Source organism: Paraburkholderia acidipaludis NBRC 101816 (genome assembly GCF_000684975.1).
GTDB lineage: Bacteria > Pseudomonadota > Gammaproteobacteria > Burkholderiales > Burkholderiaceae > Paraburkholderia > Paraburkholderia acidipaludis.
Map to the genome: position 1 here is coordinate 1 of NZ_BAXZ01000035.1, position 56131 is coordinate 56131.

Consider the following 56131-nt stretch of genomic DNA (forward strand, 5'->3'; position numbering starts at 1 on the left):
GCAGCAAGAACCACGACAAAAACCAACCACCCCGCAAAGTCGCGGCAGCGACAGCCTAACAGCTATCATACGGATTGTCCCCATTCTTCCGTCCCCCTGATCGATGGCCAAACCCGCCGCCGCCAGCAAGTCCACCCCGCCCCGCATGTCCGATGTGGCCCGCATGGCAGGGGTCTCGAAGATGACCGTTTCACGCGTGCTGGCCGGGCGGAGCGCATCGGCAGCAACGCGCGAACGCGTCCAGCGCGCCATCGAGGAACTCGGCTACGTGGCCGACGCGGCGGCCGGCGCGCTTTCCTCGGGTCGCTCGGAATTCGTCGCGGTGCTCGTGCCGTCGCTGTCCAGCTCGAACTTCTCGGATACAGTGCAGGGCCTCACCACCGCGCTCGAACCGCACGGCCTGCAACTCCTGATCGGCGACACCGATTACTCGCTCGAACGCGAGGAACGTCTCGTGCGCCAGTTGCTGCGCTACCAACCTCGCGCGATCGCATTGACGGGGGCGCAACACACGGAAGCGACGCGCGCGCTGCTGGAGCGCGCCGACGTGCCCGTCGTCGAGATGTGGGACTGGCCCAGCGATCCGGTCGACCGCGTGGTGGGCTTTTCGAACGTGAAGGCGGCGCGCGAGATGGTGCGCTACCTGGCGCAGAAGGGCTATCGGCGCATCGGCTTCGTCGCGGGCGCGGGCGAGCTCGACCGGCGCGGCTTCGAGCGTCTCAAGGGCTATCAGCAGGAGGTCAAGGCGCTGGGTCTCGGGGCGCCGCGTGTCGTGAGGCTGGGCGAGGCGCCGGTCACGATGAGCCACGGCGGTCCCGCCATCGCCGAGCTGCTCGCGCAGTGGCCCGATACCGAAGCCGTGATGTGCGTAAGCGACATGTCGGCTTTCGGAGCGATCATGGAGTGCCAGCGGCGCGGTTTCGCGGTGCCGGACGACATTGCGATTGCTGGCTTCGGCAACTTCGAGGTCGCCACCTGCTGCCATCCGACCATTACGACGGTTTCCGTCGATGCGCTCGGTATCGGCCTGCGCACCGGCGAATCGCTGCTCGCGGCGCTCGATGCGCGCGAGCGCGAGGCGGCCGGCGAGCCGCTGTCGTTCATGCGCGTGCCCGAAAAGGTCCGCATCGAGTATGCCGTGGTGCCGCGCGAAAGCGCGTAAAAACGCATGAGGATGCGCGCGGCACGGTTTTAGCCCGACGTTTGGTACGGCACGTGAAGCCGTGCTAACATCGAAAAATGTTACCGGTAACGAATCGTATCGAATCGTGCCGAGGCAGGATGAAAGAGACCCAGGAGAAGGAGACATGACACAACCCCCGCGCAGGCTGCGCAGCCAGGAATGGTTCGACGATCCGTCCCACGCCGACATGACGGCGCTCTACGTCGAGCGTTTCATGAACTATGGCCTCACGCGCGAAGAGCTGCAGTCGGGCCGCCCGATCATCGGCATCGCGCAGACCGGCAGCGATCTTGCGCCGTGCAACCGTCACCACATTGCGCTCGCGGAGCGCGTGAAGGCGGGCATACGCGATGCGGGCGGCATTCCGATGGAGTTCCCCGTGCATCCGCTGGCCGAGCAGAGCCGCCGGCCTACCGCGGCGCTCGACCGTAACCTCGCGTATCTCGGGCTCGTCGAAATCCTGCACGGCTTTCCGCTCGACGGCGTGGTGCTGACCACGGGTTGCGACAAGACCACGCCGGCTTGCCTGATGGCGGCGGCGACCGTCGACCTGCCCGCGATCGTGCTCTCGGGCGGCCCGATGCTCGACGGCTGGCACGCGGGCAAGCGCGTGGGCTCCGGCACGGTGATCTGGCACGCACGCAATCTGCTGGCCGCCGGCGAGATCGATTACGAGGGTTTCATGCAGCTCACCACGGCGTCGTCGCCTTCGATCGGGCACTGCAACACGATGGGCACGGCGCTCTCGATGAACTGCATTGCCGAGGCGCTCGGCATGTCGCTGCCGGGATGCGCGAGCATTCCCGCGGCCTATCGCGAGCGCGGGCAAATGGCCTATACGACCGGCAAGCGCATCGTGGACCTCGTGCGCGAAGACGTGCGCCCGTCGCAGATCATGACGCACGCGGCGTTCGAGAACGCCATCGTGGTGGCTTCGGCGCTCGGCGCGTCGACGAACTGCCCGCCGCACCTGATCGCCATTGCGCGTCACATGGGCGTCGATCTGAGCCTTGCGGACTGGCAGCGCGTGGGAGAGCAGGTGCCGCTGCTCGCGAACTGCATGCCGGCCGGCGAATATCTGGGCGAGAGTTTCCATCGCGCGGGCGGCGTGCCGGCGATCCTGCGTCAGCTCGATGAAGCGGGGCTGCTGCATCGCGACTGTCCCACCGTGTCGGGCCGCACGATTGCGGACATCGCGAGCGCGGCGCCGCAGGCCGACCGCGACGTGATCCGCCCGCACGACGAACCGCTCAAGCATGGTGCCGGATTCATGGTGCTCTCGGGCAACTTCTTCGATAGCGCGATCATGAAGATGTCGGTAGTGGGAGAGGCATTCCAGCGTACCTACCTGAGCGAGCCCGGCGCGGAGAACGTCTTCGAAGCGCGTGCGATCGTGTTCGACGGCCCCGAGGACTACCGCGCGCGCATCAACGACCCCGCACTCGAAATCGATGAGCACTGCATACTGGTGATTCGCGGCTGCGGCACGGTGGGCTATCCGGGCAGCGCGGAAGTGGTGAACATGGCGCCGCCCGCGGAACTCGTCAAACGCGGCATCGACTCGCTGCCGTGCATGGGCGACGGGCGCCAGAGCGGCACGTCCGCGAGCCCTTCGATCCTGAACATGTCGCCCGAGGCGGCGGTGGGCGGCGGCCTCGCGCTGCTGCGCACGAACGACCGCATCCGCGTGGATCTGAACGCGCGCAAGGTCGACGTATTGATTCCGGAGGACGAACTGGAACGCCGCCGCGAAGCCGCGACGTTCGGCGTGCCCCCGTCGCAAACGCCGTGGCAGGAGCTGTACCGGCAGTTCGTCGGGCAGCTTTCGACCGGCGGCTGCCTCGAACCGGCTACGCTCTATCTGAAGGTGATCGCCGAGCGCGGCGAGCCGCGCCATTCTCATTAGGAATCCGACATGACTACACTTTCTTCTTCCGCCCGTTTGCCCGTCGATCTCGACGACGCGGTGCTGGTGGGCCGCGTCTGGCGCCGTGACGGCGCGCATGCCGGCCCGAGCGTCGTCGCCGTGCGGCGCGGCGAAGTGTTCGACATCACTGCCGTCGCGCCTACCACGGCGGATCTGTTCGACCGGCCCGACCTGCTCGACGTCGCGCGTCACGCGCCGGGCGAATCGCTCGGCAGCGCCGAGGCGCTGCTCGCGGTAACGGCAAACGGCGACGCAACCGGCCCCACGTTGCTCGCACCTTGCGACGTGCAGGCGATCAAGGCGTGCGGCGTTACGTTCGCCGTGAGCCTCGTCGAGCGCGTGATCGAAGAGCAGGCGGGCGGCGACCCCGCGAAGGCGCGCGCGGTGCGCGAAACGATCAGCGAGCTGATCGGCGCCGATCTTTCGAAGATCAAGCCTGGCTCCGACGCGGCCATGCGCCTGAAAGAGGAACTGCAGCGGCGGGGTGCCTGGTCGCAGTATCTGGAGGTCGGCATCGGCCCCGATGCGGAGGTCTTCTCGAAGTCGCAGCCCATGTCGGCCGTGGGCTTCGGCGCGGAGATCGGGCTCCTGCCCGCATCGGTCTGGAACAACCCCGAGCCCGAAATCGTGCTCGCCGTGAACGCGAGCGGCAGGATCGTCGGCGCGACGCTCGGCAACGACGTGAATCTGCGCGATATCGAAGGGCGTTCGGCGCTGCTGCTCGGCAAGTGCAAGGACAACAACGCCTCGTGCGCGATCGGCCCGTTCGTGCGGCTCTTCGACGGACGCTTCACGCTCGACTCGGTGCGCGCGGTCAGCGTCTCGCTGCGCGTGGAAGGCGCCGACGACGGCTTCGTGCTCGACGGTGTGAGCCACATGCGCGAGATCAGCCGCGATCCGGCCGATCTCGTCGCGCAGACCTGCGGCGCGCATCACCAGTACCCGGACGGCTTCATGCTGTTCCTCGGCACGATGTTCTCGCCGATCCTCGATCGCGATGCGCCCGGTGCGGGCTTCACGCATCATCTGGGCGACGTGGTGACGATTTCGGCGCCGGAACTGGGTGCGCTCGTGAACACCGTGAAGCAATGCACGGAGGTGGCGCCGTGGACCTTCGGCGTGCGCGCGCTCTACCGGAACCTCGCGGCGCGCGGGCTGATCGGTGCGCACTGAGCGCGCACCTTGCTTGAACAGACTTCAGGATTCAGGAGGCAGGCAATGAGCCAGTTCGCTAATTTCATTGCGGGCAACTGGGTGGAAAGCACGCAGGTGTCGCGCAACGTCAATCCGTCGAATCTGGACGACGTGATCGGCGAGTTTGCCCAGGCCGATGCGGCCCAGGTCCATCACGCGATCGGCGCGGCCCGCGCCGCGTTCCCGCAGTGGTCCAACTCGACGCCGCAGCAGCGCTTCGACGTGCTCGACCGCGCGGGTACGCTGATACTCGAACGCAAGGCCGAGCTCGGCCGTCTGCTCGCGCGCGAAGAGGGCAAGACGCTCGCCGAAGGCATCGGCGAAGCGGGGCGCGCGGGGCAGATCTTCAAGTTCTTTGCGGGCGAGGCGCTGCGCCTGAACGGCGAGATTTTGCCCTCGGTGCGGCCCGGCATGACCGTGGAGGTCACGCGCGAACCGCTGGGCGTGATCGGGCTCATTACGCCGTGGAATTTCCCGATCGCGATTCCCGCATGGAAGATCGCGCCGGCGCTCGCCTACGGCAATTGCGTCGTCATCAAGCCCGCCGACCTCGTGCCCGCTTCGTGCTGGGAGCTCGTGCGCATCATCGCGGAGGCGGGGGCGCCGGCCGGTGTCATCAATCTCGTGATGGGGCGCGGTTCCGTGGTGGGCGAGGCGCTCGTCGAATCGCGCGAGGTGGACGCGATCAGCTTCACGGGGTCGGTGGCAACGGGCCGGGCGATAGGCGCGAAGTGCGTGCAGCTCGGCAAGAAGTTTCAGCTCGAGATGGGCGGCAAGAACCCGATGGTGGTGCTCGACGACGCGAATCTCGACGTTGCGGTGGAGGCGTGCATCAACGGCGCGTTCTATTCGACCGGGCAGCGTTGCACGGCGTCGAGCCGCCTGATCGTGACCGAAGGCATTTACGACCGCTTCATCGCGGCGATGCGGACGCGCATGCGTCAGCTCGTGGTGGGCGACGCGCAAGATGCGGTCACGCAGATCGGCCCGGTGGTCGACGACCGGCAGCTCGCGCAGGATGAGCGCTACCTCGACATCGCGCGCGAAGAGGGCGGCGAAGTGTTCGGCGGCGAACGCGTGAAAGGCGCGACGCCGGGCTATTTCCTCGCGCCGGCGCTCGTCACCGGAACCACGCCGGCAATGCGCATCAACCGGGAGGAAGTATTCGGCCCGGTGGCTTCGGTGATCAAGGTGAAGGATTACGACGAGGCGCTCGCGGCGGCGAACGATACGGAGTTCGGTCTTTCGGCGGGCATCTGCACGACTTCGCTGAAATACGCGGCGCATTTTCGCCGGCACGCGCAGGCAGGCATGGTGATGGTGAACACGGCGACAGCGGGCGTGGACTATCACGTGCCGTTCGGCGGCCGCAAGGGTTCGAGCTATGGTCCGCGCGAGCAGGGCAGTTACGCGCGCGAGTTCTACACGATCGTCAAGACGGCGTACATCAATCCGCTGGTCTGATTGCGTATACGGTGAGCTGCCATGCAAGCCTGCCCCCTGAGACTGGCCCCCGGAGACGACCTGCGCGCGGCCGTCGAAGCCGCCCTGCGCGAGCGCGGCGTAAGCGCCGCCTTCGTGGTGCAAGGCATCGGGAGCCTCAGCGTCGCGCAGCTCCGCTATGCCGGCGCCGAGTCTGCATGCGAGCTGCGCGGCGATCTGGAAATCCTGACCGTTGCGGGCTCGGTGTCGCCCGACGGCGCGCACCTGCACATGTCGGTTGCCGATGCGCAAGGCCAGGTGCTGGGCGGACACGTGGCGCCCGGCTGCCGCGTGCGGACCACGGCCGAGCTATTGCTCGTGCTGCTGCCCGAGCATCGTTTTTCGCGCGTCATCGACCCGCAGACAGGGCATAAGGAGCTGCAAATCGACGGAGAACCAGCGAATAAAAGATGAGGCGTAGGGGAGGCATGCCCATTGCATCGGAATGCGAAGCAATGGGCGTTGCGCCACCATTCGCGTATCAGGCCTTCTTCACGTAGGCGCTGCACCACCCGCCGCTGTTGACGAGCTTGCCGCCGAACATCGGGCAGGGGCCGTTGGGCGCGCCGGCCTTGCCTTGCCAGAGCTGGCAGTTCGAGCAGGATTGCCCGGCCTGGTACTTGGCGTACTTCGCCTTGTCGACCTGCGATGCATTGGATTTGTACCCGAGCGCCTGGGCAGTGGGATCGCTTTCCGATACCGGGGCGGCATCGGCGCGCGCTTCTTCGATGAAGACCGGGGTGGAAGCAAGTGCCGCAGCGATGGCGATAAAGCGCCGGCGGGAGCATGGCATTGCAAGTCTCCTGTGCAGGGCGCGACTGTGGGGAAGGGCCGCGCGGGTTGACGTCGAGGTCGAACTCTTTGTAACAGACTATGGCGAGGCGTCGTTTGGCGCAAGGTGATTTTTAACGTCACGCCGTGACGTTCATGTGCCGGTGTCTCAACTTTTCGAATGCCTTGCGGCGCCCACGTCGGCGCGCGGCGACACCATCGCGCGGCTGCGATGGCGCACTTCCTTACTGAACTCGGCGCAGGCCTGGGTCATCAGGTCGGTCGAGCGGTACACCATGTACACATGAAAATCGGGCAGCTCGTCGCGGATCGGAATGGGCTTGAGCGTGGTGCGATTGAGCATGAGCGGGCCCACCGTGCCGTGGAACACGAAATCCGACCACATGCTGATCAGATCGGTGCAGGTGGCCAGCTGCAGGCCGAGCAGATTCGATGCGCTTTGCACGATGCGCTTCGGCATGTCGAGGCGATGCAGCCGCATGAGGCTCGCGAGCGGGCTGCCGGGGTCGTCGAGCGGGTCGAGCGTGAGCCAGTCGGCATCCAGCAGCGAGCGCAGGCGCGTGACGCGGCCAAGCGGATGGCCGGGGCGCGCGGCGATCACCATGCCCACCGAAAAGAGCGGCTCCCACTGGAACGCGTTCGTGCCGGGGCCGCTGTTCGTGGAGATCAGGGCGAGGTCGAGATGGCCTTCGCGCAGGCCTTCCAGGATCTGCTGAGGCCGCATTTCATAGGCGCGCAGCGCGACGGCGGGATAGCGCAGGCGAAACTCCGCGATCGCTTCAGGCAGCGGGCCGCTCGACGCCACGGCCGAAAAGCCGATGTTGAGCTGGGCCTCCGCGTGGCCGCGCATGGCTTCGATATCTTCCAGCGCGTGCCGCAACTCCTGCTCGACCACGTTCGCGCGCTTGGCCAGCACGCGTCCGTAATTCGTGAGGCTCACGCCGCGCACCGAGCGCGACATCAGCGTGACACCCAGCTCGCGCTCCAGCTCGGCCACGGCCTTCGAGAGCGCGGGCTGCGAGATGTGCAGGCTGCGCGAGGCCTCGTGCATGCTGCCGTGCTGCGCGAGCGCGAGCAGGACACGCAGTTGGTGCAGTTTCATCCGTCCGTTCCTTGGCGGGGCGTACGTAGTTGCCCTGGTGGGCCGGCTTGCAATCCGATTTGCAAGCCGATTTGCAAGCCGATAATCGCCGCATTCTACGTGGTTGCGCCGTAAACAGCCCTGTTAAAGGGCACGCGCGCGGTGATGGTACGCAAGGAGTTGGGCGGGATGCTGCCGGCCAGGCCGGAGTCGCCGGCCATTCGATTCGGACTGCCACACGATTTCTTTCAGGGCATCATGGCAGACGGGTAAAACCGGACGCAGCGGGCAGCCTTGACCTTCGGCCGCCCGCCGCTGGCGTGGCTTAGCGCAAGTCGAAGCGGTCGAGGTTCATCACCTTGACCCAGGCCGCCACGAAGTCGTTGACGAACTTCGCCTTGCCGTCGGCGCTCGCATAGACCTCGGCGAGTGCGCGCAGGATGGCGTTCGAGCCGAACACCAGGTCCACGCGGGTGCCGGTCCACTTCGGCTGACCCGTCTTGCGGTCGTAGCCTTCGTAGATGTCGCCGGCCGCCTTCCACTCCGTGCCCATGTCGAGCAGGTTCACGAAGAAGTCGTTGGTGAGCGCGCCCGGCGTGCGGGTGAAGACGCCGTGCGCGCTGCCGTCCGCGTTGATGTTGATGGCGCGCAGGCCGCCGATCAGCGCCGTGAGCTCGGGCGCGGTCAGCGTCAGCAACTGGGCCTTGTCGATCAGCAGGGCTTCGGCCGGCACGGCGTACTTGCCCTTGAGATAGTTGCGGAAACCGTCCGCAATGGGCTCGAGCGCTTCGAACGAGGGCACGTCGGTCTGCTCGGCCGCGGCGTCCACGCGGCCCGGCGCGAACGGCACGGTCACATCGACACCGGCGGCCTGCGCGGCCATTTCAATGCCCACGCTGCCGGCCAGCACGATCACGTCGGCGAGCGATGCCTTGCCGGACGCCTTCTGGATGGCCTCCAGCCTGGCGAGCGTAGCCGCGACCGGCTTGTTGACTTCCCAGTCGTTCTGCGGGGCGAGGCGGATGCGGGCGCCGTTGGCGCCGCCGCGCTTGTCGGAGCCGCGGAAGGTCGAGGCCGAGGCCCAGGCCACGGCCACCAGCTCGGAGGCCGAGAGGCCGGAAGCGCCGATCGCGTCCTTGAGCGCGGCAATATCCGACGCGCTGGGCGCGTGCGTCGCCTTGGGCAGCGGATCTTGCCAGATCAGGTTTTCTGCCGGCACTTCCGGGCCGAGGTAGCGAGCCTTCGGTCCCATGTCGCGGTGGGTCAGCTTGAACCAGGCGCGCGCGAAGGCTTCGGCGAATGCCTGCGGCTGCTCGAGAAAACGGCGCGAAATCTTTTCGTAGGCCGGATCGACGCGCAGCGACAAGTCGGTCGTCAGCATGGTGGGCTTGCGCCTGGGCGCATCGGGGCTCGGCCCGGGAATCACGGCTTCGGCGTCCTTGGCGACCCACTGGATCGCGCCGGCCGGGCTCTTCTCCTGGACCCATTCGTAATTGAACAGATTCTCGAAGAAGTAGTTGCTCCACTGTGCGGGCGTCTGGGTCCAGGTGACTTCAAGGCCGCTGCCGATGGCGTCGACACCCTTGCCGGACTTGTAGCTGCTGAACCAGCCGAGACCCTGCGCTTCGAGCGGGGCGGCTTCGACGGGGGCGCCCACGTGGCTCGCCGCGCCGGCGCCGTGCGTCTTGCCGAAGGTATGGCCGCCGGCAATCAGCGCGACCGTTTCTTCATCGTCCATCGCCATGCGGGCGAAGGTCTCGCGAATGTCGCGCGCGGCGGAAAGCGGGTCGCCGTTGCCGTCCGGGCCTTCCGGGTTCACGTAGATGAGGCCCATCTGCACGGCGCCCAGCGGATTCTCGAGATCGCGGTCGCCGGAGTAGCGGCTGTTGGGCTGGGTGCTGGCGGCAAGCCATTCCTTTTCGGCGCCCCAGTAGACGTCGTTGTCCGGCTCCCAGCTGTCTTCGCGGCCGCCGGCGAAGCCGAACGTGCGAAAACCCATGGTTTCGAGCGCAACATTGCCGGTCAGGATCATCAGATCGGCCCAGGAAATCTGCTGGCCGTATTTCTGCTTGATCGGCCACAGCAGGCGGCGCGATTTGTCGATGTTGACGTTGTCGGGCCACGAGTTCAGCGGGGCGAAGCGCTGCTGTCCGCGGCCCGCGCCGCCGCGGCCGTCACCGGTGCGGTAGGTGCCGGCGGCATGCCAGGCCATGCGGATGAACTGAGGGCCATAGTGGCCGAAGTCGGCCGGCCACCAGTCCTGGGAGTCGGTCATCAGCTTGCGCAGATCGGCCTTGAGCGCCTCGTAGTCAAGCTTGCTGAAAGCTTCGCGATAGTTGAACTTGTTGCCGAGCGGGTCCGACTTTTCGGAGTGCTGGCTCAGGAGATCGACACGCAACTGGTTGGGCCACCAGTCCCGATTGGTCGTGCCGCCGCCGCTGGTATGGGTGGCGGGCGTAGTTTGGCCGGAGAACGGGCACTTGGGTTCGGATGACATGACTCTCTCGCAGGATCGTGGTTGGTTACATCGATACACCCGCAGTGCATCAAACCTGCGGGCGGGGAGAACAGGCAGCCCATGGTATGGGAACGCGGTCATTGGGGAAAATTGATTTTCTCCAATGACGGAATACCGAAAACCTATTACGCCGTCGTTGCAGCGGAACAAGCGTAGCACCGCGATGATCGGCATGCGCTGTGGCGCACACCGGCGGATCGGCGACTCTAAATTTTCCTTAATCTCGCGAGGCCGCCAGCTTAAAGCACCGGGCCGTGATCGAAGGCGATAATCGCTGCCAGCCTCCGTATTCGCCCCGCGTTGCGCAGGCAACGCCCTTTCTTTCGCCACGGCCACCTACCATGGACCAGCTACGAGCCATGCGCGTGTTCACGCGCGTCGTCGACGTGGGCAGTTTCACGCTCGCGAGCCAGCAGCTTGGCATGTCTTGCGCGGCGGTCACGCGCAGCGTCGGCATGCTCGAGGCGCGCCTGAACATGCGGCTTCTGAACCGCTCGACGCGCAAGCTCTCCTTGACCGATGCGGGACGCCTCTATCTGGATGGCTGCCGCGTGGTAATCGAGAAGCTCGAAGAAGTGGAGTCGGATCTCGTGCGCGCCACGCGCGATCCGGGTGGACTGTTGCGCATTGCCGCGCCCTCGCTGTTCGCGAACGGCGGGCTCACGCCGCTCCTCGGCGCCTACCGCGAGGAGAATCCGCGAGTGAGTTTCGACGTGACGGTCTACGACACGCAGATCGACCTGATAGAAGGGGGATTCGACGTGTGCTTCGCAACGGACCGGCAACAGGTCAACGCAACGCTGGTCTGCCGCAAGCTCACACCGGTGAAAGAGATCGTGGTGGCGGCGCCGGCCTATCTCGGGCGGCGCGGCGTGCCGCGTGCGCCGGCCGATCTGGCGGCGCACGAACTGCTGTCGGTCGCCAATAGCCCGCGCACGTGGGAGTTCAGCGACGCGCGACACTCGCAGCGCATCAGCGTCCACGGTCCGCTCACGGCAAGCAGCCACGCCACCGTGCACGCCGCGGCGCTCGCGGGGCTGGGTATTGCGTTACTGCCGCAGCCGCTCGTTGCCGACGACATCGCGCGCGGCAGCCTGCAGGCTGTGCTCGGCCGCTACGACGTGGATGGCGGCATGCGCAACATCTCGATCGTCTATCCGGGGCGCCGGTATCTGACCATGAAGGTGCGCAGCTTTATCGACTTCGCCATCGAGCAGTTCCGCGGCGATTCTCGCGACGGCCTGGCGATGCCGCCATCGCGCAGCCGCGTGGCGCAGGGCTCGCAGGAACCGGTCACTGCGCTGACGCTGCCCCGAGGATGAAAGCCCCGTTCGTACCGAACGACCGGTGAAAAAAGCGGGTTTCCGTTCCCACAAGGGCGCAAGCTGTCGTTTTCCCCATGACAAAACTACCAGGCGAGACCGTGCAATTCGCTCTGTTCTTTGCGGGGCTTTGCCTGCATGATAGCCGGCGCAGCGTCGTGCAGCGGCCCTGCTCACGCAGGAAAGCAGAGATTGATGCAGGTGCCGTCACCCAGGATCGCATTGCTGCCGGGGCGGCCTGCAAAACAGCAGGGATACGCGAATGGATTCCGCTTCCAGCAGGCCGCAGGTCGACCGGCGGCAGTTGCAGCAGATCGTGGCCGGACTCACCGAGGGCATCGTGCTGGCCGACCCCGACGGCTCGATCGTCTGGGCTAACGAAACGGCTTTGTCGATTCACGGCGTCGATACGCTCGCGGATTTCGGCGACGATGCCGCCGGCTTCCAGAAACGCTTTTCGCTGAAATACCGCAATAACCACGCGTTGCTGCCCGAGCAATATCCGCTTGCGCGCGTGCTCGCGGGCGAAGTGTTCCATGACGTGATTGTCGAGGTGACGAAACCCGGAGACGACGCGTTTCGCCATGTCCATCAGATCCGCAGCCTCGTGCTGACCGACGCCGCCGACGAACCGCAGTCGCTGGTGCTCGTGATCCAGGACGTGACGGAGCGGTTCACGGCCGAAGAGCGCTTTGAACGAACCTTCAACGCCAATCCCGCGCCTGCCGTGATCTGCCGGTTGTCCGACCTCCGTTACGTGAAGGTCAATCAGGGCTTCCTCGAGATGACCGGCTATGCGCGCGACGAAGTGGTCGGGGGCTCGGCCTACGAGTTCGATGTGCTCGGCGGTTCGGACAGGCGAGACCAGGCCATCGGCTGCCTGAACGAAGGCCGCACGATCCCGCAGATGGAAAGCGTGCTGCGCATCGCGGAGGGCGGCAGCAAGTTCGTGATCGTGGCGGGCCAGCCGATCGAGGTGGGCGACGAGAACTGCATGCTCTTCACCTTCATGGATCTCGAGCCGAGGCGCAAAGTCGAAGCGGCGCTGCGGCAGACGGAAGAGCGCTTTTCGAAGGCTTTTCGTCTCGCGCCCGTGCCGATGACCGTCGGCTCGCTGGACGACATGCTGTTTCTCGACGTCAACGACGCCTTCGTTGCGGTGACGGGCTACCAGGCGGAAGAAGTGATCGCGCGGAATCCCGCGTCGCTGGGATTGTGGGCGGACGGCGCGGTTTTCGAGCGGTTCCGGCAAGACGTCGAGTCGGCCGGCAGCGTGCGCAATGTCGAGATGAAACTGTGCACGAAGAGCGGAGATACGCTCGACTGTCTTGTTTCCGCCGAGACGGTAACGATCCATGAGCGGCGCTGCGTGTTGTGCGTGTTCCAGGATATTACGGAGCGCAAACGTTCGGAAGGGGAATTGATCGCGGCGATCGAGACGGTGATGCAGGATACGTCGTGGTTCAGCCGGACCGTGATCGAAAAGCTGGCGGAGATCCGCCATCCCGCGCGCGCGGGCCAGGCGGGCGCGGCGCTCGCCGACCTGAGCCCGCGCGAGCGCGAGGTCCTCGTTCTGATGTGCGAGGGCAGCGACGATTCGAAAATCGCGGAAGCGCTGCATTTGTCGCGTAACACGGTGCGCAACTACGTCGCCGCCATTTACAGCAAGATCGGCGTCAACCGCCGCTCGGCGGCCATCATCTGGGCGCGCGACCGCGGAATCGACCGCGATCGCCACGCCGGAACATCGCCGCGGCCGCGTCATGTTCAACGCGGCCGCTCGAAGGGGTAAGCAGAGGGCCCTGCTGGCGACGATGCTTCGATGCCGCGGCGCCGGGCACGATAACGTTAGTCTTCCTTCTCAAGCTTGTCGCGAACCTTGTCCTTGGCCTCGCCGATGTTGCGCTGGACCGTGCCCGTCGCTTTCTCGACCTTGCCTTCCAGTTCGGTTTCCCGATTACCCGTGATCTTGCCGGTCGCTTCCTTGATCGAGCCTTTGATCTCCTTCGCTGCGCCCTTGATCCGGTCGTTGTCCATGATTGCTCTCCAGTCGATGAGGGGAATGTCCCTTGCCGAAACGGCGGTGACGGAATCAATGTAGCGAAGCGGCACGCTTTGCAACAGAGCCGGACGTACCGGGCAACCCGGTATCGTTGTCACGGAGCGGGCGGAAGGTCAGGGCGCGGGTCCGGGTCGTTGCCCGACGCTCGCGTCGTGGAGAATCCGGCGGCGCAGATCGGTATGGCTGAACCAGGTGGACCGGTACGCCGGCATCTGTTCAGTGCAGGAGGGCGGCGATACAGTGGCCGCATCCGGTGGCGAAGCCGCCGAATGGCGCTGTGTCACGCTGATCGCCCGCTCGGCAGCGGGCCTCCTTCTTTCCTTTCGCCATGAAACCATTTTCTGCTCAGAATCCGGATTCCGGGGACGCCGCGCAACGGGAGATACCGTCGGTGCAGGCGCTTCAGATACGGGAATTGCACCATCGCATGCGCAACAGCCTGCATCTGATCGCCTGCGCGTTGCAGCTCCAGTCACGCCAGTCCGGCAATGCCGAAACGCGGTACGCGCTCGATGCCGCCGCCCGCCGCATCGGCAGCGTCGCCCGGATTCACGAGCATCTTTATGGCAGCGGCCTGCGCGGCGGCGAGCCCGCGAGGGATTACCTGGCCAGCCTGCTGCGCGATCTGCGCGGCGCGTTGCTGGACCCCGGCAGCACGAGAACGTTGCGTCTCGCCGCCGGCGAAGCGTTCATGCTCGACCGCGAAACGCTCATGTCGCTCGGCTCCATCGTGGCCGAACTGGTGACTAACGCGGTCAAATACAGCTCCGGCGACGTCGACGTGACATTGGCGTGGCGCACAGGGCAGGTGGAAGTCGTCGTGGAAGACGAAGGAAGCGGATTTCCCGCGGGTTTCGATCCCGCGCACGATGCCGGTTTCGGCCTTCGGCTCGTGCATCATCTGTGTACGGCGTCGAGAGGAACCCTGGAGATCGGCACGAATGCGGGACATGGCAGGGTCAAGGCGGCGCTGTTTCGGTAGGCGCGGCCCGCTCTACCCGCGATGCGCACGCCGCGGTCATCGACGGCGGCGTGCGCGCTCCTTAGGTAATTCGTACTCCAATACACCGCGGGTTCGCGCCCAGACTATCGCGCCGGCTCGCCGGTGGATGCCGATCTTCGTGTATATCCGCGATACGTGATTGCGGACGGTATTGCGTGACAGCCCGAGCGCGCCGGAAATTTCCTCGTCGGTTTGCCCCTCGCACATCAGGCCCAGCACCTCGAGCTCGCGCGACGTAAGATCGGACAGTTCCGCGTCCGGACCGCTCACGCGGCGCGGTTGCCGCAGTCGGGCCAGCTTCTCGATGACCGCCTGGCTGAACCAGTTCGTGTCCTTCATGACGCTCTCGATTGCCTCCATGAGCTCGGCTTCGGAACGCTTGCGCTCCGACACGTCCTGAAACACGGCGAGAACGCATTGCCGGGCGTCGACGGTCGCGGTCTCGACCGACAGGAGACACTCCCTGTGAGCGCCTTCGCGAGTGCGGAGCCGGATCTCCATTGTCCTGAGACTACGGGATTTGCGAAGCGTCATCGCGATGTGGCGGCAGGTGCGCTCGTCGAGCAACCGGACTTCCGACGCCCCGCGCCCTCGGAGTTCGTCATAGGCGTAACCCGTCGCGGCGACGAATGCGTCGTTGACGTCGATGATCGTGAAGTCGGCGAACGCAGCGATGACCATGGGCGTCGGGGTCATCAGGAATGCTTTGCGAAAGGGCGCATCGTCATCGTGTCGCGCGAGTTCACGTTCGCGAACGGGGGCGAGGCGCGCAGCAGAGTGCTTGCTGGAGATCGGCAGGCCGCCCTCGTGTTCGGCCTCATCCGGCTTGCGCCGGGATATGTCGCGCATGACGAGGACGATGCCCGATGCGCCGCCCTCGCTCTGCGCCTTGCGCGCGTTGATTTCCATCCACGCGTAGCTTCCGTCCTTTCTGCGCATGCGAACTTTCGTCGGCACGGGATCGACGCCCTCGCGCATGAGCCGCTCGTGGGCGGCGGCAACCGTGGGCAAATCTTCGTGAAAGACAAAGGCGTTCGGGCCTTTTCCGACCATCTCCTCAGGTTTCCAGCCGAGAACCCGCTCGCACGACGGCGATGCGTAGTGCATCACGAGGTCGAATCCTACGCGGCAAACCACGTCGGCGCTGTTTTCCGCCAGAAACCGGAAATCTTCTTTCTGGCTTCGCATCATTCGCCCTCCCGGCAGGTTTCGGACGGTATTTTCTGATGAATACGGCGCGCGCCCCGGTGTCATGCCTGGTTTTCGTCGTGCCGGATCCTCAGCGGATTTGCCGGAGAGTATTGATTTTTCTATTGATTCCGGAAATGAACTGGCGATTCATGTTGTCAAGTGATCGTATCAATACCTTGTGCAAAAGAAAGTCAAATATTGTCATGTGCGGTTGGGGCGATTCCATCCAGTTATCAAGATGAAAATTTGTCACTTCTTTCAAAAGTGAAGCTGGGTTGAAACTCGATCTGGTCGGCGTTCCTCTGTGCCGGCGATGTGCTGCCCAAAAGCAGTCTTTCTACGAAGCGAAGGCGCCGGCGCAGTCCGGCCCGCTTCGTTCACACCGTCCCGCGGAGATCCACCATGAATGACGCCACGCTCACGGCCGCCGACGAAGCCGACTCCCCGGGCCTTTCCGGCTTAGCCGCGCCCGCCGCCTCGCGCGCGAGTCAGTTCCGGCTCATCGCGGCCTGCTCGATCGGCAACGCACTCGAAATGTACGACTTCACGGTCTACAGCTTCTTCGCCATCCTGATCGGCCGGCTCTTCTTTCCCTCGGACAGTCCCTACGGTTCGCTGCTGCTCGCCGTGGCGACGTTCGGCATCGGTTTCGTCATGCGCCCGCTCGGCGCTTTCGTGATCGGCAGCTATGCGGACCTGCGCGGCCGCAAGGCCGCCATGACGCTGACCATCGCGCTGATGGTGGGCGGCACGCTCTGCATCGCCTTCGCGCCAACTTATGCGCAGGCGGGCGTGCTCGGCTCGCTCGTGATCCTCGCGGGGCGGCTGTTGCAGGGCTTCTCGCTGGGCGGCGAGGTGGGGGCGGCCACGGCCATGCTGATGGAGTCGGGCAGCGTGGGCCGGCGCGGCTTTCGCGTGAGCTGGCAACTGGGCAGCCAGGGCATTTCCGCGCTGCTCGGCGCATTCACGGGCGCGCTCCTGTATGCCTTTCTCACGCCCGCCGCGCTCGAAAGCTGGGGCTGGCGCCTGCCGTTCCTCGCCGGACTCGCGATCGCGCCCGTGGGCCTCTACATCCGCTCGAAACTCGACGAAACGCACGAGGCCGCACCCGATGTGCCAGGCCCGCTCGGCACGCTGATGCGCGAGCATGGAACGAAGCTGCTGCAAGGCATTCTCTCGGTGACGGCGGGCACGGTGGGCATGTATCTCGTGGTGTTCTTCATGCCCACCTACATGATCCGCGTGCTGAAGATGCCGCCGTCGCTTTCGCTGCTCGCGGGCTGCGCGACGGGGCTCACGATGCTCGCGGCGTCGCTCGTCTCGGGGCGGCTTGCGGACCGTTTCGCGCGCCGCAAGCCCATCGTGATGGCGGCGATCTTCTTCAACATCGTCTTCGTGGTCCCCGCGTTCTGGCTGATGACGCGCTTTCCGAGCGTGCCGCTCGTGCTGCTGCTGGCGGTGATCATGACGGCCGCCACCAACCTCGGCTCGACGCCCATGCTGCTCATCATCATGGAAATGCTGCCGAAGAGCGTGCGTGCCAGCGGGCTTTCGGTGATCTACAGCGTGGGCGTGACCGTGTTCGGCGGCAGCTCGCAATTCCTCGTGACGTGGCTGCTCGCGAAAACGGGCAATCCGCTCACGCCCGCGCTCTATCTCGTCGCGTGCAGCTGCGTGACCCTGCTCGCGGTCTGGAGCATACGCGAACACCGCGTCGCCTGACCTTCCCCAACTCTTCGATCATGGAGGACACCTTTGCCATGAAGCGCGAACCCGCTTTGATGCCGTTCAAACAGTTGCCCACGCTGTTGCCCCAAATCGAAATCGACGCCGAGACCTTCGTCGGCATACGCCGGCAGATCCACGCCCAGCCGGAGCTTGGCTTCGAGGTGGGCGCCACCGCGAAGCTCGTCGCGATGCTGCTCGAGAAGTGGGGCTACGAGGTGCATACGGGCGTCGGTCGCAGCGGCGTGGTCGGCCAGCTCAAGGTGGGCGACGGCAAGCGTCGCCTGGGGATACGCGCCGACATGGACGCATTGCCGATCGTCGAGAACACGGGGCTGCCCTATGCCAGCCAGGCGCCGGGCAAGATGCACGCGTGCGGGCACGACGGCCACACGGCGATCCTGCTCGCGGCGGCGAAGGCGCTGGCCGACCGGCGCGACTTCAACGGCACGCTGAACCTCATTTTTCAGCCCGACGAAGAAAATCTCTGCGGCGCGAAGGCGATGATCGACGACGGCCTCTTCGAGCGCTTTCCGTGCGACGCCGTCTACGCGTTGCACAACATGCCGGGCGTGCCGGCAGGGACGTTCCGCGTGCTGGCCGGGTCGGTGAGCCTTTCGTCGGACGTGGCCGATGTCACGCTCAAGGGCGTGGGCGGCCACGGTGCGATGCCGCATCGCGTGAAGGATCCCATCGTGGCGGCGGGCGCGCTCATCACGGCGCTGCAGACCGTGGTCGCGCGCAACGTGCCGCCCGACGACACGGCCGTCGTGTCGATCGGCTACGTTCGCGGCGGCGCGACGCATAACGTGATTCCGGAGTCGGTGCAGCTGGGCCTGAACGTGCGCGCGGCGCGGCCCGAGACGCGCGCGCTCGTGGAGGCGCGCGTGCGCGAGATCGTCGCGTTGACCGCGCAGGCGCATGGCGTGGAGGCACACATCGACTATCGTCAGCTCACGCCGCCGATGGTCAATACCTCTGAAGAAACGGCGCTCGCGCAACAGGTCTGCACGGAGCTCGTGGGCGAGGAGAACGTGGTCACGCAGGCGCCGAAGGGCTTGAACGGCAGCGAGGACTTTGCGTGGATGCTGGGCGCCGTGCCGGGCTGCTACCTGCTGCTCGGCAACGGCGAAGGCGAGTCAGGCGGCTGCATGGTTCACAACCCCGGTTACGATTTCAACGACCAGGTGCTGCCGCTCGGCGCGGCGTGCTGGGTCCGTCTTGCGCAGAGGTTTCTCGTGGCCTGATTCATGGCGGTTCTCTGACCCGCGTTGTATTCCACTTCGACGCGTGCGGCTTGTTCCAGGCCGCACGCGTTTTTGCGTTACCGTGTTTTCGCACGATGCCTGACTTAAGCAGCGATTTTGCCGAGGCGATATGGGCCACCCGTGGTTGCAGCATGCTATTTGGCCACCCGAAACAGGCCGGAGCGATGGCACAATAGAAGTTAACCTCCTTTTCATCCGGTGCAGCGCCAACATGCAAGACTCATTGCAATGAATGCAGCATCGAATGCCATGGCCGGCAAGGGCAAGCGGTTCGTCGAACGCGTCTATCGTCTGAGGATCGCAGGGCTTAGCCTTGGGTTCTTCTGTGTGGCCTCCGTGTTCCTGGAGCAGCACCGCGGCTTCGTGCTATGGGGGCTGCTTGCCTTTCACGGCTTTCTCTGGCCGCACGTTGCGCGGCGCGCCTCGCTGGCCTGCGAAGTGCCGTTTCGCGGCGAACGCGTCAATCTTCTGATCGATGCGGCGTTCGGCGGCTTCTGGGTGGTTGCGATGCGCATGAACGTGCTGCCGTGCGTGCTGATTCTCGTGATGCTCAGCATGGACAACATCGCGGCAGGCGGCGTGCAGTTGTTCGCGCGCGGCGTTCTCGCGCATCTGGTGGGTTTCGCTATCGGCATCCTGACGCTCGGCTTCGTGTTCGAGCCCATGTCGAGCATGTCGACCATCCTCGCCTGTTTGCCGTTTCTCGTGATTTATCCGCTTGCGCTCGGGTTGGCCACCTACCGCATCTCGCGCAAGCTCGCGGAACAGACACGCACGCTCCAGCGGCTGAGCCGCACCGACGGCCTCACGGGGCTGCTCAACCGGCGCAGCTGGGAGCACGAACTGGCGGCGGAATTCGAGCGCTGCCGCGAGCGCCGTTACGCATCGTCGCTGTTGCTCGTCGACCTCGACCACTTCAAGCGCATCAACGACACGCTCGGCCATCCGGCGGGCGACGCGGTTCTGCAGGCCTTTGCCGCGATGCTGCAGTCGCACTTCCGCGAGAGCGACCCGATTGGCCGTTACGGCGGCGAGGAGTTCGGCGTGGTGCTGCCGGGCGCGACGCTCACCGAGGCGCGCGCGGTGGCCGAGCGCCTCGTCGCGACGGTGCGCGAGCAGGCGGGGCACGACGGCGCCGCGTGCCCTTGCACGATCAGCGTCGGCATTGCGCAGTGCGGGCAGGACATGCCCAATCACATCGCCTGGCTGCAGAAGGCCGACGCGAGCCTGTACGGCGCGAAGCTGGGCGGGCGCGATCGCGTCGTGGTAGGCGAGGCGCTCGTGCAGCCGTGAGCGCGCGTATCCGTTAGCCGGCGGCTCGCCCCGGTGGGCTTATTTCGCATGCAGCGCGGCGGGCTCGGCCTGCTGCGCCTCCTGGTTCAGACATCCGATTCCGGCCAGCGTGGCGGCGACCGCGACGTCCAGCGGCGTATGCGGCTCGCGGCCCAGCGTGGCGACAAGCCGTGCGTTCTCGAGCCGTAGCGGCTCGCGCCAGAGGTAGCGCATCTCCAGCACTTCGCGCAGGGTCGTGACGAACGGCGCGGCCGCGTAGACCAGCGCCCACGGAAAGCGGCGCTGGCGCGGCTTCGCGCCGTGCCGCCGCGCGACGCGGCAGATGGCCTGCGCCATTTGCGTGCCGTCGGCGTCCCAGTGGCCGCCGAAGTGGAAGGTTGCGAACGCCGGCAGCGCGGCCCGCCGTTCGATCAGCTCGACCATCGTGCGGGCCACGTCGGGCACGTAGGCCCACTGATGGGCGGTGCCCGGGCGGCCGGGCAGGCGGACGACGCTCACGGGCCGGCCGGCCTGCACGAGACCTTGGGAGAACCAGCTATTGCGGGTGAGGTGCGGGCCGAAGAAGTCGCCGGCCCGCACGACGATCGTGCGTACCCCTTGCGCGACCGCCGCCTGTAACTGCCGCTCGAGTTCGACGCGGATCGCGCCCTTGCGCGTGCGCGGCTGCTGCGGCTGATTTTCGGTGAGCGTCGGGAACGCCTCGGGCCCGTAGTTGTAGACGGTGCCTGGCAGAACGACGGTCGCGCCCGCGGCCTGCGCCGCCGCGATGGTGTTGCCGATCATGGGCAGCACGAGCTTCGACCAGTTGCGATAACCGGGCGGATTCACGGCGTGGACGATCACGGCGCAGCCGCGCGCCGCGCGCATGACGGCTTCGCGGTCCATGGCGTCGCCTTGCTGCCAGTCGATGCCGTCGCCCGGGCGCGCAACTTCCGCCGCCCGGCGATGCAGCGCGCGCACCTGCCAGCCGGCCTCGCGCAACTGGCGCGCGACCTCGTTGCCTATTCCGCCTGTTGCGCCCAGCACGAGCGCAAACCGGTCCTGTTGCGCCTCACGTCCGGAAAATGGGGTTGCCATGATGATTCTCCGTTGGGTTCGATGGTTTCGACGGGAGACATTCTGCGACCGGCGCCGCGCATAATAAATTGGCAAACAGAAGGGATCGGCTATACATTTATGTATGGCCTCGAACCTGAGCTGGGAGCTTTACCGGACTTTTCTCGCCGTGCTGACCGAAGGCTCGCTTTCGGGGGCCGCGCGCGCGCTCGGCATCACGCAGCCGACGGCGGGGCGGCACGTCGAGGCGCTGGAGGCCGCGTTCGGCCAGCCGCTCTTCACGCGTTCGCAGACGGGCCTCTTGCCGACCGAGGCGGCCACGGCGCTGCGCGGCTATGCCGAGGCGATGCGCAGCACCGCGGCGGCGCTCGAGCGCGCGGCGTCCGGCCGGGGCGAGGCAATGAGCGGAGTGGTGCGGATCTCGGCAAGCGAGGTGATCAGCGTGGAGGTGCTGCCGCCCGTGATCGCGCAGTTGCGGCGCGCGCATCCGGGGCTCGTGGTCGAGCTGGTGGCGACCAATCGCCTGCAGGATCTGCTGCAGCGCGAAGCGGACATCGCGGTCCGCATGACGCGGCCGGTACAGGAGATGCTGATCGCGCGGCGCATCGGCGCCGTGGAAGTGGGACTGCATGCGCGCGACGACTACCTCGCCGCGCATGGCACGCCGGCCACGCCCGACGATCTCGCGAACCATGCGCTGATCGGCTTCGACGAAACCACGCCGTTCCTGCGCGCCGCGGCGAAGGGGTTTCCCGCATGGCGGCGCGAGGCGTTCTCGATTCGCAGCGGCAGCGACCTCGCGCAGCTCGCGATGATCCGCGCGGGCTGCGGTATCGGCTTCTGCCAGGCCGGCATTGCGCGGCGCGATCCGCGGCTCGTGCGGGTGCTGGCGCCGGCCTGCACGTTTGCGCTGGAGACCTGGATCACGATGCACGAGGATCTGCGCGGCAATCCGCGCTGCAAGGCGGCGTTCGATGCGTTGGTTGCGGGGCTGGGCGCGTATGTGGCGGGAGAGTGAGGGCATGGTTCATGCTGCGCCGATGCCTTGTTGAAGCGACTGAAGCGAAAACCCGGACGATTGGGTCTGCGAAATATCCCGGGCGCGGCGACGGGCCCGAAGCTTGACGGCTAGAGTTGAACCATGAAAAAGACTTCCGCATATGCATGCTGCGCCACGCATAACGATCAGCCTGGCGACCCCCGCACGGGCGTTTCGCGTCGCGGCTTCCTGAAACTCGCGGGCGCTTCCGGGCTGACTGCCGGGACCGGCGTGCTGGCCGTGAACGGCCGCGCCGCGGAGGCGAGCCCGGACGGAACGCCGGAGCAGGTACATCTGACCTGGGGCAGCGATCCGTCCCGCGAAGTGGTGGTTTCGTGGGCGTCGCTTGCGGCTGCGGTCAATCCGCGCGTGAACGCAGGCGCAGCGGGGCGGCGCGCACGGGTCTACCCCGCACGGGAACGACGCTACGTGGACGGCATCAACGGCGAGACGGTGTACACCTACCATGCCACCCTGCGCGATCTGCAGCCGGGCACCCGCTACCAGTACCAGATCACTGCGGACAACGACAGCAATCAGGGCGCGCCGTTCGCGGCCGAATTCCAGACGGCGCCGCGCGGCCGCACGCGTTTTCGCTGGACCAGTTACGGCGATCTCGCCACGCCCAATACGAAATGGGTGTTGTCCTATCCGCAAAGCCGGTTCGCCGTGGCGGCCGTGGAGCAGTTCAAGCCGCTGTTCCATTTGCTGAACGGCGACCTGTGCTACGGGAACCTGAACCCCGGCTCGCAACCGTCCGTGTGGCGCGACTTTGGCAACAACGTGCAGAACTCCGCCGCACATCGCCCGTGGATGCCTTGCCCCGGTAATCACGAACTCGAATTTCACAATGGCGATCAGGGCCTTGCTTCCTACCTCACGCGCTATGCGCTGCCCGATAACGGCACGCGCTTTTCCGGCCACTGGTACAGCTTTCAGGTGGGCGCGGTATTGTTCGTCTCGCTCGACGCGGACGACGTGATCTACCAGGACGCCGCGGCTTTCGTGCCGGGCCCCGATCCGCTCGTGCCCGTGGGCGGCAGCGGCAATCCGCCCGTCGCGGCCGGAACGTCGCTGTATGTGCGCGGCTACAGCAACGGCGAGCAAACCCGCTGGCTCGAACAAACGCTGCTCCGCGCGTCGACCGATGCGGGCATCGACTGGATCGTCGTGCAGATGCATCAGGACGCACTCTCTTCGTCCTCGACCGGCAACGGCTCCGACAAGGGGATTCGCGAGGCGTGGCTGCCGCTGTTCGATCGCTACAGCGTGGACCTCGTGCTGTGCGGCCACGATCACGACTACGAGCGAAGCTACCCCGTGCGCGGGCGCAACCGCAATGCGGGTGTCGATGCAACGACGGGCGCGGTGGTCGATACGTTGCAGCCCAGACCCGTCATCACGGCCGATCCGGCCAATGCCACGTTCGACACGAGCCAGGGCACGATTCATCTGATTCTGGGCGGGGGCGGGACGAACGCCCCGCTGGATGTCTACGGCAAGGATGCGGCCACGGGCCAGGTTCAGGCGAAGGTCTTCACGAAGCCCAATCGCCCGATACCCGGCAAAGAGGCGGGCACGTATGCGCGCCCGGCGGCCGACGCGCTGGAAGACGCGATCTGGTCCGCGCGCCGCGATACCGGCACGGGCTACGGTCTTGCCGTGTTCGATTACGATCCCGGCATAGCGGGCGGCAAGACGACCATCACGATGAGCTACTACCACGCGCCGGGCGCGGATCAGACGCCCACGACAAACTATGAGTTGTTCGAAACGATTGTGATGGAGAAGCCGCGGCGCGTGCAGGCCGGCGGCGCCGGCCTCGAATAGCAAGCGCGGCTAGGCGGGATAGACCGATCCTCGGCACCATGGCGTCTGCCGCACGATCCAGATACCCAGCCCATGCCAGTTCACACCGACTTCACCCGCGCCTACACGAAACGTTTCGACACCGTGCTCGCTTATATCGACGCGAATCTGGAAGGCGACTTGTCGGTCGACGCGCTGAGCCGCGTGGCGAACTTCTCGAAGTTCCATTTTCATCGCCAGTTCGCCGCCTACGTGGGCGTGCCGGTCGCGCGCTACGTGCAGCTGCTGCGTCTGCGTCGAGCCGCCCGTCGGCTTGCCGCGCGCGCATCCTGCACCGTGCTCGATGCCGCGCTGGACGCGGGCTTCGACAGCCCCGAGGCGTTCAGCCGGGCATTCCGGCGTGCGTTCGGCATGGCGCCGAGCGCGTTCCGGCAGCATCCGGGCTGGGAGATCTGGAGTGCGACGTTTGTCGTCCCCTACCTTTCAAGGAAACTGACCATGCAAGTGCGAATTGTGGATTTTGCCGAGACGCGGGTTGCCGCGCTCGAACACTGCGGCCCGCCCGGACTCGTCAACGAGAGCGTGCGAAAGTTCGTCGACTGGCGCAAAGCGAGCGGGCAATCGCCGCTGACGTCGAGCCGGACTTTCGGCATTCCGCGCAACAACCCGGATACGACGCCGGGCGAGGCATTTCGCTTCGACATTTGCGGCGAGATTGCCGAACCGGTCGCGTCGAATGACCAGGGTGTCCGCGCGCTCACGATTCCGGGCGGCCGATGTGCGGTGGTTCGGCATACGGGCTCGACCGATCATATCGGCGAGACCATCTACCCCATCTTTCGCGACTGGCTGCCGGGCAGCGGCGAGGAGTTGCGGGACCATCCGTTGTTCTTTCACTACCTGAGCGTGTTTCCGGAAACGCCGCAGGACGAGTGGCAGACCGATATCTACATTCCGCTCGTGTGACGCGAGGGCAGCGCTGCGTGCCGGGCCGCTGCCGCCCGGTTCTCATGGGCGGTCCTCAGACACTGCCCGATGCGACGGGCAACCCCTCCGCCTTCCAGCGCAGCATGCCGCCGGCAAGGTTGGCCACCCTGCCGAAACCGGCCTTGGTCAGCAGCACGCTGGCCTGGGCCGACCGGACGCCCGAGCGGCACACGGCCACCACGGGCCGTTCGCGGTCGAGTTCGCCGAGCCGGTCCACCAGCTGCGAGAGCGGCACCAGCTTGGCATCCGGCAGATGGCCAAGACGATCGATGAACTCCGGCGCTTCCCGCACATCGACGATCTGCAGGGTTGCCGCATGCTCCAGCAGTGCCATCGGCTCGATTTCCCAGACGCCGCTAAAGCGCAGCGTGAGCGGCGCCCAGTCGGGCGTTTCCTCCAGCGGCGCCGCGTTTTCCGGCTTCCCGCAGCGCAGGTTGGCGGGCACCGCAATGGCCATCAGCTTGGGGTGGGGCAGATTCAGGTTGTTCATGTAGCCCGCGAAGTCGCCGAGATCCACGTCGCCGCCCAGGCGCGGATTGAAGCGCCGCTCTTCGGCCACGCTCGTGACAGTGATGCCGCGATAGTCGTGCGCGGGGTAGAGCAGGCAGGCATCGGGCAGCGTCAGGATCTGCTCGCGCACCGAGGCGAATAGCTGCTGCGGACTGCCGCCCTGGAAGTCGGTGCGGCCGCAGCCGCGAATCAGCAGGCTGTCGCCCGTGAAGGCCATGCTCTCGTCGTCCAGCACATAGGTCAGGCAGCCGCTGGTGTGACCAGGCGTCGCGCGCACCGCCAGATGGCGCTGGCCGAAAGCGACGCGCTCGCCATGACGCAGCGGCCGGTTCACGTCTGCCGCGCCCACCGCCTCGGCTAACGCGATCGCGCTGCCGCAACGCTGCCGCAAGCGCCACGCGCCGGTTACGTGGTCGGCGTGCACGTGGGTATCGAGCGTTGCCTTGAGCCGCAGGCCGAGTTCCTGGAGCAGCGCGAGGTCGCGCGGCACGTGCTCGTAGACAGGATCGATCAGCAGCGCTTCGCCGCTCGCGGGGTCGCCGAGCAGGTAGGTGTAGGTGGACGATGCGGGATCGAAGAGCTGGCGAAAGATCATCGCGGACCTCTCTGAAAGAAAGGCGCGGCGGCCTTCGGAGGCCGCCGCGGCCCGCTGCAGCCGCGCGCCGCCTAGATGCCCGGCGGCCGGGACGGCACCCGCTGCCATCCTCGGGCGCAGGACCGCACATACGGGTAATAACCTTCGGGCTTGCTGCAGTGATACCAGTAGTTCGCGTCCGGCGCCGCGCCGCCGCCCGCATCCGCCTGTCCGCCCTGTTGTGCCTGCTCGACGTATTGCGTAGGCCCGGACGCGTAGCCGTATGCGCCGACGGGTGCGGGCCCGTAAGGATAACCAGCGGGGTAGCCCGCGTAATACGGGTACGGCCAGCCGTATCCGTAGCCGTACCAGGGATAGGAATAGCCCCAGCCCGGATAGCCCCAGGCGAAGCCCGGGCCGAAATAGGCGCCGCCGCCCCAGCCCCACCCCCAGCCGCCGCCCCAGTGGGAGTACCCGCCGTGGTAATAGCCGCCGCCCCAGCCGCCGCCATGGTAGTACCCGCCGCCCCAGCCGCCGCCGTGATAGCCGCCGCCCCAGCTGCCGCCCCTTCCTGCCACGGCAGCGCCGCTGGCGGCCATCGCGGCCACGATCAGCACCAGCTGGCACGCCTTGCGCCTGTTCATCATGCTTGCCTCGAGAGTTCCTGCCGGCTCGGGTTGGATAGCACGGCCGGCATCTTCCAGTTTATTAATTTTCGGGACGGTTTGCCTTCTTTGTTCATTTCGTTCGATTACGGCGGCTCCGGGATGTCCGGACATCTGCGACAACCTGCTCGACTTTTCACATGTCTGCGTATGGGTCCGGGCATGGCGTCGGCGGGAACGGGCGCGCCTGCAGGCATACGCGTGGATGCAGCCGGGTTTCGCCTATAAAGAAATCTCGCACTCGATCCCGACTTCAAGACAATGCCATTTGTTATGGACTACGTACTGACCCAATTTCGTCGGGTGGTGAATCCGCGCGCGCGATCCCATCGTGCGGACCTGGCGGCCGCTCGGGCCAGTCGATCCAGCGATCCTTGCGCGTGGCCTCGTAGGCTTCGTTCTTCGGATAGCGAATGCGGTTTTCGTCCTTGGGTGTCTCGCCTATCACCAGCAGCCGCACTTCCTCGGCGGTGTTGTTCAGAAACGTGTGGCAGATCCCGGTGCCGGCCGGAAACGCCACCGAATCGCCGGGCCGCAGCCGGTGCAGATGGCCGTCTATCCAGGCGTCGGGCGTGCCCTCGACGACAAACACGAATTCCTCTTCCGCGCTTTCGGCGTGCTGATACGAAGTGCGGCGGCCCGGCGCCAGCCGCTCGTGATGAATGCCGATGCGCGTGAGGCCTCGCTGATGCTCAGTTGTCCGTTCCTTCTCCTGCCACAGCGCCGGCCACGACCGTTTCGCGCGCGGGCCTGCGCACGGCCCGCACCTTGCCGCTGTCACCGCCGCCGCAGTAGAAGCGGTCCGCGCCATCCGATTCGAGTCCGGAAACGCCCGCGCCTCGCGGCATTTCGAGGGCCTCCAGGACCTCGCCGGTGCGCGGGTCGACGTGGCGCAGTTCGCTTTCGTGGTCCTCCCACGTGCCGTGCCAGAGTTCACCCTCCACCCAGGTGACGCCCGTGACGAAGCGGTTGGATTCGAGCGCGCGCAAAACCTTGCCGCTCTGCGGGTCGACCTCGAGAATCTTGCGCTCGTTGAAGCGCCCGACCCACAGGCTGCCCTCGGCCCATGCGAGCCCCGAGTTGCCGGGGCCTTCGGGCGACGGAATCGCGGCCACGACCTGCCCGTTGGCGGGGTCGATCTTGCGGATGTGCGCGCCGTCGAGCTGGTAAAGATAACGGCCGTCGAAGGCGGTGCCCGCGTGCGAGGGCACGTCGATCGCGCGCACGGTCTCGCCGCTCGCCGGGTCGAGCGCATGCACCTTGTCGCCGGAAGCGAACCAGACATGCCGGCCGTCGTATGTGACGCCGTGGACGGAAGGCGTGCCTGCGAAGGGTCCATATTCGCGGACGATTTCGGCGTGTGAGCGTTTCATGGGGCGATCCTAATCGGTCGGCAACGGGGAAGGGAGCAACAACGGTGTCGCGAATCCGGGCGCGGGCGGCATGATCCAGCGCCGCGCGCGTGCGCGCCCGAGCGGCGTTGCCTTGCCGCTGGCGGCGAGCGAGTCGAGCCCGCGCTGGACCGTGCGCTGGCTCGCGCCCAGCGCCAGCGCAAGCGACGAACTCGACCATGCCTGCCCGTCGGCGAGCAGCGCGAGGAGAGCCGCATAGGGCTCTTCGATCGTGCGCGCCAGCACGACCACTTCACGCGCGGCATGCGGCGCGAGCGCAAAGCCCCGCTGCGTGGCATGCACGGCGGCGAGCGGGCGCAGCATCGCGCGCAGTCTTCCCATTTCGACGCGCAAGCGGGCGCGGTGCGAGTCGTCGGGGTGCTTCGTGCGAAAGGCGTGGGCGATGAGCGCCTCGCGCGGCACGTCGGCGGGCCATGCCTGCGCCAGCGCGCGTGCGAGCGTGAGCAGCACGGGCCGGCCCGCGAGCGTCACCACGGTCCCGTTCTCGCGCACGGCGTAGCGGCAGGCATCCACGATGAACGCCTTCGACATGAGCAGGGCTTCGATTTCGTCGAGCACGAGCGGGCGTTCGGTGTCGCGCGAGACGAGGCGGGCCGCGGGCGCGTCGAGCATTGCGGCAGCGGCGGCGACTTCGGCGGCGAGCGCGGGAATGCCGGCGGCGCCTACCGCGTGCGCTGCGCGAACCAGTGCGGCGCGAGCGGGCTTCGCAAGCAACCGGCGCATGGCGATGCCCGCGGTCACGAGTTCGCGGATCGCGTCCAGCGCGGGCGGCAGCCGGCTCTCGTGAAAGGCCGGCGGGAGCGTGGCGAGCCGGTCCTCGGCTTCGTCGAGCCGCCCCACGAGCAGCAGACGACGCACTTCCAGCAGGCGCGCATGGGCGGCGTTCGCGGCGTCGCCGTGCGCTTCGAGCGTGGCGCGCGCGGCTTCGAGCGCAGGTTGGGGCCAGCGCAGATCGCGCGCGGCGAGGGCGATCTCCGCCTCTGCGACCACGCAGCGCGCGCGCTCGATTGGCGAGCGCGATCCGAAGGCCCGCGCCGCGGCGCGCACCAGCGCGCTCGCGCGTTCGAAGTCGCCGATCTGCGCCATGGCGATGCCGCGCATGGCGAGCGCGGGCGCATCGTCGCGCTGCGCGACGCGGTTCAGCGCGCCAAGCGGATCACCGCCCGCGAGTGCGCGCGCCGCCTCTGCGAGCCTCGAGTCCATCGGAATCCCGCCACATTTGTCACTCCCGCCACGAGCCAGCCCGAACCTAATCTAGCACACGTGGGGTGGCCGTTTTCGCGCGGTGCGAACCGGCCGCTCGACCACCGGACAACCACCAGGGCAACCCACCGAAAGGAGCGAAACATGGACACGAAGCATACGACCGGAACGCGCGAAGCCTGGCTCGCGGCGCGTCTCGAACTGCTGGCCGCGGAAAAGGCGCTGACGCGCCAGAGCGACGAGGTCGCCCGGCAGCGCCGGGCCCTGCCGTGGGTGCGCATCGACAAGACCTACACGTTCGACACGGAAAACGGCCGCGCGACGCTTGCCGACTTGTTCCAGGGGCGCTCGCAACTGCTCGTTTATCACTTCATGTTCGGCCCCGACTACGCGGCGGGCTGTCCGTCGTGCTCGTCGATCGCGGACAGCTTCAACGGCGTTGCCGTCCACCTCGCGCATTACGACGTCACGCTGATGGCCGTTTCGCGCGCGCCGCTCGCCAAGCTGCTGGCCTACCGGCAGCGCATGGGCTGGAGCTTTCCGTGGGCGTCTTCGTTCGAGGCCGACTTCAACTACGACTTCAACGTGTCGTTCACGGAGGCGCAGCAGCGCGACGGCACCGTCGAATACAACTACGTGCGCGGACACCATGCGATGGACGCGGTGCCCGCTCCCGCGCCCGTCGTACAGTTCGCGACCGTCTGCGGCACCGACGCCCGGACCTACGCGCGCGACCGGCCCGGCATGAGCGCATTCGCGATGGAGGACGGCGCCGTCTATCACACGTATTCCACCTACGCGCGCGGCGTGGATGCGGTCTGGGGCATGTATCAGTGGCTCGATCGCGCGCCGCTCGGCCGCAACGAGGCGGGCGTGTGGTGGCGCCGTCACGACGAGTACGCGGCGCGCTGAGGTGGATCGTGCGTGCCATGCCCGTCACCGTAATGTCAGGGCGCCTCGCCGGGCGCGTGTGGATCGGCGTGGCCGCGCTCGTTTTCAGCGCCGCCACGGCCATGACGATTGCGATCTGCGTCTCGATGGCCTCGAAGGGCGGCGTGCCGATGGCGGGCGGCTGGACGATGTCGATGGCCTGGGCGCGCATGTGCGGGCAGACGTGGGGCGGCGCGGCCACCGCTTTCGTCGGCATGTGGACGGCCATGACCGTGGCGATGATGCTGCCCGTGCTGGCGCCGGCGTTGCGGCGCTCGCACGGGGCAGCGGCGGGGCGCGGGGGCGTGCTTTGCGTGACGGGCGCGGCGCTGGCGGCGGGCTACTTCGCCGTGTGGATCGGCATGGGCGCGGCGCTCTATCCGGCCGGCACGGCACTCGCCGGCCTCGCGCTGCGCACCCCCGCGCTGGCTCGCGCCGTGCCGTGGGGCAGCGGTGTGGCGCTGCTGATGGCGGGGTGGTTTCAGGCTTCCGCGGTCAAGATGCGCTACCTGGCGTGTTGCCGGGCCGCGACGTCCTGTGCTCCGGCGGCGCGATCGGGGGCGCGCGCGGCGCTGCGCCATGGCGTGCGATTGGGGCTGCATTGCAGCGGCTGCTGCGCGGGGTTCACGGTCATGCTGCTCGCCGTGGGCGTCATGGACCTGCGCGCGATGGCATGTGCCGCAGCGGCGATTTTCGCCGAACGCTTCGCGCCCGGCGGCGAACGCGTGGCGCGGACAACGGGCCTGCTGATCGTGGCGGCGGGGCTCGTGATGATCCTGCGGCTTTGGGCGCGGCCAGGCTGAAAGACAGCTTTTGCGCCACACGCGCCGCAGAAAAGCCTAAACCATGGAGCATAGCGGTCGTTATACGAGGTATTGAAGCCTGTAGAGCGACTTGTGAGCCAGCCGAACACCCTGTCCACGCGCCTGCGCACTCTTATCGACACCGTTCAGCAGAACGAGCGGGCACTCCAGCGTTTCCAGCAGATCGAGGTCCGCCTGATCAGCGCCGACGACTTCGCGTCTTTCCTCGACGCGCTCGTCTCCGATCTGGCGCGGGCGTTCGAGCTTTCGCTCGTGACGCTCTGGCTCGACGAATGCGCGCCGCACGTCGGCGAACTGCTCAATGCCGAGCCGGGCCACACGCCCGACGCGCGCCATCTGCGCGGCGGCCGCGCGGACGCGCTCGGCAAAGAGCTGCCCTGGCCGCCGCGCGGGCGACGCGCGCCCTGGCTGGGGTGTCCCGCCGGACTCGCGATGCCGCTGCGCGCGGCGTTTTTCGATCCCGAGGACGAGCCGCAAAGCATCGCCGTCCTCGCGATCGAGGGCGGCGAGGGCGTGTGCGGCTATCTGTGCATGGGCAGCGCCGATCCCGGCCGTTTCGTGCCCGGCATGGCGACGGATCTGCTGCAGCGCTTCGCGATTTTCGTGAGCGCGGGGCTCGTGAACGTCGCGCACCGGCAGCGTTTGAGGCAGGAGGGCGTGACCGACCCGCTCACGGGCCTGCCGAACCGCCGCTACTTCGACGCGCGGCTGTACGAGGAAGTGCAGCGCGCGGCGCGGGTGGCCGCGCCGGTGGCGTGCCTCTTCATCGACATCGACGCATTCAAGCCCATCAACGACACCTACGGGCACGGCGTGGGCGACCGCGCGCTCGTGGCAGTCGGCGCCTGCATCCGGCGTGCGGTGCGCCTTGGCGAAACGGTGGCGCGCTACGGCGGCGAGGAATTCGTCGCGCTCGTGCAGGGCGATACGCAGCAGGCCTGCGTGGTCGCGGAACGCGTGCGCGCCGCGGTCGAGGGGCTCGCGGTGCTCGACGACACGGGCGAGCCGCTCCGGCTGACGGTTTCGGTCGGCGTGGCGGCGCGGGTCATGGCGCCGGACGGGCCGCCCACCGGCGACGCGGCGCGCGCGCTCATCGACGCGGCCGACCAGGCGATGTACCGGGCCAAGCGCGCGGGACGCAACCGCGTGGACTGGCAGACCGCGGCGGCGGGCAGTCCGGTTTGAGGCGGGTTTGAAGCGCGCGCTGCCGGGCTACGTCAGCTGCTTGTGGAAATAGGTCGTGGAGCAGAAGCTGCCGTCGGGCATCAGCGCATAGTTCGGCACCACGCCCACGCGCTGCCAGCCGGCGCGCTGGTAGAGCCGTTCGGCGTCGCCGCCCGTCACGGTATCCAGCACCAGTACCGTCTTGCCGGCCTCGCGCGCGGCTTCGTCGACGGCGGCCATGAGGCGCTGCGCCACGCCCTGGCGCCGCGCGCGGCGGCTCACGAGCATCTTGGCGACGTCTGCGCGGTGCGGCTGGTTTTCGGGCTGCGCGGTCACGAGCTGCACGGTGCCGACGATCCGGCCCTCTCCGTCCTCCGCGGCGAGCAGAATGCGCTCGCCTCGCGCCACACCCTGCGCGACGCCGCGCCAGAAGCCGAGCGCGGTTTCCCGCGAGATCGGCAGCATGAAGCTCACGGAAGCGCCGCCCTCCACGCAGTCGATCAGCACCTCGGCGAGCTGGGGCGCGCGGGCGAGCGCGTCTTCCGCATCGAGACGCCGGATCGAAAGGCTGGCGAAAGTGTCGCTCACCGGCTGCTCCTGGCGGGCACGTCGTCGAGCCGGCACAGCGCGACGAGATAACGGGCGCTTTTGCGCGTGGGGTTGCGGTAGACGATGGGGCGATCGAGCTTCATCGCCAGACAGTCGCCCGTTTCGAGCCGCCACTGGCGCTCGCCGACGCTCATCTCCATCGTGCCTTCCACGATCCAGATCTGCTGGTAAATGTCGGGATCGCGCAGGCTCGTGTCGTAGGCCACGCGCTGCCCCGGCGGAAAGCGGACCTCGACGAGCTGGATGGGCGACCACGCGGCCGGCGAGAGATTGCGCCGCACATAGCCCGATTCGGGGTCGGTCCAGGTGGCCTGCTGGCTCGCCGTGCTGAGCGGCGAGGGCGCACTGGCGCCGCCGCCCTGGGGCGCTTCGAACAGCGAGGCCAGCGAGACGCCGAGCGCGGTGGCGAGCTTTTCGAGCACGACGGCCGTGGGGCTGCTCTCGCCGCGCTCGATGAGCGAAATGTTCGACCGGCTCACCTGGCTGCGCTCGGCGAGCGCTTCGAGCGACCAGCCTTTGGCGTCGCGGATCTCGTGGATGCGGCGGGCGATCGTGGCGTGGATGTCCATGCTGTCCAGAATAGTGGATGCCGTTTTCCAGTAAAATAGACGAGTTGCCGGGGCAGGTCAAATCGCGCCATAACGGGTTTCCAGCAGCGGCATGCCCCGCGCCATCGAGTAAACTGACGGTTTTCGCCGTCCTTTTCTCCACGTTCATTACACGGTTCTGTCCATGAGCACGATTCTCGAAAGTCTTCCGGTGGGTCAAAAAGTTGGCATTGCGTTTTCAGGTGGCCTCGACACCAGCGCCGCTTTGCACTGGATGCGCAAGAAGGGCGCCGTGCCTTACGCCTACACGGCGAATCTCGGCCAGCCGGACGAGGACGACTACGATTCGATCCCGCGCCGCGCCACGGAATACGGCGCCGAAGGCGCCCGCCTGATCGACTGCCGCGCGCAGCTGGTGGCGGAAGGCATCGCCGCGCTGCAAAGCGGCGCGTTCCACATCACGACGGCCGGCGTCACGTACTTCAACACCACGCCGATCGGCCGCGCCGTCACGGGCACGATGCTCGTCGCCGCGATGAAGGAAGACGGCGTCAACATCTGGGGCGACGGCAGCACCTACAAGGGCAACGACATCGAGCGCTTCTACCGCTACGGCCTGCTCGTCAATCCGGACCTGAAGATCTACAAGCCGTGGCTCGACCAGCTTTTCATCGACGAACTGGGCGGCCGCGCGGAAATGTCGGAGTTCATGCGCCAGGCGGGCTTCGCGTACAAGATGTCGGCGGAAAAGGCCTACTCGACCGATTCGAACCTGCTGGGCGCGACGCACGAAGCGAAGGACCTGGAGAGCCTCGAGTCGGGCATCAAGATCGTCAACCCGATCATGGGCGTGGCCTTCTGGCGCGACGACGTGAAGATCGACAAGGAAGAAGTCACGATCCGCTTCGAAGAAGGCCAGCCCGTTGCGCTGAACGGCAAGACCTTCCCGAACGCGGTCGAACTGCTGCTCGAAGCGAACCGCATTGGCGGCCGTCATGGCCTTGGCATGAGCGACCAGATCGAGAACCGCATTATCGAAGCGAAGAGCCGCGGCATTTACGAAGCCCCGGGCCTGGCACTCCTTTACATCGCCTACGAGCGGCTCGTCACCGGCATCCATAACGAAGACACGATCGAGCAGTACCGCGAGAACGGCCGCCGCCTCGGCCGCCTGCTGTACCAGGGCCGCTGGTTCGACCCGCAGGCCATCATGCTGCGCGAAACGGCCCAGCGCTGGGTGGCGCGCGCGGTCACGGGCGAAGTGACCGTCGAACTGCGCCGCGGCAACGACTACTCGATTCTCAGCACGAAGTCGGAGAACCTGACGTACAAGCCGGAACGCCTCTCGATGGAGAAGGTGGCCTCGACGTTCTCGCCGCGCGACCGTATCGGACAACTGACGATGCGCAATCTCGACATCACCGACACGCGCGACAAGCTGCGCGTTTATTCGCAGGTTGGGCTGCTTACGCCGGGTGAGGCTTCGGCGCTGCCGCAACTGAAGGAAGAGACGAAGTAATTTGCGCTGCTAATCGCGCAGTCAATCGCGCAGCGAAATGCACGGGCGGGCTGCGACGACTCACGGAGTCGTCGCAGCCCGCTTTTTTTCTGCATCGGGTTTTCCGCATCGGGCACTTTGGCAGGCAGCCGGCGGGCGCGAGATTTGCGCCGCCCAGGAGGCATGTGAAACGGTCCACTGTGGGGGGCAAAGAGCATGAGTGTGAGGCTGACTCAGGGCGCCGCGGCAGGCACGCTTCTGCTCGCGTCCTTCGTTTTTTTCGCGCCGGCCTATGCCGAGCCGGTTGGCACCGGGCCGCTCAGTATCACGGGGTCGCTGGTTGTCCGTGGGCCGCTGACTGTCGACGGCTCGCTGACGGTGGCCGGCGACATCTACGCCAAGGGGCCCATTGCGGCGGCATCGATTGAACAGATTTCGTCCGGCGCTTCCGTCGTGCAAAAGCGATCGGGAGAAAACACGTTCTATGGTCCGTTGATTGTGCACGGTCCGTTGGTCGTGCATGGCGATATGGAAGTGCGCGGCCCGATCAACGTAGGCGGCACCGTTGGTGCCGTCGGGCGCGTGCAGGCCGATGGTCCGATTACCGGGCGCCGGTGATGGGCAGTCCGGCAAGATCAGTTTTCCGGCGTTTTTTTCCCGTTCTTTCGCTGTGGTTTGGGACGAGCGCGTTTGGCGATCAGCGCGGCGCCGTAACGATCGGCCCAATCGTGCAGCGAACGGAAAACGGGCAGCAATGCAACGGACGCCTCCGTAAGCGCGTACTCCACGCGCGGAGGCACTTCCCCGTAGGCGGTACGTGTCAATAAACCGTTAGCCTCCAGATCGCGAAGCTGTGCAGTCAGCATGTGCTGCGTCACGCCCGGCAACGCACGCTTCAAGTCGCCGAACCGAAGCGCGCCATCAAGCAACGTGCAGAGGATCTCGATTTTCCACTTGCCCACTACGGCGTCGATGGCGGCATGGAATCGCTCAATCGATGCCGGGTCTGGAACACACGTTTCCGGACACTCAGCGTCCAGAAGCTCGTCAATAGTCTGGTCTTTCATGCTATGTATGATTAATCATCCTGCTTGCCAGCAAGCATACAACACGAAAAACTCGCGCCTCCGGTTTCGCGATTCTGGTCGTGTACCGGTCTGTGTAAATGAGCGACTCAGGAGGAAATTTGCGATGAGCAGGATTTTGGTGACCGGGGGAACGGGCTTTGTCGCCAGCCACACGATCATTCAGCTTCTCAAAGCTGGACACGACGTTCGGACCACCGTTCGTCGGCTGGAGCGCGAAGCCGATGTCAGGGCGATGCTGGAAACGGGCATGACCTCATCGAACCCAGTCCGAAGCGGCACCGCGCCTGAAGTTCTTGCGGTTTTTCTCAAACTGGGCGTGACGTGTTTCGGCGGTCCCATAGCTCACATCGGCTACTTCCGCCGAGAGTTCGTCGAGCGTCGTCGATGGCTTGATGACGAGACGTTTACCGACCTGGTTGGCCTATGTCAGTTTCTTCCGGGGCCCGCCAGCAGCCAGGCGGGATTTTCCATCGGCCTCCTGAGGGCCGGGTGGCTGGGCGGACTTGCCGCCTGGTGCGGGTTCACGCTGCCCTCTGTCTTGCTGCTGCTCGCATTCGCGGCAATAGCACCGGGCTTGGGCGGACCGGTTGGCGAGGGGCTGATTCATGGCCTGAAACTCGTTGCGGTTGCCGTTGTGGCGCAAGCCGTGTGGGACATGGCCCGGCGCCTGTGCCCGGATTACCGCCGCGCCGCTATCGCCCTCGCTGCGCTGGCCGTTCTCAGTGTCCTGACGACGGTGTACGCGCAACTCATCGTGATCGCTCTCGGTGCCGCACTGGGCTTTGTATTCTGCCGGACCGCGGCATCGGCAAACACGGTCGGCAGGCAACCGCATGCCCATGAATTCAGAGTCTCCCGCACGGCGGGGGGCATCGCACTGGCGCTCTTCTGCGTCCTGCTCTTTGGGCTTCCGGTGCTGGCGCAATTGGGCGCTGGCCGCGCCATCAGCGTTTTCGACGGCTTCTATCGCTCCGGCGCGCTGGTCTTCGGCGGCGGTCATGTGGTGCTGCCGCTCTTGCAGCAGCAAACGGTCGCAACGGGCTGGGTATCGTCGAATGATTTTCTCGCCGGTTACGGTGCTGCGCAGGCAGTTCCAGGGCCTCTCTTCACGTTCGCCGCCTTTCTGGGCTGGATCATGCCGGCGGCACCGCATCGCTGGGGTGGGGCACTGCTGGCCACGGTAGGCATTTTTCTGCCTGGGCTGCTGCTCGTTCTTGCAGCGCTGCCCTACTGGCAAGCACTGCGAGCCCGCCCGTCGATGGCGGCCGTCCTTTCCGGCGTGAACGCCGCGGTGGTTGGCCTGTTGGCGACTGCGTTCTACTCGCCGGTCTGGATCAGCGCAGTCCGCTCCGAGATCGACTTTGCCATTGCGACCATTGGCTTTTTCCTGTTGACGCGTTGGAAAACTCCGCCGTTGGCGGTCGTCGCGGTCTGTGCGCTGGCGGGTGTTGCCGAAGCCGTACTGAAGTGACCGGTCCGAATGTGCGCCCGCTGCCCGGCTCCGCAGGACGATCACCGCGATGCCACGCGCGGCTCGATAACCGGAAGAACACGAATCGGGTTGCTTAATGCCTTTTGCATAAATGCCCTGCGCATGATCACATAGGTTCAAACGAAAAGCAGAGTGGGCCAATTTGAAACGTTCGACAGAGTCACCCGAATAGTTGACAATACAACCTGATTAAAGGAGTGGCAAACCTGAAATTTCGACTATCCGGGAGTCGCTGTGCCAGTCACTGTTCTCAAGCTTTATCGCGTTCTATTCACCGTAGCTTTTATCTTCGCAGCGAGTATTTGCACGCATCCCCTAACCAGCGGGCTATCGATAATTATGTCGGCCTCTGTGGCAGGCGGTGTGGCATTTGTTGGCCTGTTGTTGGCAAATCTGATATTTCGGTAATGAACTGCCGCTTTCCGCGCGAGATTTAGCAGGGTAAACGCGCACGCAACAGGTATTGAATGGCCGCTATCTGGAATGGCGAGTGTTTCTTCAGTGTTGGTTCATGCACATCGCATAATGCGGCGCATTTGTGAACGCCTGGCTTCAACCTGTAGGGCGGATCGCGGCAAACCTGCGTCATCTATCGGATATGGTTCGCTCAGACACTCGAATGTCGATGACGTTCTGAAAGCAGTCGTCCAGTCAATCCCTCAAGTTTCGCGCCTGGCTGCCGTTGAGTCGGTGTGATCGCTCTATGTCCGGATGCGGACGGGGTATCCAATGTCATCCGGAAGCAGCTGAAATGCTAGAAGCGAAGAGCCTCACAGTCATGCCGATTGATGATCTGGACGTTTACTACTGCCAGAGAATGCGCGGCTACACCACGTTGAGCCTGCATGTCGATGGCTCAACAGTCTATACGCTGGATGTGCGTGGCGTTGTTAAACCCCTTTCGGGTAAAGACACCGTTGGCGCATTCACAAGTTCCGATAAAAGCACTCTGGTTGCATGGATTGATCCCGTGTCCGGGGATTTTATATCGACCGATTCAACCGCTTCCGACGCGCTATTTTCGATTCCAATTTTCATCGGCCTTGGGGTGCTCCTCAGCGCCGCGCTTCATTTGAATAAGTGGGTTATTGCGCCGATCGTCGCCGTGGTAGCTGTCGCGGCGTGTCGTCGCTTCTTGCGCGGGCAGAAGAACGACTCCGAACTGGAGGCGATTTTGCGGAATCGGCGAACTTGAACCACGGAACCCGGCGGTGAGCGGCCGGCCGATACTCTCGCAAAGATTGGCGGCAACATGTCGTTCGAGCACGAATAAAGGACTTATGGTTTCTATTCATGTAGGTGTAGAGGAAAAGACGACAAAGATCAGCGATTGGGAGATTAAGTGGAGCAAAAGATATGAAACCCTGCAACTGACGTGTTATTTCCCATCCGGGAAAAAATTCGCACGCCCGCAAGAACACCAATCTTAGGGAACTGGACTCGTTGCGCAAGGTGCTTGAAGACGAGGGCGAGCCTGTCGGGCTGGACGGCGACGGCCGAGGCTTCATCGCCCCCTTCAGAGCGCAGGTCACGCTCTCCGGCACGCACTTGCCAGCGGACTTCGTCAAGGACACCGTGCACAAGTTCCAGGGCCGGGAATGCGACGAGATTGTCTTCTCCACCGTATTGGACAAGAAGCGCTACAACCAGGAGCGGCTGGATTTCGTCGATGATCCCCGTATGGTCAATGTGGCGGTGTCGCGGGCCAAGAGCCGGTTCACTTTGGTGACGGGCGATGAGGTTTTCACCGCGAACAACGGCCACGTCGCGGCCTTGATGCGCTACGTCGAGTATTACGCGCAGGACGAGCAGATCGTGCGTGCACCCGTGGTGTCGGCCTTCGACCTGCTGTACAAGGAATATGACCAATCCCTGGCGCGGCTGAATGCCAGGTTACGGCCCGAAGATTCGCAGTACAAATCGGAGCAGATTGTGGCACAAGTGCTCCGCGAGGCGCTGTCCGATGCGTCGTGTCAGGCCATAACCTTCCATGCCCAGATCACGCTGGACCAGGTCGCCTCATCGACTAATCCGGCCTTGACGGCGCGAGAACTGGCATTCATGCGCAACCGGGCCAGTTGCGATTTCGTGCTGTATTTCAAAGTGGGTAAAACCCCGTTGGGGGTAATCGAAGTCGACGGCGGCTCCCATGACAGACCGGAGCAAGCGGCACGAGATGCCTTGAAGAACAGCATCCTGGCGAAGAGCGGTCTTCCCATCCTGCGCCTGCGCACTGTCGAGAGTGGTATTGAGGAGAAAGTCGCGGGGTTTCTTGCCGCATGGGTACGAACGACCGCTAACGAAGGACGCGCGGCGGCTAACGCGACCTGATTGGCACACCGTACCAATGGTATCGGCCTGGACCTACCCCCGCTTGCGCAGCGGCTCAAGCAGCCCCCTCAACCCGTTATGGTCCATCTCGTGCATCAGCGCGAGCAGCCGGCCGAGCTCGCCGCGCGGGAATCCTTCACGGGCGAACCAGTTGAGGTAATGCCCGGGCAGGTCGGCGATGAGCCGGCCCTTGTATTTGCCGAAGGGCATGGCGAGGGTGACAAGGCGTTCAAGGTCTTGGACTTGCATGTGCATATTATGCAGGCCTTTCCGTTTCTACCTCCGCACACACCCGTCCGCCCAGGGTTTTCCCATGTTATGCGAGATTCGCATACAGACATGCCATCACCGCATTGTCCTTTTTTTGACCGCTTCTACCATCCGATCTGACTCCGGTGCGGGGCGTGATCAATGCCGCTACCACCCGATTCCGGGGTCGTTGGATCGTCCGCTATGAGCCGGTGAATTTGCCGTTCCTTCCGTCAAAGGTCTCTTCCATTTGTACACGATCATGAAAAAACTCACGCACTCCGTTTCAGTCCCGTTTCGTACGACCATTGCGGTGGCACTGGCGATGTTCATTGCCCTTCCGCTGCACGCCACGTCTGCCGCAGCGGCGGATACCAGCCCCGATCAACAGGCGAGCGTTGCCGGTCAGGCAAAGCAGCTGCCGCGCGTCATCGTGCTGGCCACCGGAGGCACGATCTCCGGAACGGCCGATGCGCGCTCGGCTATCGGCTACAACTCCGGTGAGCGAACCGGGCAACAGTTGGTCAGGGACGTGCCGGGCATCGAGAAGTTCGCCACGATTTCGGCGGAGCAGATTTCGAATATCGGCTCGCAAGACATGAACGACAAGGTCTGGTTCCAGCTGGCGAGGCGCATCAACGAGATCTTCGATCGCAACGAGGCGGACGGTGTCGTGATCACGCACGGCACGGACACCATGGAGGAGACCGCATTCTTTCTGAAGAACGTGATCCATTCCGGCAAGCCGGTCGTTCTCGTGGGATCGATGCGGCCGGGCGGCGTCATCAGTGCGGACGGTCCGAATAATCTCCTCGAAGCCGTCGAGGTCGCCGCCAGTCCGCAATCGCAGGGGCGTGGCGTGATGGTGGTCATGAACGATACGATTCATGATCCGCGTTGGATAACCAAAACCAATACCACTTCGGTTCAGACGTTTCTGTCTCCCAACGCCGGGCCGATCGGTTACGTGGATCCGGCGTCGATACGCTTCGTGACGCCCGTTCTCGCGGCTCGCCGGGCTCCGTACACGCTGCCCGCCGACGGACAATTGCCGCGGGTCGAGATTGTCTTCGCGCACAGCAATATGGACGCCGTGCAGATCGATCATGCAATCGCGGACAAGGCGAAGGGCATCGTGATCGCCGGAGTCGGCGATGGCGACGTTTCCAATGCCGCCATGCTCGCCATGCAGCGCGCCGCGAAAATGGGCGTCGTTGTCGTTCGGTCGTCGCGGGTTGGGTCGGGTTTCGTGAACCGCAACGTCGAAGTCGACGACGACAAGAGCGGGTTTGTCGCGTCTCTCGACCTCAACCCCGAAAAGGCGCGTTTGCTGACGCAACTGCTGATCGCCAATGGGATCACGTCACCCGCCCAGGTGCAGGCAGCATTTGCTGACACGTACTAATCGAAGTACGGACTCAGGCCGCTGAGAATCGCGCCCGCAATCAGTCGATGCGGGCGCGATTCCACAATTCGCGTCCATGCCGTCACGGGCGCGGCCTGCGAGCGACCCGGCGCAACCGCAACGGCAGCGGCGTAAGATCGGAGTCTCCTGCAAACGCTGTTTCATGTCCCTTTCACGGTCGCACAAGGCGGGCCCTAAGTATGGAAATCAAGTGGGTCGAGGACTTCATCGCCCTTGCTCAATACCAGAGCTTTTCGCGCGCGGCCGAGTTCCGCAATGTGACCCAGTCCGGGTTCAGCCGGCGGATTCAGTCGCTGGAGCAATGGGTTGGGGCGGAGTTGATCGATCGCAGCAGCTTCCCGCCCGTATTGACACCCGCAGGTCAACTATTCCGCGAAGCCGCCGAAGATATTCTGAACCGGCTCTTCGACACACGCGCGATCATCAGGACTGAAAAACGGATTGGCGGCAAGAGCCTCCAGATTGCGGCTGGCCACACCATCGCGCTGAATTTCCTGCCCGCCTGGCTCAAGGCGCTTTCCGCCCACTTCGGGGACGTGCGCGCGCGCGTGGTGCCGACCAATGTGCACGACTCGATTCTGATGCTCGTGAACGGCAATTGCGAATTGATGTTCGCTTATCACCATCCCGAACTGCCTTTGCATCTCGACCCCGCGAAGTATGAGCACCTCACGGTGGGTATCGACACACTGATGCCGGCCAGCAGGCCAAACAGACGTTCCGAGCCAATGTATCGGCTGCCAGGAACGGCAAAGCAGCCGTTGCCTCACATTTCCTATACGGAGACGAGTTATTTCGGGCGCTGCCTTGCGCTGCTCCTCGGGCGGGCTCCGTCTGCGCCGGCGTTATTGCTTCACTACGAGTCGGACATGGCCGAGGTTCTCAAGAAAATGGTCATGGAAGGCGAGGGCATGGCGTGGCTGCCAAAGAGCGCGATTGCCGCGGAACTGGATGCGGGGGAACTGGTGCCCGCGGGTCCGTCGGCCTGGAATCTGGACGTCGAGCTTCGTGTCTACCGCGACACGTCCAACCGTAGCGAGTTTCTCGATACGCTCTGGCAGCATTGTCGTGCGGTACTACAGTCCGGCGCCTAGGGTTTTCCCGTCTTATGCGAAATACGAATACGCACATGCCACACCGGCATCATCGTGGCCGTGCGCCTGCCTACCATGCGTGTTAACGCTCGACCGAGGCGCAGTCGATCTCGCGCGAGGCGTCTCTTCACGCATGGCGGTCGTATCTTGACCGCGTAGCGTCACTCAAGGACAGACGGACATGAAAAATCGCCTCACTGTTTATATTGCCGTTGGAATGATACTGGGCGTCGTCGTGGGCTACGCGTGCCACGCCAGCACGTCCGATCCGGCCACCGCCAAAGCCATCGCAGGCTACTTCTCGATCTTGACGGACATCTTCCTGCGCCTCATCAAGATGATCATCGCGCCGCTGGTGTTCGTCACGCTGGTCTCGGGACTCGCGGGCATGGACAGCGGCCAGGACGTGGGCCGCATCGGCTTGCGCTCGGTAGGCTGGTTCGTTTGCGCGTCGCTGATCTCGCTCACGGTGGGCCTCGTCTTCGCGAATCTCCTGCAGCCGGGCGCGGGCCTGCACATGGTCGCGGGTACCGGCGAGGTCGACACCGGCCTGAATACCTCGGCCTTGAACTTCAAGGACGTCTTGACCCACGCTTTTCCGACCAGCCTGCTGGACGCCATGGCGCGCAACGACATCCTGCAGATCCTGGTCTTTTCCGTCTTCCTCGGCCTGGGGTTGAGCGCGACGAAACGGGATCCGCGCGTCAAGGTCGTCATCGGGATGATCGACGGCATGGTGCCCGTCATGCTGCGCGTGACGAACTATGTCATGCGCGCGGCGCCGTTCGGCGTGTTCGGCGCAATTGCTTCGGCGGTGACGCTGCGCGGCCTCGATGTCATCTATACCTATGGCAAGCTGATCGGCTCCTTCTATGTTGGGCTGATCGTGCTGTGGGCGATTCTGGTTTTCGTCGGCTATCTGTTCCTCGGCCGTAGCGTCGGCGCCTTGCTCAAGGCAGTGCGCGAACCGGCGATGATCGCGTTCGCGACGGCGAGCAGCGAGGCGGCTTATCCGCGGCTGACCGAGCAGCTGGAGCGCTACGGGGTCGACAAGAAAGTGGTCGGTTTCACGCTTCCGTTGGGCTATGCGTTCAATCTGGACGGCTCGATGATGTATCAGGCGTTTGCGGCCATCTTTATCGCCCAGGCGTTCGGGGTGAACATGCCGCTCTCGCAGCAATTCTTCATGCTGCTCGTGCTGATGCTGAGCAGCAAGGGCATGGCCAGCGTGCCGCGCGGCTCGGTGGTGGTGGTCGCGGCGGTCGCGCCGATGTTCCATTTGCCGGTAGAAGGGGTGGCCATGGTGCTCGCGATCGACCAGATTCTCGACATGGGCCGCACGATGACCAATGTGATCGGCAACAGCGTGGCGACCGCTGTGATCGCGAAGTGGGAAGGCGCTCGCCAGAGCAGCAACGCCTCCGACTTCATTGAGGATGACGAACAGATTTTCGGCCCGGCGCAAGGTGGAGCAAAATGACTTCCGGCATTGTCGGCCACAAGCAAAAATTCGGTATTGTCGGCGGCCTGGGGCCACTGGCAAGCGCAGACGTTTTCTTCAAGCTGGTGAAGGCGACGCCCGCATCGACCGATGCCGAACACTTCGACGCCATCTTTCAGCAGTCCCCCTTTCCCAGCTCGGGTTCGGGAAGCGCCGCCACGATTGAGCGGAAGCTGTATATCTTCGAGATGATCCGGGACTTCGAGAAGCGCGGTGTCACGACGGTCGTGCTGCCGTGTTTTCTCAGCCACACCTTTATCGACGAACTGCGCGCGAACACGAGCCTGCAGATCGTGGACATGGTCGAGGCGGTTCGCAGCCATGTTCGGCGCAAGTTCCCCGCCGCAAGCCGCATCGGCGTGCTGGCCTCGGACTACACGCGGGAAAAGCGCCTGTTCGAACATTACTTTGCGTCCCCCGAGTTCGAAGTGATCCACCCCCGATGCCACGCGCGCTTCGATCCGGTAACGGAGGCCGTCTATGGATCGGACGGCATCAAGAGCGGGAACCTGCGCGGCCGTCCGCTCGAGCTATTGCGCGCGGCCTGCCAGGATCTGATCGGGCAGGGCGCCCAGGTGATCGTGCCCGGCATGACCGAAATCGCACTGGTTGCGGATGAAATCGGCCCGCTGAGCGTGCCGCTCGTCGATACCAACCTGGCGTATGCGCAGTACGTGGTATCCGGCGGATACGGTTCGCCGGCGCACGCCTTCAAGGTGGGGGTCGTGGGTGGGGTCGGCCCGGCGGCGACGGTCGATTTTCTGCAGAAGATTGTCCGCAATACGCCGGCCGCGCGCGATCAGGATCACATCAAGCTGCTGGTCGAACAAAATCCGCAGATCCCGGATCGCACCGAAAATCTGATTGGCGACGGCGCCGACCCCACGGTCTCGCTGTATGCGACCTGCAAGAGGCTCGAAGACGGCGACGCGGACATCATCGCGATTCCGTGCAACACTGCTCATGCGTTTGTCGAGCGTATCCAGCCTTACCTCAACATTCCGATCGTGAACATGTTGACCGTCACGGTTGGCTACCTGCGCGAGACGTATCCGGCGCTTCGTGATGTCGGCGTGCTGGCGACATCGGGTACGATCGAGAGCGGTGTCTATCGAAAGGCGCTCGAATCGCAAGGTCTTCGTCAGGTTGTGCCCACTCCGGCGCTGCAGGCGCGCGTGATGGAATCCATCTACGGAAAGCATGGCGTCAAGGCGGGATTGACGACAGGGCAGTGTCAGGAAGACATTGCCGCCGCCATGGAAGGGCTGATTGCCGAAGGCGTTGAAGTCGTCGTCCTTGGGTGTACTGAACTCCCGCTCCTTTTGACCGGGAGTGAATTCGTGGGCAAGAGCGGCGCTCGTGTCAGGCTGGTCGATCCCACAGACGTTCTTGCTCGACGGTGCATTGCTTATGCATTGTCGGCGGACGCCGCCACCGGTTGATCCGAAAACTCTCCAATGGAGCAAAGCTATGTCCAGCCGCTCTGAACGTATCGAACACGACCTTCTTGGCGACCTCGCCGTCCCCAACGAAGCCTATTACGGGGTCCACACGCTTCGCGCGCTCACCAATTTCCCGATCACCGGCATTCCGATCTCGACCTACCCGAATCTGATCAACGCATTGGCGTATGTGAAAGAGGCCGCGGCGCTGGCGAACCATGAGTTAGGACTGCTGCCCGAGCACAAGATGAAGGCCATTGTTCACGCGTGCCGGCAGATTCGCGAGGGGATTGCCCACGACCAGTTCGTCGTCGACGTGATTCAGGGCGGGGCCGGCACGTCGACCAACATGAATGCGAACGAGGTGATCGCGAATCTCGCCCTCGAACATCTTGGTCACGAGCGAGGGGACTACGCGGTGCTGCACCCGAACGAGGATGTGAATCTGGGGCAAAGCACCAACGACGTCTATCCGACCGCGTTGAAAATCGCCACTTACATGGGCATCGCGCAACTGGTCGATGCGATGGGCGTCTTGCGCGTATCGTTCGAGAGGAAGGCGGAGGAGTTTCGCGACGATCTGAAGATGGGGCGAACGCAGTTGCAGGACGCGGTCCCCATGACCTTGGGGCAGGAGTTCAGCACCTTTGCGGTGATGCTCGACGAGGATCAGGAACGTCTCAGGGAAGCCTCGATGTTGATTTGCGAAATCAACCTGGGCGCCACCGCGATCGGTACCGGCATCAACACGTCGCCCGACTATGCGGCGCTCGCCTGCCGCCATCTGGCCGGCGTGACCGGTATTCCCGTGACGACATCGCCCAATCTCGTGGAGGCGACGCAGGACGTCGGCTCGTTCGTGCAACTGTCGGGAGTCCTGAAGCGTGTGGCGGTCAAGCTATCTAAGACCTGCAACGACCTTCGGCTGCTTTCGAGCGGCCCGCGCGCGGGCCTTGGCGAAATCAATCTGCCGCCCATGCAGGCGGGCTCCAGCATCATGCCGGGCAAGGTCAACCCTGTGATTCCGGAGGTCGTGAATCAGATCGCGTTCGAAGTCATCGGCAATGACGTGACGGTCAGCTTCGCGGCGGAGGCCGGGCAATTGCAATTGAACGCGTTCGAGCCCGTGATTGCGCACAGCCTGTTCAAGAGCGTTGCGCACCTGCGTGCGGGATGCCTGACCCTCGCGTCGAAGTGTGTCGACGGGATCACGGCGAATCGCGACAGGCTTCGCTCGCTCGTTGAAAATTCGATCGGCATCGTGACCGCGCTGAACCCGTACATCGGTTATACGAATGCCACACAGGTGGCGCAGGAAGCGCTGGTATCAGGAAGAAGCGTCGCGGAAATCGTCGTCGAGAGAGGGCTGCTCACCCGGGCTCAACTCGAAGACATACTCAAGCCGACGATGCTGACGCAGCCGCGGCATAACCTGCCGCTTTCGTAGTCGTCGATGCGCGGAAGTCGGTAAGCGAGAAAAATGCGCAAAAAAAATGCGAGCAGCCTGCGCGGCAGCCGAAACGGCGCTGCCGGCTGCCCCGGCCGGAAGCCGGGGCAGCGCTGCTCGCACTCGTTGGATCAGAAGCGGTGCTTCAGGCCAACACCAACGACCACCTGCTCATCGCCCGAGGACGGGTCGAGGCTGTAGATGCTGGCGTCGAACGCGCCGTTGTTGTTGCCGCCGCTAACCTTCTGGTAGACGCCTTCGAGGTAGATGTCCGTGCGCTTCGACAGCAGGTAATCGACCTGAGCCATCACCTGGTTCCAGTGCGGCGAAGCCGACGCGTAGCCCTTCGACGCGCCACCGAAGCCGCCGGTCGTGTACGTGTACGCAGCACCCAGCGTCAGGTCGGGACGGAGGAAGTAACGGCCGTTGATTTCGAAGTTGTCGAACTTGACGTACTGGCCGCCCAGTGCGCCCGTCGACGTGCTGCCGCCTTGCCAGATACCGGTCACGTTGTACGTGACCGAGTGCGTCCACAGGACACCGATCGACGAAGCACCGAGCTTGTACTGCGCGCCGACGCCATAGATCTGCTGATCGCCGCCGGTGGTCAGCGCGTCGCCGTCACCCGTGCTCACAGCGCCAGTCGCATTGGCCGAAGCGGGCTGCGCCGTGCGATTGAGCTGCACGTAGGCGGCTGCAACATTGAACGGGCCATACGAGTAGCCGGCGCCCAAGCTGTAGGCGCTGTTGTTCGCAAACTGGCCTGCCGCGCCCGAGAAGGCATACATCGCGCCGGCCTTGAAACCGTCGTACGAGACGCTGCTGAACTTGACAGAGTTGTTCAGACGCATGTCGTTGTTCAGGTTGTCGTTGTCGTACACGTGTGATGCAAGGTTGCCGCCGAAGCCCGAACCGGTCGCGCTAAGCGGTGCGACGTAGTCGACCATGAAGTCGTATTGACGACCCAGCGTCAGCGTACCGTACTGGTCCGAGCGCAGACCCACCCATGCCTGACGGCCGAACAGGTCGCCGCCGTTCTTCAGTGCGCCCGTATCGACGTTGATACCGCTTTCGAGCCAGAAGACCGCACTCAGGCCGCCGCCCAGATCTTCCGTGCCACGCAGACCCCAGCGCGACGTAAAGACGTTGCCGCTTTGCATCGACCAGAGGCTCGCGCCCGGCGAGGTTGCGCTCGACGCCGACTTACGTGCGTCGTTTTGGTAAACGATACCGGTATCCAGCACGCCGAACAGCGTAACGCTGCTTTGCGCGTGCGCCACGCCGGCCACAAGCATTGCCGCGGCGGCGGCAATATATCGAATCTTCATCACTTAACCCCTTACGGTTTGTTCGGCAGGTTTGTTCGGCAAATTCGTCTGCCAATTTCCTGCGGGTTGAAGTGTAAGGTTTCGACGTGATGCTATAGCGTGAACATTGCAAAATTGTCATCGAGGTTTCTATATGCGGCCGCGTCATAAAAATGACAAATTTCCCTGCCGCGAGCGCGCTATCCCTGCAATTCGGGGCTGCGGCCGCCACAGAAGTCGATCTGCGCGCCGCGAAGCCCCGATATTTAAGGGGAAACCCTGCTTTTTCGTGTTGTGAATTTCCGACAGCCGATACCCATGATTTGCGCCGGGTTTTTAAATATTCGGCAATGTTGGAGCGGCTTTCCCTACAGCGCTTATCGGCCGGCGGCGGCGTCCGAGGTTTCGGCGGCCCAGTAGGACGGCAGCTTTTTGTACGGATTCGGCAGCGTCAAAGAGGTTACGTAGATGCCGCCTGCGCCATTCGCGGCGGCGAATTGCGCGACGCCGGGGAGCGAAGCCGCCGGCACGTTGTACACCATGTGCACGAAGCGGCTGACCGGATAGCTCGCCTGCCAGGCGGACGCCTTGAACTTCGTATAGGCCTTGGCGTTGTCTTCGAATACGACGAGCTGGTCGGCCACCGGCAGGCTTGCGTAAATCTCGGGAACGTTGGTGCCCGGATTGCCCGTCACCTGGTAGTTCGCTGAAAGCCCCTTGATGTAGTTGTAGATCGACTGATAGAACTGGACGTGGGCCGTTTTGCTATCGGCGGTCATCTCGTCGATGAAGAATCCATCCACCTGATACATCTGCGTATAAAGATTGATGTCCTGCACCACGGCCGAGAGCGCCCGCTTGCCGTATTTCGTCGAGACATAGCCGATCACCTTGCCGCCCGCCGCGTGCACCTTCGCGATGGCCGCGAAATAAGCCGAATCGGCTTTCTTGCCGGGGCCGTTGTCCGGATTGAGGATTGCCGTGGTGGGGGCGCTTGCGGCTGAAGTCGCAAGCGCATTCCAGTCCGCCGGATCGCTTTGCGCGTCGAAGTAGGCCGGCACGACGAGTTCGAGTTTCTTCGCCGATTGTGCGTGGGCCGGTCCGCTCATGGCCAGCGTGCCGGCTAACAGGAGCGCTGTGCCGAAGGTGCGGGCGCCGTGACTGACGTGGGTAAACGCAGCCTTGGCGGCCGACTCCGTGGTCGTACCGATGCTGTTTTTTTTCATGTTTGCCTTTCAACGGGCACGGGGCCCGGGTTGATTGGCCCGCAGGGAATCGGAAACCGAGCGGGTAACTGGCTGACTCCAAAATGTCTGGAGTCCCTATAGCTTTGCGTAGCCGGATCGCTCCGGGGTTGCCAATTTCTGATAACGGCCGCGACTGATTAATCTTGAGTGGGTTCCGCCGCAAGCCGCGAGTCTTACCGCCAGGCGCATTACCTGTTAGCCTCGTCTACCATCGCTTCTTTTTTGATGCCGCTTCGTTGCAAGCGCGCACTCGCTCACCACGACAGGAGACGCACCATGTCGAGCCCACAGGTCTGCGCGGGTGCCACCCTGCAATGTTCGTTCGGCGGCGCACCCGCGGTGCTGAACGTGCTGCCCGTCAATCGCACGCTGGTCGGCGGCGTGCCGGCCGCGACGATTGCCGATTCGATCCCGATCGTCAACATCGCGCCGTTCGCGTTATGCCAAAGCCCTGCCAACCCGACGGTCATCGCCGCCACCGCGGCCGCGCTCGGCGTGTTCACGCCGATGCCGTGCGTGCCCGCCACGCCTGCACCGTGGCTGCCCGGCGGCGGCGCCACGGTACTGGTTGGCTCGATGCCCGCGCTCGACGCGCAAGGCACGCTGATGTGCATCTGGGGCGGCGTCATCAAGGTCACGCAGCCGGGGCAGGTCACTACGCTCATTCCCTGATCCTGATTCGCCGGGGCACGGTTGTCGTGACCGGCGCCTCATGCTTCGGCTTCCGTCGGCTTTCCCGACAAGCCTTGCCACCAGTGCTTCCAGCGCGCGACGGGCTTGCCGTTCGCGTCGAGCGGCCGCCCGTCGCTCGCATAGCGCCGAACGGGTTCGGCCGGCTTGCCCGCGTTGTACGCCTGGCGCTCCGCAAGACGGCCGTTGGGATGGAAGCGCTGCAGAACGCCTTGCAGCTTGCCTTGACGGTAGGTGGCCTGCTCCAGCACCGTGCCGTCGGGCAGCCGCGTTTTGCATTCGCCATGCAAGAGGCCGTTCGCATAGTTGGCCTCGCGCTGTACCGAACCGTCCGGCTGGTAATACACCGCCTTGCCGTGCAGCTTGCCGCTCTGGTAGTTCAACTGCGCCGAGCGGCTGCCGTCCGGGTACATCATCGTCGCGGGGCCGTGCAAGACCCCGTGCGCATAGCTCAGTACTGCTACCGGTATGCCGCCGGTCAGCACGCGCGTTGTGCCGTGCAATTCGCCGGCGAGCGTCGTGCCGTCGATGCGCGAGTCGCCGCGCTCGATCGTCACGTTGCGGACAGGTTGCGCAGCCATGAGGCGTGCCCCCAATCAGTTGATCTTCACGATGCCGCCCTTGACGGTCAGCATGCCGCCGCCGTCCACGGTCTGCTCGACCGCGCCCTTGTTCGTCACGCTTTGCGCCTCGTTCGAAAGCGTGCCGTCCGACTTGTTCGTGAGCGACGTTCCGGCCTGATTCGTCAGCGACATCGCCGCTTGATGGGTGATCGATCCGTCGCTCTTCGCGCTCAGGTTGCCGCCGCTTTGCAGCGTGAGCGTGCCGCTTACCTTGATGGTCAGATTGCCGTCCACCGTGAGCGTCATGTTGCCCGTGACAGTCTGCGCGAGGTCGCCGCCCACCGTGCGCGTTTCGTTGCCGCCGGCCTTCACGGTACGCGCGCCCTTGACGTCGACGGTCTCGTCGCCGGTTTTCACGGTCATGCTGCGATTGCCCTGTTCGACGGTCAGCGTGTCGTCGCCTTCCTTCACCGTATGCGTGCGTGCGTTCTTGATCGTGCTCGTTTCGTCGTGGCCGATCGTCCACGCGGCATCGTTCAGCACGTTCGCGTTCAGGTCTTTCTGGGCCTGCAGAAAAACTTCTTCGCTATCCTGCTTGTCTTCGAAGCGCAACTCGTTGAAACCGCCGCCGCCCTTGGACGTGTTCGACTTGATGCCGGACTGCGTCTGGTTGTCGGGCAGGGTATAGGGCGGCAGATTGGCGCCGTTGTAGACGCTGCCGGTGATGAGCGGGCGGTCGGGGTCGGCGTCGACGAAGCTCACCACGACTTCGTCGCCCACGCGCGGCATGAACTGCATGCCGAACCGCTTGCTGGCCCAGGGCTGCGCAACCCGTATCCAGCACGAGCTCTGTTCGTCGTTCTGGCCGTCGCGGTCCCAATGGAACTGGACTTTCACGCGGCCATACTGGTCGGTCCACAGTTCCTCGCCGCTTTTGCCGACCACCGTCGCCGTTTGCGTGGGCATGACCGGGCGGCGCGTGATACGCGCGGGACGCCAGGTGGTCGCGGCCGGGAACGCTTCGAAGCGGTTGCGATAGCGGTTGTGATCGGCTTCGTGCACCACGCTGCGCACGACCCATTCGATGTTCGCACTGGCGTCTTCGTGGTCTGCCAGCGTGAAGCGGTAGCCCGGCGTGAGCGCGCGGCAGTCGCTCTCGCCCACGAGCTGGCGCGTCGGCGTGCGCAAGGCGTCCACTCGCTGTTTCGCGAGCGCGGAGGCGCTGTCACTCGTGGTGTAGCGCCCCGGATATTCGTAGACGGTGTAGCCGTTCGACACCGCTTGGGCCTGCGAGTACAACTGGGCGGACGGCGTCTGCCATGCGTAGTCGCTATGGGCGAAGAGACCGGCGGCGGTCTCTTCCACGACCTCGCAGTAAAGAATCTGCGCCATCTCGCGCGCCGCGCTGGTGCCGGGCGCGCAGGACAACGTAGCATTGCCGGGCAGCGTCGCGAAGGCGTCGTTGCTGTCCGCGATCACGAGCGTATGGCTGCCTGACGCGTGACGGAAGAAATAGAACCAGCCTTCCTCTTCGCACAGGCGGCTCACGAATGCGAAGTCGGACTCGGCGTACTGCACGCACCATTCGCGCGTCGCGGCCGTGCCGGTCAGCGAAAACGAGTAGTCGGTGAGCTGGTGGCCGGCGAACACGGCCTCGATGATCTGTTGGGCCGTCTTGCCCTGGAAGATGCGATTGTTGTACGAGAGCGTAAGCAGCCAGGGCCACGAGCGCAGTTCCAGTGCGAAGTGGCTCGCGTCGATGGTCGAAGGCAGCATGGCGGCGCGCGTGCAGACCGCGTCGATGAGACGGGGCGTGTCGCCCCACGCGAGCGAGAGGGTTGCATGGTTGCCCGTCATCGTAGCGGGCGCGACGGCCGGCAAGCCGCCCTGCGCAAGCAGGCTCAGCGTGGCGGGCGTGTCCAGCGCCTCGCGGGCTTCGAGGCGGTTGGGAAAGATCGCACTGAAAGCGGAGCCGGTCAGGCTGATGCGTGCGTTCGTATCGGCGGAAACGGGACGGTTCATCGCGGAGTCGGGCGGCGCCGGAGAAGGGTGGGGTTAGGGGTTATTCGAGGGCCCACTGGGCGAGCGTGCCGACCAGTTCGTTCATGAGCACGTTGTCGATCTCCCGTGCTCCGGCGGCGCGGCAGCGCGCGAGCACGGCGTCGATGATGCCTTCGTCGAACGCGAACTGCTTGCCCGTGGCGTCGCGATAGCGCGCGCGCAGTTGTTCGAGTTTCTTCTCGATGATGGCGCGCAGCACCGCATCGTCGAGCGCCGCGTAGGGCACGGCCGTCATGCGTGCGAGAAAGGCCGGGCGAAAGACCTGTTGCAGCGCTTCGTGAAGCCGCCGCGCAAAGGCGTCCGAAGCGAGCGCCGCGGCGGGCGTATTGAGCAGCAGTTCCGCGCCCACGTTGCTGGTGGCGAGTATCACGGTGTTGCGAAAATCCACCACGAGCCCGGTGCCGTCCTCCATCACGCCCTTGTCGAAAACGTTGTAAAACGCCTCCAGCACGTCGGCGTGAGCCTTTTCGATTTCGTCGAGCAGCACGACGCTATAGGGGCGCCGGCGCACGGCTTCGGTCAGCGTGCCGCCGCTCGCGTAGCCCACGTAGCCGGGCGGCGCGCCGCGCAACTGCGAGACGGCGTGCGCCTCCTGATAGGCCGCGAGATCGATCACGATGAGATTGCGCTCGCCGCCGTATAGCGCGTCGGCGAGCGCATAGGCCGTCTCGGTCTTGCCGACGCCGGTGGGGCCGACGAGCAGAAAAACGCCCACGGGGCGCAAGGGATCGGCGAGCCCCGCGCGCCAGGCCTGGATGCGCTTCGCGATGCGTTCGAGCGCGGCGTCCTGGCCGACGATGCGCTGGGCGAGGCGGCCCTTGAGCGTGCGCACGGCATGCACTTCGTCGGCGAGCATCTTGCCGACGGGAATGCCGGTCCAGCTCGCGATCACGGCCGCGATGGACTTGGAATCGACACAGACGGGCACCATGGGATCGTCTTCGCGGATGGCTTCGAGACCGCTTTCGAGGCGCGCCAGTTCGGCGGCGAGGTCTTCGCGCGGGTCGGCAACGGTTTCGGCCGCGTCGCTCTCCGTGGTTGCACCGGCTGTGGTCTCGTCGCGCGGCTGTACGTCGAGCGCGGCAATGCGCCCGCGCAGCGCCAGAATTTCCCGCACGGTGGCTGCCTCGTCGCGCCAGCGCGCTTCGAGCTCCTGAACGAGCGCGGCGTTGCGGGCGTGTTCGGTTTCGAGCGTGGCGAGCCGCAGGGTGTGATTGCCGCCCATCAGCATTTCCGTGCGCAGGCGCAGCAATTCGTCGTCGAGCGCGCGTTGCCGGTGTCGTGCCGCTTCGAGCTGCGGCGGCGTATCGTGCTGGGCGAGCGCGACGCGTGCGCACGCGGTGTCGAGCACGGCGATTGCCTTGTCGGGCAACTGGCGCGCGGAGATGTAGCGATGCGAGAGCTTCACCGCATCCACAATGGCCGCGTCGAGGATCGTTACGTTGTGATGGGCCTCGAATTTCGGCGCGAGCGCGCGCAGCATCGCGATGGCGGTGGGCTCGTCGGGCGCTTCGATCTGCACGAGCTGGAAGCGCCGCGCGAGCGCCGGATCGCGTTCGAAGTACTTCTTGTATTCGAGCCAGGTGGTCGCCGCGATCGTGCGCAGTTCGCCGCGCGCAAGGGCCGGCTTCAGCAGGTTCGCCGCGTCGCTGCCGCCTTCGGCGCCGCCCGCGCCGATCATCGTGTGTGCTTCGTCGATAAAGAGCACGACCGGGCGCGGCGAGCGCCGCGCTTCGTCGATCACCGCGCGCAGGCGCCGTTCGAATTCGCCTTTCAGGCCCGCGCCCGCCTGCAGCAGTGCGAGGTCGAGCATGCGCAGCGAAACGTCCGCGAGCGGAGGCGGCACGTCGCCCGCGGCGATCCGCAGCGCGAGGCCTTCGACGACAGCCGTTTTGCCCACGCCGGGGGCGCCGACGAGCAAGGGATTGTTCTGCCGGCGCCGCAGCAGGATGTCCACGGCCTGGCGAATTTCGGCATTGCGGCCCACGATCGGGTCGATGCGTCCCGCTCTCGCCTCGGCGGTCAGGTCGAGCGTGTACTGGTCGAGCATGGCCGGCGCCGGCTCGGGGGCGGCGAGGTCGGGTCCCAACTCGCTGAGCGCGGTGCCTTCGTCCGCGACGACGGGCGGCACGGTAGGGGAAGGCGTCTCGATGGGGGCGAGCCAGACCGTAAAGTTGGCGCGCAGCGCGGCGCTCGCCACGCGCATTAGCGAAGGCGAGCAATGGGCCGCTCGCGCGCGCAGCGCATCGTTTTCAAGGAGTGCGATGAGTAGCGTCGCGGCGCGCACGCGCGGCTGCTGGAGCACCACGGTGGATTGCACGAGCGCGTCCTGGAGCCACACGAGCAGCTCGGGCGAAAACGACGGCATGCCCGGATTGCCGCGCTTGAAGCGAGCAAGGGCCGCCCGGATCTCGGTGGAAACGGCCGTGCGCTCCACGCCGAAGTGAGGCAGGACGCACGCGAGGTCGCCGCCCTCCGTTTCGACGAGCGCAAGCAGCCAGTGCTCGACTTCGACCACGAAATGCGCTTCGCGCAGGCACTGCTGCGCCGCGCGTTCCAGCGCCTCGCGCGGCTCGCGCTCCAGGCGCGCGACGAGGGACTTGAGATCGAGCGTCACGGCGCGGGCGCAGCGGCAAACGCCGGGTCCGGCTGGGCGGCGTCGCGCGGCGCAAGGCGCGTGAGGCGCGCCGGCGCCGTTTGGGCGGCGCCGGACCAGGCGGTCCAGCCTAGCCGCAGCGGGGCACGGCGCGACAGGCACGCGCGCTGAAGCTCGCCCGCCGGAATCTGCAGTTCGAGATGCACCTGCAACTCCGAGCCGAACCAGGCGGCGGCCAGCGCGTTCAGCGCCGCGTAGGCCGGGGCGCCGGGCAGAAACGCTTCGTACTGCTCGCGGTTGAGCGGACCGAGGCACACCCGAATGCCGCGGTGCTCGTCCCAAATGCGCGTGCCGGCGACCGCATCCACGCCGATTCGCCGATTGCGGCCCCCGGTGCCGATGGCCGTGCGGCTTGCCGCGGGCAGCGTTTGCCAGCCGCCCGCGAACGGCGTGGAGCGCACCGGCACGCGGAAGTGGTGCAACGCCATGACGTCGAAGCCGGCGAGCGAACGGCGGCGGTTCGCGAAGAGGCCTGCGCGCGCGAGCAGCGCGCGCAGGTCGGGCGAGTCGCCAAACCCGGCTTTATCCACCGCAGGCGGCGAGGCCCAGACGAGCCCCGTGATAGCGCGCAGCACGACATCGGCGGACCGCGTGCGCGCGGCGGGCAGCGGCTCGGCGCTGCGATATTTGCGCTGCGCGTGATAGAGCAGCGCGAGCAGCCGGTTCTG

48 protein-coding genes, 1 pseudogene and 1 riboswitch (1 of these 50 cut by a window edge) are annotated in these 56131 nt (G+C 65.2%); of the genes and pseudogenes, 28 read left to right on the forward strand and 21 right to left on the reverse strand.

Annotated features, from left to right (window positions below; genetic code table 11):
- Window positions 1-145: 145 nt before the first annotated feature.
- The 5 genes from BAC01S_RS28030 to BAC01S_RS28050 all read left to right on the forward strand — a co-directional run bounded on the left by BAC01S_RS28030 (window position 146) and on the right by BAC01S_RS28050 (window position 6200).
- Complete coding sequence (locus tag BAC01S_RS28030; RefSeq protein WP_027797731.1) at window positions 146-1162, forward strand: LacI family DNA-binding transcriptional regulator; 1017 nt, start codon at window positions 146-148, stop codon at window positions 1160-1162.
- A gap of 145 nt (window positions 1163-1307) precedes the next feature.
- Window positions 1308-3089, forward strand: a complete 1782-nt coding sequence (locus BAC01S_RS28035) for an IlvD/Edd family dehydratase (protein ID WP_027797732.1) — start codon at window positions 1308-1310, stop codon at window positions 3087-3089.
- A gap of 9 nt (window positions 3090-3098) precedes the next feature.
- Complete coding sequence (locus BAC01S_RS28040) at window positions 3099-4283, forward strand: fumarylacetoacetate hydrolase family protein (RefSeq protein WP_027797733.1); 1185 nt, start codon at window positions 3099-3101, stop codon at window positions 4281-4283.
- Between the two features lie 45 nt (window positions 4284-4328).
- On the forward strand, window positions 4329-5768 hold the full coding sequence (locus tag BAC01S_RS28045; protein ID WP_027797734.1) for an aldehyde dehydrogenase family protein: 1440 nt from the start codon (window positions 4329-4331) through the stop codon (window positions 5766-5768).
- A gap of 21 nt (window positions 5769-5789) precedes the next feature.
- On the forward strand, window positions 5790-6200 hold the full coding sequence (locus BAC01S_RS28050; protein ID WP_027797735.1) for a PPC domain-containing DNA-binding protein: 411 nt from the start codon (window positions 5790-5792) through the stop codon (window positions 6198-6200).
- A gap of 67 nt (window positions 6201-6267) precedes the next feature.
- On the opposite strand, the gene BAC01S_RS28055 is transcribed toward BAC01S_RS28050, so the two are convergent.
- The 3 genes from BAC01S_RS28055 to katG form a co-directional block, all read right to left on the reverse strand.
- Window positions 6268-6579: a high-potential iron-sulfur protein gene (locus BAC01S_RS28055; RefSeq protein ID WP_027797736.1), complete on the reverse strand. Its 312-nt coding sequence runs from the start codon at window positions 6577-6579 to the stop codon at window positions 6268-6270.
- Window positions 6580-6726: 147 nt separating this feature from the next.
- Window positions 6727-7680, reverse strand: a complete 954-nt coding sequence (locus tag BAC01S_RS28060) for a LysR family transcriptional regulator (protein ID WP_027797737.1) — start codon at window positions 7678-7680, stop codon at window positions 6727-6729.
- A gap of 304 nt (window positions 7681-7984) precedes the next feature.
- Window positions 7985-10156, reverse strand: a complete 2172-nt coding sequence (gene katG, locus BAC01S_RS28070) for a catalase/peroxidase HPI (protein WP_027797738.1) — start codon at window positions 10154-10156, stop codon at window positions 7985-7987.
- 362 nt (window positions 10157-10518) lie between these two features.
- On the opposite strand from katG, the gene BAC01S_RS32940 reads away from it, so the two are divergent.
- Together BAC01S_RS32940 and BAC01S_RS32945 are read left to right on the forward strand one after the other, a co-directional pair.
- Window positions 10519-11499 carry a LysR family transcriptional regulator gene (locus BAC01S_RS32940; protein ID WP_084168940.1) on the forward strand — a complete coding sequence of 327 codons (981 nt, stop codon included), beginning with the start codon at window positions 10519-10521 and terminating at the stop codon, window positions 11497-11499.
- Between the two features lie 262 nt (window positions 11500-11761).
- The gene (locus BAC01S_RS32945) at window positions 11762-13291 is read left to right on the forward strand and encodes a helix-turn-helix transcriptional regulator (RefSeq protein ID WP_084168942.1); all 1530 of its coding nucleotides are present in this window, start codon (window positions 11762-11764) and stop codon (window positions 13289-13291) included.
- A 56-nt stretch (window positions 13292-13347) separates the two neighbouring features.
- On the opposite strand, the gene BAC01S_RS28085 is transcribed toward BAC01S_RS32945, so the two are convergent.
- Window positions 13348-13536 (reverse strand): CsbD family protein, encoded by a 189-nt coding sequence (locus tag BAC01S_RS28085; RefSeq protein ID WP_027797739.1) that lies wholly within the window; start codon window positions 13534-13536, stop codon window positions 13348-13350.
- A gap of 353 nt (window positions 13537-13889) precedes the next feature.
- Between BAC01S_RS28085 and BAC01S_RS28090 the strand changes: the two genes are divergently transcribed.
- Window positions 13890-14543, forward strand: a complete 654-nt coding sequence (locus BAC01S_RS28090; protein ID WP_084168944.1) for a sensor histidine kinase — start codon at window positions 13890-13892, stop codon at window positions 14541-14543.
- A 36-nt stretch (window positions 14544-14579) separates the two neighbouring features.
- On the opposite strand, the gene BAC01S_RS33440 is transcribed toward BAC01S_RS28090, so the two are convergent.
- Window positions 14580-15755, reverse strand: coding sequence for a helix-turn-helix transcriptional regulator (locus BAC01S_RS33440; protein ID WP_052408861.1), 1176 nt, complete (start codon window positions 15753-15755; stop codon window positions 14580-14582).
- Window positions 15756-16157: 402 nt separating this feature from the next.
- On the opposite strand from BAC01S_RS33440, the gene BAC01S_RS28100 reads away from it, so the two are divergent.
- The 3 genes from BAC01S_RS28100 to BAC01S_RS28110 all read left to right on the forward strand — a co-directional run bounded on the left by BAC01S_RS28100 (window position 16158) and on the right by BAC01S_RS28110 (window position 20041).
- On the forward strand, window positions 16158-17477 hold the full coding sequence (locus tag BAC01S_RS28100; RefSeq protein WP_027797741.1) for an MFS transporter: 1320 nt from the start codon (window positions 16158-16160) through the stop codon (window positions 17475-17477).
- A gap of 38 nt (window positions 17478-17515) precedes the next feature.
- Complete coding sequence (locus tag BAC01S_RS28105; RefSeq protein ID WP_027797742.1) at window positions 17516-18727, forward strand: M20 aminoacylase family protein; 1212 nt, start codon at window positions 17516-17518, stop codon at window positions 18725-18727.
- A 249-nt stretch (window positions 18728-18976) separates the two neighbouring features.
- Entirely contained in the window at window positions 18977-20041 is a 1065-nt protein-coding gene (locus tag BAC01S_RS28110; protein ID WP_043203971.1) for a diguanylate cyclase, read from the forward strand.
- A 39-nt stretch (window positions 20042-20080) separates the two neighbouring features.
- Here the strand turns inward: BAC01S_RS28110 and BAC01S_RS28115 are convergent, their stop codons facing one another.
- Window positions 20081-21118, reverse strand: coding sequence for an NAD-dependent epimerase/dehydratase family protein (locus tag BAC01S_RS28115; protein WP_027797744.1), 1038 nt, complete (start codon window positions 21116-21118; stop codon window positions 20081-20083).
- Window positions 21119-21221: 103 nt separating this feature from the next.
- On the opposite strand from BAC01S_RS28115, the gene BAC01S_RS28120 reads away from it, so the two are divergent.
- The 3 genes from BAC01S_RS28120 to BAC01S_RS28130 all read left to right on the forward strand — a co-directional run bounded on the left by BAC01S_RS28120 (window position 21222) and on the right by BAC01S_RS28130 (window position 24911).
- Complete coding sequence (locus tag BAC01S_RS28120; RefSeq protein WP_027797745.1) at window positions 21222-22115, forward strand: LysR family transcriptional regulator; 894 nt, start codon at window positions 21222-21224, stop codon at window positions 22113-22115.
- Window positions 22116-22238: 123 nt separating this feature from the next.
- Window positions 22239-23966 carry a purple acid phosphatase family protein gene (locus tag BAC01S_RS28125; protein WP_043203974.1) on the forward strand — a complete coding sequence of 576 codons (1728 nt, stop codon included), beginning with the start codon at window positions 22239-22241 and terminating at the stop codon, window positions 23964-23966.
- Window positions 23967-24038: 72 nt separating this feature from the next.
- Window positions 24039-24911 carry an AraC family transcriptional regulator gene (locus BAC01S_RS28130; protein WP_027797747.1) on the forward strand — a complete coding sequence of 291 codons (873 nt, stop codon included), beginning with the start codon at window positions 24039-24041 and terminating at the stop codon, window positions 24909-24911.
- Between the two features lie 55 nt (window positions 24912-24966).
- On the opposite strand, the gene BAC01S_RS28135 is transcribed toward BAC01S_RS28130, so the two are convergent.
- The 5 genes and pseudogenes from BAC01S_RS28135 to BAC01S_RS28155 all read right to left on the reverse strand — a co-directional run bounded on the left by BAC01S_RS28135 (window position 24967) and on the right by BAC01S_RS28155 (window position 29296).
- Complete coding sequence (locus BAC01S_RS28135; RefSeq protein WP_027797748.1) at window positions 24967-26037, reverse strand: MBL fold metallo-hydrolase; 1071 nt, start codon at window positions 26035-26037, stop codon at window positions 24967-24969.
- A gap of 71 nt (window positions 26038-26108) precedes the next feature.
- Window positions 26109-26594, reverse strand: coding sequence for a hypothetical protein (locus tag BAC01S_RS34925; protein WP_156954563.1), 486 nt, complete (start codon window positions 26592-26594; stop codon window positions 26109-26111).
- A 358-nt stretch (window positions 26595-26952) separates the two neighbouring features.
- Window positions 26953-27363: pseudogene (locus BAC01S_RS32960) on the reverse strand (cupin domain-containing protein); the annotation flags it as partial.
- Window positions 27364-27373: 10 nt separating this feature from the next.
- Window positions 27374-28054: a Vgb family protein gene (locus BAC01S_RS28150; RefSeq protein WP_027797749.1), complete on the reverse strand. Its 681-nt coding sequence runs from the start codon at window positions 28052-28054 to the stop codon at window positions 27374-27376.
- A 9-nt stretch (window positions 28055-28063) separates the two neighbouring features.
- The gene (locus tag BAC01S_RS28155; RefSeq protein ID WP_027797750.1) at window positions 28064-29296 is read right to left on the reverse strand and encodes a hypothetical protein; all 1233 of its coding nucleotides are present in this window, start codon (window positions 29294-29296) and stop codon (window positions 28064-28066) included.
- Between the two features lie 144 nt (window positions 29297-29440).
- Here BAC01S_RS28155 and BAC01S_RS28160 point away from each other — a divergent pair, with 144 nt between their 5' ends.
- From BAC01S_RS28160 to BAC01S_RS28170, 3 genes are all read left to right on the forward strand, one after another.
- A complete protein-coding gene (locus tag BAC01S_RS28160) occupies window positions 29441-30208 on the forward strand; it encodes a DUF899 domain-containing protein (RefSeq protein ID WP_027797751.1) in 768 nt (255 codons plus the stop codon).
- Between the two features lie 17 nt (window positions 30209-30225).
- Window positions 30226-31029: a DUF2182 domain-containing protein gene (locus tag BAC01S_RS28165; RefSeq protein ID WP_043203980.1), complete on the forward strand. Its 804-nt coding sequence runs from the start codon at window positions 30226-30228 to the stop codon at window positions 31027-31029.
- A gap of 93 nt (window positions 31030-31122) precedes the next feature.
- Window positions 31123-32235: a GGDEF domain-containing protein gene (locus BAC01S_RS28170; RefSeq protein ID WP_027797753.1), complete on the forward strand. Its 1113-nt coding sequence runs from the start codon at window positions 31123-31125 to the stop codon at window positions 32233-32235.
- 27 nt (window positions 32236-32262) lie between these two features.
- Here the strand turns inward: BAC01S_RS28170 and BAC01S_RS28175 are convergent, their stop codons facing one another.
- Both BAC01S_RS28175 and BAC01S_RS28180 read right to left on the reverse strand, forming a co-directional pair.
- Window positions 32263-32802 carry a GNAT family N-acetyltransferase gene (locus BAC01S_RS28175; RefSeq protein ID WP_027797754.1) on the reverse strand — a complete coding sequence of 180 codons (540 nt, stop codon included), beginning with the start codon at window positions 32800-32802 and terminating at the stop codon, window positions 32263-32265.
- A complete protein-coding gene (locus tag BAC01S_RS28180; protein ID WP_027797755.1) occupies window positions 32799-33392 on the reverse strand; it encodes a helix-turn-helix domain-containing protein in 594 nt (197 codons plus the stop codon). Before BAC01S_RS28180 ends, BAC01S_RS28175 begins: the two co-directional genes overlap by 4 nt.
- 163 nt (window positions 33393-33555) lie before the next feature.
- Here BAC01S_RS28180 and argG point away from each other — a divergent pair, with 163 nt between their 5' ends.
- Both argG and BAC01S_RS28190 read left to right on the forward strand, forming a co-directional pair.
- Window positions 33556-34890 carry an argininosuccinate synthase gene (gene argG / locus BAC01S_RS28185; RefSeq protein WP_027797756.1) on the forward strand — a complete coding sequence of 445 codons (1335 nt, stop codon included), beginning with the start codon at window positions 33556-33558 and terminating at the stop codon, window positions 34888-34890.
- A 195-nt stretch (window positions 34891-35085) separates the two neighbouring features.
- Window positions 35086-35487: a hypothetical protein gene (locus tag BAC01S_RS28190; protein ID WP_027797757.1), complete on the forward strand. Its 402-nt coding sequence runs from the start codon at window positions 35086-35088 to the stop codon at window positions 35485-35487.
- A gap of 17 nt (window positions 35488-35504) precedes the next feature.
- Here the strand turns inward: BAC01S_RS28190 and BAC01S_RS32965 are convergent, their stop codons facing one another.
- Window positions 35505-35936, reverse strand: a complete 432-nt coding sequence (locus BAC01S_RS32965) for a winged helix-turn-helix transcriptional regulator (protein WP_043203985.1) — start codon at window positions 35934-35936, stop codon at window positions 35505-35507.
- Window positions 35937-36060: 124 nt separating this feature from the next.
- On the opposite strand from BAC01S_RS32965, the gene chrA reads away from it, so the two are divergent.
- From chrA to BAC01S_RS28210, 3 genes are all read left to right on the forward strand, one after another.
- Window positions 36061-37428 (forward strand): chromate efflux transporter, encoded by a 1368-nt coding sequence (gene chrA, locus BAC01S_RS28200; protein ID WP_407667971.1) that lies wholly within the window; start codon window positions 36061-36063, stop codon window positions 37426-37428.
- Window positions 37429-38200: 772 nt separating this feature from the next.
- Complete coding sequence (locus tag BAC01S_RS28205) at window positions 38201-38644, forward strand: hypothetical protein (RefSeq protein WP_027797759.1); 444 nt, start codon at window positions 38201-38203, stop codon at window positions 38642-38644.
- A 257-nt stretch (window positions 38645-38901) separates the two neighbouring features.
- Entirely contained in the window at window positions 38902-39780 is an 879-nt protein-coding gene (locus BAC01S_RS28210) for a DUF2726 domain-containing protein (protein WP_245616716.1), read from the forward strand.
- Between the two features lie 33 nt (window positions 39781-39813).
- On the opposite strand, the gene BAC01S_RS28215 is transcribed toward BAC01S_RS28210, so the two are convergent.
- On the reverse strand, window positions 39814-40029 hold the full coding sequence (locus BAC01S_RS28215; protein WP_027797761.1) for a DUF3820 family protein: 216 nt from the start codon (window positions 40027-40029) through the stop codon (window positions 39814-39816).
- Between the two features lie 325 nt (window positions 40030-40354).
- Between BAC01S_RS28215 and BAC01S_RS28220 the strand changes: the two genes are divergently transcribed.
- From BAC01S_RS28220 to aspA, 5 genes are all read left to right on the forward strand, one after another.
- A complete protein-coding gene (locus tag BAC01S_RS28220) occupies window positions 40355-41434 on the forward strand; it encodes an asparaginase (RefSeq protein WP_156954566.1) in 1080 nt (359 codons plus the stop codon).
- A 200-nt stretch (window positions 41435-41634) separates the two neighbouring features.
- A complete protein-coding gene (locus BAC01S_RS28225) occupies window positions 41635-42549 on the forward strand; it encodes a LysR substrate-binding domain-containing protein (RefSeq protein WP_027797763.1) in 915 nt (304 codons plus the stop codon).
- A gap of 181 nt (window positions 42550-42730) precedes the next feature.
- Entirely contained in the window at window positions 42731-44029 is a 1299-nt protein-coding gene (locus tag BAC01S_RS28230) for a dicarboxylate/amino acid:cation symporter (protein ID WP_027797764.1), read from the forward strand.
- Window positions 44026-45492: a cysteate racemase gene (cuyB, locus tag BAC01S_RS28235; RefSeq protein WP_027797765.1), complete on the forward strand. Its 1467-nt coding sequence runs from the start codon at window positions 44026-44028 to the stop codon at window positions 45490-45492. Before BAC01S_RS28230 ends, cuyB begins: the two co-directional genes overlap by 4 nt.
- A 28-nt stretch (window positions 45493-45520) precedes the next feature.
- Window positions 45521-46939, forward strand: coding sequence for an aspartate ammonia-lyase (gene aspA, locus BAC01S_RS28240; RefSeq protein ID WP_027797766.1), 1419 nt, complete (start codon window positions 45521-45523; stop codon window positions 46937-46939).
- Window positions 46940-47070: 131 nt separating this feature from the next.
- On the opposite strand, the gene BAC01S_RS28245 is transcribed toward aspA, so the two are convergent.
- Together BAC01S_RS28245 and BAC01S_RS28250 are read right to left on the reverse strand one after the other, a co-directional pair.
- Window positions 47071-48267, reverse strand: coding sequence for a porin (locus BAC01S_RS28245; RefSeq protein ID WP_043203988.1), 1197 nt, complete (start codon window positions 48265-48267; stop codon window positions 47071-47073).
- Between the two features lie 356 nt (window positions 48268-48623).
- A complete protein-coding gene (locus BAC01S_RS28250; RefSeq protein ID WP_084168952.1) occupies window positions 48624-49472 on the reverse strand; it encodes a spherulation-specific family 4 protein in 849 nt (282 codons plus the stop codon).
- 60 nt (window positions 49473-49532) lie between these two features.
- Window positions 49533-49615: riboswitch (cyclic di-GMP riboswitch) on the reverse strand.
- A gap of 154 nt (window positions 49616-49769) precedes the next feature.
- Between BAC01S_RS28250 and BAC01S_RS28255 the strand changes: the two genes are divergently transcribed.
- Window positions 49770-50165, forward strand: a complete 396-nt coding sequence (locus BAC01S_RS28255) for a DUF4280 domain-containing protein (protein WP_027797769.1) — start codon at window positions 49770-49772, stop codon at window positions 50163-50165.
- Window positions 50166-50203: 38 nt separating this feature from the next.
- Here the strand turns inward: BAC01S_RS28255 and BAC01S_RS28260 are convergent, their stop codons facing one another.
- The 4 genes in view from BAC01S_RS28260 to tssG are tightly spaced (at most 40 nt apart) and all read right to left on the reverse strand, a layout consistent with a single transcriptional unit that may run on beyond the window.
- Window positions 50204-50764: a toxin-antitoxin system YwqK family antitoxin gene (locus tag BAC01S_RS28260; RefSeq protein ID WP_027797770.1), complete on the reverse strand. Its 561-nt coding sequence runs from the start codon at window positions 50762-50764 to the stop codon at window positions 50204-50206.
- A gap of 15 nt (window positions 50765-50779) precedes the next feature.
- Window positions 50780-52768: a type VI secretion system Vgr family protein gene (locus tag BAC01S_RS28265; protein WP_027797771.1), complete on the reverse strand. Its 1989-nt coding sequence runs from the start codon at window positions 52766-52768 to the stop codon at window positions 50780-50782.
- Between the two features lie 40 nt (window positions 52769-52808).
- Window positions 52809-55424, reverse strand: coding sequence for a type VI secretion system ATPase TssH (tssH, locus tag BAC01S_RS28270; protein ID WP_027797772.1), 2616 nt, complete (start codon window positions 55422-55424; stop codon window positions 52809-52811).
- On the reverse strand, window positions 55421-56131 hold the 3' portion of the coding sequence (tssG, locus tag BAC01S_RS32970; RefSeq protein WP_043203990.1) for a type VI secretion system baseplate subunit TssG. The gene runs 441 nt beyond the window's last position; only the last 711 of its 1152 coding nucleotides appear in the window; the start codon falls outside the window, past its right edge; it ends in the stop codon at window positions 55421-55423. Before tssG ends, tssH begins: the two co-directional genes overlap by 4 nt.

What these genes read in the sequence shown, in the direction of transcription:
- BAC01S_RS28030 (WP_027797731.1), top strand. Translation starts at nt 146, where the DNA reads ATGTCCGATGTGGCCCGCATGGCAGGGGTCTCGAAGATGACCGTTTCA.
- BAC01S_RS28035 (WP_027797732.1), top strand. Translation starts at nt 1,308, where the DNA reads ATGACACAACCCCCGCGCAGGCTGCGCAGCCAGGAATGGTTCGACGAT.
- BAC01S_RS28040 (WP_027797733.1), top strand. Translation starts at nt 3,099, where the DNA reads ATGACTACACTTTCTTCTTCCGCCCGTTTGCCCGTCGATCTCGACGAC.
- BAC01S_RS28045 (WP_027797734.1), top strand. Translation starts at nt 4,329, where the DNA reads ATGAGCCAGTTCGCTAATTTCATTGCGGGCAACTGGGTGGAAAGCACG.
- BAC01S_RS28050 (WP_027797735.1), top strand. Translation starts at nt 5,790, where the DNA reads ATGCAAGCCTGCCCCCTGAGACTGGCCCCCGGAGACGACCTGCGCGCG.
- BAC01S_RS28055 (WP_027797736.1), bottom strand. Translation starts at nt 6,579, where the DNA reads ATGCCATGCTCCCGCCGGCGCTTTATCGCCATCGCTGCGGCACTTGCT.
- BAC01S_RS28060 (WP_027797737.1), bottom strand. Translation starts at nt 7,680, where the DNA reads ATGAAACTGCACCAACTGCGTGTCCTGCTCGCGCTCGCGCAGCACGGC.
- katG (WP_027797738.1), bottom strand. Translation starts at nt 10,156, where the DNA reads ATGTCATCCGAACCCAAGTGCCCGTTCTCCGGCCAAACTACGCCCGCC.
- BAC01S_RS32940 (WP_084168940.1), top strand. Translation starts at nt 10,519, where the DNA reads ATGGACCAGCTACGAGCCATGCGCGTGTTCACGCGCGTCGTCGACGTG.
- BAC01S_RS32945 (WP_084168942.1), top strand. Translation starts at nt 11,762, where the DNA reads ATGGATTCCGCTTCCAGCAGGCCGCAGGTCGACCGGCGGCAGTTGCAG.
- BAC01S_RS28085 (WP_027797739.1), bottom strand. Translation starts at nt 13,536, where the DNA reads ATGGACAACGACCGGATCAAGGGCGCAGCGAAGGAGATCAAAGGCTCG.
- BAC01S_RS28090 (WP_084168944.1), top strand. Translation starts at nt 13,890, where the DNA reads ATGAAACCATTTTCTGCTCAGAATCCGGATTCCGGGGACGCCGCGCAA.
- BAC01S_RS33440 (WP_052408861.1), bottom strand. Translation starts at nt 15,755, where the DNA reads ATGATGCGAAGCCAGAAAGAAGATTTCCGGTTTCTGGCGGAAAACAGC.
- BAC01S_RS28100 (WP_027797741.1), top strand. Translation starts at nt 16,158, where the DNA reads ATGAATGACGCCACGCTCACGGCCGCCGACGAAGCCGACTCCCCGGGC.
- BAC01S_RS28105 (WP_027797742.1), top strand. Translation starts at nt 17,516, where the DNA reads ATGAAGCGCGAACCCGCTTTGATGCCGTTCAAACAGTTGCCCACGCTG.
- BAC01S_RS28110 (WP_043203971.1), top strand. Translation starts at nt 18,977, where the DNA reads ATGAATGCAGCATCGAATGCCATGGCCGGCAAGGGCAAGCGGTTCGTC.
- BAC01S_RS28115 (WP_027797744.1), bottom strand. Translation starts at nt 21,118, where the DNA reads ATGGCAACCCCATTTTCCGGACGTGAGGCGCAACAGGACCGGTTTGCG.
- BAC01S_RS28120 (WP_027797745.1), top strand. Translation starts at nt 21,222, where the DNA reads ATGGCCTCGAACCTGAGCTGGGAGCTTTACCGGACTTTTCTCGCCGTG.
- BAC01S_RS28125 (WP_043203974.1), top strand. Translation starts at nt 22,239, where the DNA reads ATGAAAAAGACTTCCGCATATGCATGCTGCGCCACGCATAACGATCAG.
- BAC01S_RS28130 (WP_027797747.1), top strand. Translation starts at nt 24,039, where the DNA reads ATGCCAGTTCACACCGACTTCACCCGCGCCTACACGAAACGTTTCGAC.
- BAC01S_RS28135 (WP_027797748.1), bottom strand. Translation starts at nt 26,037, where the DNA reads ATGATCTTTCGCCAGCTCTTCGATCCCGCATCGTCCACCTACACCTAC.
- BAC01S_RS28150 (WP_027797749.1), bottom strand. Translation starts at nt 28,054, where the DNA reads ATGAAACGCTCACACGCCGAAATCGTCCGCGAATATGGACCCTTCGCA.
- BAC01S_RS28155 (WP_027797750.1), bottom strand. Translation starts at nt 29,296, where the DNA reads ATGGACTCGAGGCTCGCAGAGGCGGCGCGCGCACTCGCGGGCGGTGAT.
- BAC01S_RS28160 (WP_027797751.1), top strand. Translation starts at nt 29,441, where the DNA reads ATGGACACGAAGCATACGACCGGAACGCGCGAAGCCTGGCTCGCGGCG.
- BAC01S_RS28165 (WP_043203980.1), top strand. Translation starts at nt 30,226, where the DNA reads ATGCCCGTCACCGTAATGTCAGGGCGCCTCGCCGGGCGCGTGTGGATC.
- BAC01S_RS28180 (WP_027797755.1), bottom strand. Translation starts at nt 33,392, where the DNA reads ATGGACATCCACGCCACGATCGCCCGCCGCATCCACGAGATCCGCGAC.
- argG (WP_027797756.1), top strand. Translation starts at nt 33,556, where the DNA reads ATGAGCACGATTCTCGAAAGTCTTCCGGTGGGTCAAAAAGTTGGCATT.
- BAC01S_RS28190 (WP_027797757.1), top strand. Translation starts at nt 35,086, where the DNA reads ATGAGTGTGAGGCTGACTCAGGGCGCCGCGGCAGGCACGCTTCTGCTC.
- BAC01S_RS32965 (WP_043203985.1), bottom strand. Translation starts at nt 35,936, where the DNA reads ATGAAAGACCAGACTATTGACGAGCTTCTGGACGCTGAGTGTCCGGAA.
- chrA (WP_407667971.1), top strand. Translation starts at nt 36,061, where the DNA reads ATGAGCAGGATTTTGGTGACCGGGGGAACGGGCTTTGTCGCCAGCCAC.
- BAC01S_RS28205 (WP_027797759.1), top strand. Translation starts at nt 38,201, where the DNA reads ATGCTAGAAGCGAAGAGCCTCACAGTCATGCCGATTGATGATCTGGAC.
- BAC01S_RS28215 (WP_027797761.1), bottom strand. Translation starts at nt 40,029, where the DNA reads ATGCAAGTCCAAGACCTTGAACGCCTTGTCACCCTCGCCATGCCCTTC.
- BAC01S_RS28220 (WP_156954566.1), top strand. Translation starts at nt 40,355, where the DNA reads ATGTTCATTGCCCTTCCGCTGCACGCCACGTCTGCCGCAGCGGCGGAT.
- BAC01S_RS28225 (WP_027797763.1), top strand. Translation starts at nt 41,635, where the DNA reads ATGGAAATCAAGTGGGTCGAGGACTTCATCGCCCTTGCTCAATACCAG.
- BAC01S_RS28230 (WP_027797764.1), top strand. Translation starts at nt 42,731, where the DNA reads ATGAAAAATCGCCTCACTGTTTATATTGCCGTTGGAATGATACTGGGC.
- cuyB (WP_027797765.1), top strand. Translation starts at nt 44,026, where the DNA reads ATGACTTCCGGCATTGTCGGCCACAAGCAAAAATTCGGTATTGTCGGC.
- aspA (WP_027797766.1), top strand. Translation starts at nt 45,521, where the DNA reads ATGTCCAGCCGCTCTGAACGTATCGAACACGACCTTCTTGGCGACCTC.
- BAC01S_RS28245 (WP_043203988.1), bottom strand. Translation starts at nt 48,267, where the DNA reads ATGAAGATTCGATATATTGCCGCCGCCGCGGCAATGCTTGTGGCCGGC.
- BAC01S_RS28250 (WP_084168952.1), bottom strand. Translation starts at nt 49,472, where the DNA reads ATGAAAAAAAACAGCATCGGTACGACCACGGAGTCGGCCGCCAAGGCT.
- BAC01S_RS28255 (WP_027797769.1), top strand. Translation starts at nt 49,770, where the DNA reads ATGTCGAGCCCACAGGTCTGCGCGGGTGCCACCCTGCAATGTTCGTTC.
- BAC01S_RS28260 (WP_027797770.1), bottom strand. Translation starts at nt 50,764, where the DNA reads ATGGCTGCGCAACCTGTCCGCAACGTGACGATCGAGCGCGGCGACTCG.
- BAC01S_RS28265 (WP_027797771.1), bottom strand. Translation starts at nt 52,768, where the DNA reads ATGAACCGTCCCGTTTCCGCCGATACGAACGCACGCATCAGCCTGACC.